Annotated in this window: 64 protein-coding genes; 20 read left to right on the forward strand and 44 right to left on the reverse strand. The window is 35.3% G+C overall.

Annotated features, from left to right (window positions below):
- The 20 genes from ABFC98_05730 to ABFC98_05825 all read left to right on the forward strand — a co-directional run.
- Positions 1-430: hypothetical protein (locus ABFC98_05730; protein MEN6445528.1), on the forward strand; the 430-nt coding region annotated here is incomplete at its 5' end.
- Position 431: 1 nt separating this feature from the next.
- The gene (locus ABFC98_05735; protein ID MEN6445529.1) at positions 432-617 is read left to right on the forward strand and encodes a hypothetical protein; all 186 of its coding nucleotides are present in this window, start codon (positions 432-434) and stop codon (positions 615-617) included.
- Between the two features lie 259 nt (positions 618-876).
- Positions 877-1,797, forward strand: a complete 921-nt coding sequence (locus ABFC98_05740) for a thymidylate synthase (protein MEN6445530.1) — start codon at positions 877-879, stop codon at positions 1,795-1,797.
- Positions 1,798-1,807: 10 nt separating this feature from the next.
- Positions 1,808-2,899, forward strand: a complete 1,092-nt coding sequence (locus tag ABFC98_05745; GenBank protein ID MEN6445531.1) for a hypothetical protein — start codon at positions 1,808-1,810, stop codon at positions 2,897-2,899.
- Positions 2,893-3,084 carry a hypothetical protein gene (locus ABFC98_05750; protein ID MEN6445532.1) on the forward strand — a complete coding sequence of 64 codons (192 nt, stop codon included), beginning with the start codon at positions 2,893-2,895 and terminating at the stop codon, positions 3,082-3,084. Before ABFC98_05745 ends, ABFC98_05750 begins: the two co-directional genes overlap by 7 nt.
- Before the next feature lies 1 nt (position 3,085).
- Positions 3,086-3,424 (forward strand): hypothetical protein, encoded by a 339-nt coding sequence (locus tag ABFC98_05755; GenBank protein ID MEN6445533.1) that lies wholly within the window; start codon positions 3,086-3,088, stop codon positions 3,422-3,424.
- A 2-nt stretch (positions 3,425-3,426) separates the two neighbouring features.
- Positions 3,427-3,603 (forward strand): hypothetical protein, encoded by a 177-nt coding sequence (locus ABFC98_05760; protein ID MEN6445534.1) that lies wholly within the window; start codon positions 3,427-3,429, stop codon positions 3,601-3,603.
- Positions 3,576-4,484: a hypothetical protein gene (locus tag ABFC98_05765; protein MEN6445535.1), complete on the forward strand. Its 909-nt coding sequence runs from the start codon at positions 3,576-3,578 to the stop codon at positions 4,482-4,484. The genes ABFC98_05760 and ABFC98_05765 overlap by 28 nt, the downstream gene beginning before the upstream one ends.
- A gap of 1 nt (position 4,485) precedes the next feature.
- Positions 4,486-5,028 (forward strand): hypothetical protein, encoded by a 543-nt coding sequence (locus ABFC98_05770; GenBank protein ID MEN6445536.1) that lies wholly within the window; start codon positions 4,486-4,488, stop codon positions 5,026-5,028.
- 1 nt (position 5,029) lies between these two features.
- Positions 5,030-5,428, forward strand: a complete 399-nt coding sequence (locus ABFC98_05775) for a hypothetical protein (GenBank protein MEN6445537.1) — start codon at positions 5,030-5,032, stop codon at positions 5,426-5,428.
- A gap of 138 nt (positions 5,429-5,566) precedes the next feature.
- Entirely contained in the window at positions 5,567-5,851 is a 285-nt protein-coding gene (locus ABFC98_05780) for an AAA family ATPase (protein MEN6445538.1), read from the forward strand.
- 54 nt (positions 5,852-5,905) lie between these two features.
- Positions 5,906-6,703 carry a hypothetical protein gene (locus ABFC98_05785; GenBank protein ID MEN6445539.1) on the forward strand — a complete coding sequence of 266 codons (798 nt, stop codon included), beginning with the start codon at positions 5,906-5,908 and terminating at the stop codon, positions 6,701-6,703.
- The gene (locus ABFC98_05790; protein MEN6445540.1) at positions 6,703-6,885 is read left to right on the forward strand and encodes a hypothetical protein; all 183 of its coding nucleotides are present in this window, start codon (positions 6,703-6,705) and stop codon (positions 6,883-6,885) included. Before ABFC98_05785 ends, ABFC98_05790 begins: the two co-directional genes overlap by 1 nt.
- Complete coding sequence (locus ABFC98_05795; protein MEN6445541.1) at positions 6,882-7,046, forward strand: hypothetical protein; 165 nt, start codon at positions 6,882-6,884, stop codon at positions 7,044-7,046. Before ABFC98_05790 ends, ABFC98_05795 begins: the two co-directional genes overlap by 4 nt.
- Positions 7,043-7,204 (forward strand): hypothetical protein, encoded by a 162-nt coding sequence (locus ABFC98_05800; protein MEN6445542.1) that lies wholly within the window; start codon positions 7,043-7,045, stop codon positions 7,202-7,204. The genes ABFC98_05795 and ABFC98_05800 overlap by 4 nt, the downstream gene beginning before the upstream one ends.
- A gap of 436 nt (positions 7,205-7,640) precedes the next feature.
- A complete protein-coding gene (locus ABFC98_05805; protein ID MEN6445543.1) occupies positions 7,641-8,612 on the forward strand; it encodes a metallophosphoesterase in 972 nt (323 codons plus the stop codon).
- On the forward strand, positions 8,609-8,965 hold the full coding sequence (locus tag ABFC98_05810) for an SLOG family protein (GenBank protein MEN6445544.1): 357 nt from the start codon (positions 8,609-8,611) through the stop codon (positions 8,963-8,965). Before ABFC98_05805 ends, ABFC98_05810 begins: the two co-directional genes overlap by 4 nt.
- Before the next feature lie 9 nt (positions 8,966-8,974).
- Positions 8,975-9,205, forward strand: a complete 231-nt coding sequence (locus ABFC98_05815; protein MEN6445545.1) for a hypothetical protein — start codon at positions 8,975-8,977, stop codon at positions 9,203-9,205.
- Positions 9,202-9,441, forward strand: a complete 240-nt coding sequence (locus ABFC98_05820; GenBank protein MEN6445546.1) for a hypothetical protein — start codon at positions 9,202-9,204, stop codon at positions 9,439-9,441. Before ABFC98_05815 ends, ABFC98_05820 begins: the two co-directional genes overlap by 4 nt.
- A 172-nt stretch (positions 9,442-9,613) precedes the next feature.
- Positions 9,614-10,219, forward strand: a complete 606-nt coding sequence (locus tag ABFC98_05825; GenBank protein ID MEN6445547.1) for a hypothetical protein — start codon at positions 9,614-9,616, stop codon at positions 10,217-10,219.
- A 679-nt stretch (positions 10,220-10,898) separates the two neighbouring features.
- On the opposite strand, the gene ABFC98_05830 is transcribed toward ABFC98_05825, so the two are convergent.
- The 44 genes from ABFC98_05830 to ABFC98_06045 all read right to left on the reverse strand — a co-directional run.
- On the reverse strand, positions 10,899-12,419 hold the full coding sequence (locus tag ABFC98_05830; GenBank protein MEN6445548.1) for a hypothetical protein: 1,521 nt from the start codon (positions 12,417-12,419) through the stop codon (positions 10,899-10,901).
- Positions 12,420-12,487: 68 nt separating this feature from the next.
- Positions 12,488-12,916: a hypothetical protein gene (locus ABFC98_05835; protein ID MEN6445549.1), complete on the reverse strand. Its 429-nt coding sequence runs from the start codon at positions 12,914-12,916 to the stop codon at positions 12,488-12,490.
- A gap of 12 nt (positions 12,917-12,928) precedes the next feature.
- A complete protein-coding gene (locus ABFC98_05840; GenBank protein MEN6445550.1) occupies positions 12,929-13,789 on the reverse strand; it encodes a hypothetical protein in 861 nt (286 codons plus the stop codon).
- A gap of 34 nt (positions 13,790-13,823) precedes the next feature.
- Positions 13,824-16,016, reverse strand: a complete 2,193-nt coding sequence (locus ABFC98_05845) for a hypothetical protein (protein MEN6445551.1) — start codon at positions 16,014-16,016, stop codon at positions 13,824-13,826.
- A complete protein-coding gene (locus ABFC98_05850) occupies positions 16,013-16,549 on the reverse strand; it encodes a hypothetical protein (protein ID MEN6445552.1) in 537 nt (178 codons plus the stop codon). Before ABFC98_05850 ends, ABFC98_05845 begins: the two co-directional genes overlap by 4 nt.
- A 2-nt stretch (positions 16,550-16,551) precedes the next feature.
- Positions 16,552-18,393 (reverse strand): hypothetical protein, encoded by a 1,842-nt coding sequence (locus tag ABFC98_05855; protein ID MEN6445553.1) that lies wholly within the window; start codon positions 18,391-18,393, stop codon positions 16,552-16,554.
- 12 nt (positions 18,394-18,405) lie between these two features.
- Positions 18,406-19,701, reverse strand: coding sequence for a hypothetical protein (locus tag ABFC98_05860; GenBank protein MEN6445554.1), 1,296 nt, complete (start codon positions 19,699-19,701; stop codon positions 18,406-18,408).
- A 1-nt stretch (position 19,702) separates the two neighbouring features.
- The gene (locus ABFC98_05865) at positions 19,703-20,152 is read right to left on the reverse strand and encodes an NlpC/P60 family protein (GenBank protein MEN6445555.1); all 450 of its coding nucleotides are present in this window, start codon (positions 20,150-20,152) and stop codon (positions 19,703-19,705) included.
- Between the two features lies 1 nt (position 20,153).
- On the reverse strand, positions 20,154-20,978 hold the full coding sequence (locus ABFC98_05870) for a phage BR0599 family protein (GenBank protein ID MEN6445556.1): 825 nt from the start codon (positions 20,976-20,978) through the stop codon (positions 20,154-20,156).
- Entirely contained in the window at positions 20,975-21,544 is a 570-nt protein-coding gene (locus tag ABFC98_05875) for a hypothetical protein (GenBank protein ID MEN6445557.1), read from the reverse strand. Before ABFC98_05875 ends, ABFC98_05870 begins: the two co-directional genes overlap by 4 nt.
- Before the next feature lie 51 nt (positions 21,545-21,595).
- Positions 21,596-22,357 carry a hypothetical protein gene (locus tag ABFC98_05880; protein ID MEN6445558.1) on the reverse strand — a complete coding sequence of 254 codons (762 nt, stop codon included), beginning with the start codon at positions 22,355-22,357 and terminating at the stop codon, positions 21,596-21,598.
- On the reverse strand, positions 22,357-27,426 hold the full coding sequence (locus tag ABFC98_05885; GenBank protein MEN6445559.1) for a phage tail tape measure protein: 5,070 nt from the start codon (positions 27,424-27,426) through the stop codon (positions 22,357-22,359). Before ABFC98_05885 ends, ABFC98_05880 begins: the two co-directional genes overlap by 1 nt.
- Before the next feature lie 3 nt (positions 27,427-27,429).
- Positions 27,430-27,645, reverse strand: a complete 216-nt coding sequence (locus ABFC98_05890; GenBank protein MEN6445560.1) for a hypothetical protein — start codon at positions 27,643-27,645, stop codon at positions 27,430-27,432.
- Between the two features lie 41 nt (positions 27,646-27,686).
- The gene (locus ABFC98_05895) at positions 27,687-28,193 is read right to left on the reverse strand and encodes a hypothetical protein (protein ID MEN6445561.1); all 507 of its coding nucleotides are present in this window, start codon (positions 28,191-28,193) and stop codon (positions 27,687-27,689) included.
- 21 nt (positions 28,194-28,214) lie between these two features.
- Positions 28,215-28,793, reverse strand: a complete 579-nt coding sequence (locus tag ABFC98_05900) for a hypothetical protein (GenBank protein ID MEN6445562.1) — start codon at positions 28,791-28,793, stop codon at positions 28,215-28,217.
- A gap of 307 nt (positions 28,794-29,100) precedes the next feature.
- Entirely contained in the window at positions 29,101-29,571 is a 471-nt protein-coding gene (locus tag ABFC98_05905; protein MEN6445563.1) for a hypothetical protein, read from the reverse strand.
- Positions 29,561-29,794, reverse strand: a complete 234-nt coding sequence (locus ABFC98_05910) for a hypothetical protein (protein ID MEN6445564.1) — start codon at positions 29,792-29,794, stop codon at positions 29,561-29,563. The genes ABFC98_05905 and ABFC98_05910 overlap by 11 nt, the downstream gene beginning before the upstream one ends.
- A complete protein-coding gene (locus ABFC98_05915) occupies positions 29,791-30,348 on the reverse strand; it encodes a hypothetical protein (GenBank protein ID MEN6445565.1) in 558 nt (185 codons plus the stop codon). Before ABFC98_05915 ends, ABFC98_05910 begins: the two co-directional genes overlap by 4 nt.
- A gap of 3 nt (positions 30,349-30,351) precedes the next feature.
- The gene (locus ABFC98_05920) at positions 30,352-30,774 is read right to left on the reverse strand and encodes a hypothetical protein (protein MEN6445566.1); all 423 of its coding nucleotides are present in this window, start codon (positions 30,772-30,774) and stop codon (positions 30,352-30,354) included.
- Positions 30,759-31,235: a lysozyme gene (locus tag ABFC98_05925; protein MEN6445567.1), complete on the reverse strand. Its 477-nt coding sequence runs from the start codon at positions 31,233-31,235 to the stop codon at positions 30,759-30,761. The genes ABFC98_05920 and ABFC98_05925 overlap by 16 nt, the downstream gene beginning before the upstream one ends.
- Positions 31,232-32,449, reverse strand: a complete 1,218-nt coding sequence (locus ABFC98_05930) for a radical SAM protein (GenBank protein ID MEN6445568.1) — start codon at positions 32,447-32,449, stop codon at positions 31,232-31,234. Before ABFC98_05930 ends, ABFC98_05925 begins: the two co-directional genes overlap by 4 nt.
- Positions 32,446-33,195, reverse strand: coding sequence for a methyltransferase domain-containing protein (locus ABFC98_05935; protein MEN6445569.1), 750 nt, complete (start codon positions 33,193-33,195; stop codon positions 32,446-32,448). Before ABFC98_05935 ends, ABFC98_05930 begins: the two co-directional genes overlap by 4 nt.
- A gap of 15 nt (positions 33,196-33,210) precedes the next feature.
- On the reverse strand, positions 33,211-34,302 hold the full coding sequence (locus ABFC98_05940; protein MEN6445570.1) for a glycosyltransferase: 1,092 nt from the start codon (positions 34,300-34,302) through the stop codon (positions 33,211-33,213).
- Positions 34,303-34,304: 2 nt separating this feature from the next.
- Positions 34,305-34,700, reverse strand: a complete 396-nt coding sequence (locus ABFC98_05945; GenBank protein MEN6445571.1) for a cupin domain-containing protein — start codon at positions 34,698-34,700, stop codon at positions 34,305-34,307.
- Between the two features lies 1 nt (position 34,701).
- A complete protein-coding gene (locus tag ABFC98_05950; GenBank protein MEN6445572.1) occupies positions 34,702-35,526 on the reverse strand; it encodes a hypothetical protein in 825 nt (274 codons plus the stop codon).
- Entirely contained in the window at positions 35,523-36,221 is a 699-nt protein-coding gene (locus ABFC98_05955) for a hypothetical protein (GenBank protein ID MEN6445573.1), read from the reverse strand. The genes ABFC98_05950 and ABFC98_05955 overlap by 4 nt, the downstream gene beginning before the upstream one ends.
- A gap of 1 nt (position 36,222) precedes the next feature.
- Positions 36,223-36,909 carry a hypothetical protein gene (locus ABFC98_05960; protein ID MEN6445574.1) on the reverse strand — a complete coding sequence of 229 codons (687 nt, stop codon included), beginning with the start codon at positions 36,907-36,909 and terminating at the stop codon, positions 36,223-36,225.
- Positions 36,906-37,211, reverse strand: coding sequence for a hypothetical protein (locus ABFC98_05965; GenBank protein ID MEN6445575.1), 306 nt, complete (start codon positions 37,209-37,211; stop codon positions 36,906-36,908). Before ABFC98_05965 ends, ABFC98_05960 begins: the two co-directional genes overlap by 4 nt.
- The gene (locus ABFC98_05970; GenBank protein MEN6445576.1) at positions 37,208-37,921 is read right to left on the reverse strand and encodes a hypothetical protein; all 714 of its coding nucleotides are present in this window, start codon (positions 37,919-37,921) and stop codon (positions 37,208-37,210) included. Before ABFC98_05970 ends, ABFC98_05965 begins: the two co-directional genes overlap by 4 nt.
- The gene (locus ABFC98_05975) at positions 37,921-38,172 is read right to left on the reverse strand and encodes a hypothetical protein (GenBank protein MEN6445577.1); all 252 of its coding nucleotides are present in this window, start codon (positions 38,170-38,172) and stop codon (positions 37,921-37,923) included. Before ABFC98_05975 ends, ABFC98_05970 begins: the two co-directional genes overlap by 1 nt.
- Before the next feature lie 8 nt (positions 38,173-38,180).
- Entirely contained in the window at positions 38,181-38,348 is a 168-nt protein-coding gene (locus ABFC98_05980; protein MEN6445578.1) for a hypothetical protein, read from the reverse strand.
- A 9-nt stretch (positions 38,349-38,357) separates the two neighbouring features.
- On the reverse strand, positions 38,358-38,756 hold the full coding sequence (locus ABFC98_05985; protein MEN6445579.1) for a hypothetical protein: 399 nt from the start codon (positions 38,754-38,756) through the stop codon (positions 38,358-38,360).
- Positions 38,753-39,142 (reverse strand): hypothetical protein, encoded by a 390-nt coding sequence (locus ABFC98_05990; GenBank protein MEN6445580.1) that lies wholly within the window; start codon positions 39,140-39,142, stop codon positions 38,753-38,755. The genes ABFC98_05985 and ABFC98_05990 overlap by 4 nt, the downstream gene beginning before the upstream one ends.
- An 86-nt stretch (positions 39,143-39,228) precedes the next feature.
- On the reverse strand, positions 39,229-39,954 hold the full coding sequence (locus ABFC98_05995; protein ID MEN6445581.1) for a hypothetical protein: 726 nt from the start codon (positions 39,952-39,954) through the stop codon (positions 39,229-39,231).
- Between the two features lie 15 nt (positions 39,955-39,969).
- Complete coding sequence (locus tag ABFC98_06000) at positions 39,970-42,051, reverse strand: glycosyltransferase (GenBank protein ID MEN6445582.1); 2,082 nt, start codon at positions 42,049-42,051, stop codon at positions 39,970-39,972.
- 44 nt (positions 42,052-42,095) lie between these two features.
- Positions 42,096-42,722, reverse strand: a complete 627-nt coding sequence (locus ABFC98_06005; protein ID MEN6445583.1) for a hypothetical protein — start codon at positions 42,720-42,722, stop codon at positions 42,096-42,098.
- Between the two features lie 3 nt (positions 42,723-42,725).
- Positions 42,726-43,181, reverse strand: a complete 456-nt coding sequence (locus tag ABFC98_06010) for a hypothetical protein (GenBank protein MEN6445584.1) — start codon at positions 43,179-43,181, stop codon at positions 42,726-42,728.
- Positions 43,178-43,468: a hypothetical protein gene (locus ABFC98_06015; GenBank protein ID MEN6445585.1), complete on the reverse strand. Its 291-nt coding sequence runs from the start codon at positions 43,466-43,468 to the stop codon at positions 43,178-43,180. Before ABFC98_06015 ends, ABFC98_06010 begins: the two co-directional genes overlap by 4 nt.
- Positions 43,469-43,486: 18 nt before the next feature.
- Positions 43,487-43,972, reverse strand: a complete 486-nt coding sequence (locus ABFC98_06020; protein ID MEN6445586.1) for a hypothetical protein — start codon at positions 43,970-43,972, stop codon at positions 43,487-43,489.
- Between the two features lie 10 nt (positions 43,973-43,982).
- A complete protein-coding gene (locus ABFC98_06025; protein ID MEN6445587.1) occupies positions 43,983-45,218 on the reverse strand; it encodes a major capsid protein in 1,236 nt (411 codons plus the stop codon).
- A 23-nt stretch (positions 45,219-45,241) separates the two neighbouring features.
- On the reverse strand, positions 45,242-45,943 hold the full coding sequence (locus ABFC98_06030) for a hypothetical protein (protein MEN6445588.1): 702 nt from the start codon (positions 45,941-45,943) through the stop codon (positions 45,242-45,244).
- A gap of 25 nt (positions 45,944-45,968) precedes the next feature.
- The gene (gene sppA, locus ABFC98_06035) at positions 45,969-47,552 is read right to left on the reverse strand and encodes a signal peptide peptidase SppA (protein ID MEN6445589.1); all 1,584 of its coding nucleotides are present in this window, start codon (positions 47,550-47,552) and stop codon (positions 45,969-45,971) included.
- Positions 47,545-49,218: a hypothetical protein gene (locus ABFC98_06040; protein ID MEN6445590.1), complete on the reverse strand. Its 1,674-nt coding sequence runs from the start codon at positions 49,216-49,218 to the stop codon at positions 47,545-47,547. Before ABFC98_06040 ends, sppA begins: the two co-directional genes overlap by 8 nt.
- Before the next feature lie 101 nt (positions 49,219-49,319).
- The coding region (locus ABFC98_06045; protein ID MEN6445591.1) for a hypothetical protein at positions 49,320-50,992 on the reverse strand (1,673 nt) is incomplete at its 5' end.

Consider the following 50,992-nt stretch of genomic DNA (forward strand, 5'->3'; position numbering starts at 1 on the left):
AATGTCAAAAGCAATATCTCTTGAAACTATTATTTATATTCCAACTTTTGATGAAATTTATGAAGATTGGAAACAAACTCCGAGAGAAGCTGGCAGTACTACAACTTATAGTACCCCTTCAACACAAACAACAACACAAGATAATAAGCCTGAACCTGGTCAAGCTTTTACTGAAACAGAGCAAAAACAAGCAAATACACCTACATGTCCTTTTGGTGGTATATTTGGTGCTGATTGTGAAAAGATAAGTTTTTGTGGGAGATGTAGTGTATGGGATGCTTGTTCAGCAAAACGAAATGAAACTGCACCAACACAAACTGTTGCACAAACTACACCAGTACAAACTACTGCACCCGTACAAGAAACAAAACCTGTAGAAACTGCACCAGAACAAACTGCTGCACCTATAGCAAGAAGACGAAGGGGATAAAATGAAAGAAGAAACATTAGAATTATTACAACCTGGTAAATTAATTAGTTTTTCACCTCCAACTAATATTCTTTGTGAAAGAACAATATGTAAATTTCACGAGGAGGATAATTGCTGTCAATTCAAAGAAATTATAATAGATGTAAATGGAAATTGTAGTAAACAAGATACAGATATAGAAAGTTAAAAACAGTTAGTGGGAAAAGTGCTAATGTAAGTGGGAGTTGACAACTTACGGTGATCACTTCATGAGGGGCATTAGTTACTTTTCCCACTATATTAAACTGTGATGGGTAACATAATGGTAATGTATAGTATCCCTATCCCATACTATGTTTTAATGAATATAGATACCCATTGTGGGTTTCACCCTCCAGTCAATTATTCATTAAAATTTGTGGGTTCAAGTCCCACCCCATCACAGTTTTCTTTATAAGGAGTTTTAAATGTTAAATGTAGTTTCGATCAAAGCAACAACAATCCCTGATGCCTGGCATCAATTAATAATGTCTATTATGGATAATGGTAGAGTCTTCAAAATTGATGAAGGTTCATATGCAGGAGATTATAGATTAGAATTTGATTTTGTAATTATTCAAATACTTCATCCAGAAATAAGACCATTTGAACCCGAACTCCCAGATGATATGAAAAATTCTGGAATTCCTAATCCTGTTGCTCTAGGATATATTGAAGGTGGGGAAGGATTTGAAGGTGATCCTTATGTATTATACTTGATGTCTTCTGAAAAGAAACCTGAAGAGGACTATACATATGGACAAAGACTAAATGATACAAGAATAGAACGTGATGCTTTTTTAACTACATTCAATCAAGTCCAGCATGTCATCGACAAATACAAAACAGGTAAGATAAGAAACAATCAACTTTGTATGAGTGTAGCTCAACCAGGTGATATGTTACTCAAAGACCCACCTTGTTTACAATTGATTGATACTCGTATTCAAGATGGTAAATTACACTTCACAACTTATTTTAGATCATGGGACTTGTGGGGAGGATTGCCAGCTAACTTTGGTGGATTACAATGCTTGAAAGAATATATGGCATCAGAGATAGGGGTTGAACCAGGTGAAACAATCGGGATTTCAAAAGGATTACATATATATAAATATGTATGGGAATTGGCTGAATTAAGAAGGAGAAAAACTGGATATGTATCAAAATTTCTTCAAGAAATACAAGCTGATAATCCCATATGTGAATGTTGTGGTACAAAAATGCTTCGTTTTGGTTGGTATGAAATTGATCCTTTATATAAATATTGGTATTGTCTTGAATGTGATAAAGAAAATAGATTTCCTTTTTTAAGAGCACAATACAATGGAATTTGGGTAGACAAATAAGGGGGATAATATGGCAGAAGTAATGCTAAGAAGAAAATCAGTTTCCGCAGATGCCCAAACTGTAGTGGAACATGTTCAAGATAAATCCAAACATCAAATCGTAGTGCCAGAACAAATTGAGTGGGTAACATCAGGATGTCCAACTCTCAATCTTGCTTTATCAGGAAATGTTCATAATGGATTTCCTAAAGGCACAATTGTAAATGGAATAGGGGGACATACTACTGGGAAGACTTTGCTTTGGTGCGAGCTTGCAAATAATATTTTTTATGGAGAAGGAAAGAAACAAGGGAAAAAGGTTCTAATTGCTGTAAATGAACCTGAACATAAATTTAACTACCAACTTGCAGCAGATAATCACTTGCCAATCAATGACATAACCTGGGAACATTCAAACACAATTGAACATTTTTGTGATTGGACTGTTAATCTTCTTACAGAAAATAAAGGGAAATATGATACCATATTGATTGTGCTTGATGCTCTTGATCGACTTGACAATGCCAGAGAAGTAAAGAAAGACAAGAAGAAAGGAATGGGAGCACAAGATTACAAGGTGGGTATTCCTACTATCCTATCTAAATTCTTCCATGCTGAAAATACAAAGTTAATTAAAGATTCTAATTGTATCCTTCATATTGTTTCTCAAATCAGAGCAAATGTTGGAGCAAAACCTTGGGAATCTAAAGTTTCACGATCTGGCGGAAATGCTTTAGATCATTCATGTACAATTATTTATTGGTTAAGGCAAATGGGGGAACTAAAACATGATAATGGTATGATTCAAGGATTTCCTATTGAAATAGATGTACAAAAGAATCACGCTGCTTCACCTTCTCGTACAATTCAATTTAACATACTAAATGGATATGGTATTGATTATATTGGAAGTGCTGTGAATTTTGCTCTTGAAACAGAAATAATTAAGCCTAGCGGAAGTTGGTATAAGTGGGGTGAACAAACTATGGGACAAGGTGAAAAAACTATTGTTCCTTTCTTTGAACAAAATCCTGATGAATATTCTGTATTGCTTGATATGATTCAAGCTAGATGGGATACTTTGTTAGAGGAAGCTAAAGTTAAAAGGATGCCAAAATGGTAAACAAAAGAAAAACAATTGATCTTGTTTATTATTTTGAACCAAAAGGTTGGTGTTTCTCTAAGGATGGACAACTTATTCATGGTTTTAAATCTCAAGATGAAGCAGAACAAGCTATGAAAGAATATTATGGAATAACTGAAGAAATTAAACCTAAAAGTTATGGATCTTTAATGGAAGGAGAATAATATGACTTACGAAGAATTTAATACCATGACAGATGCAATTTTAGAAAATTGCAAGGATGTTTTACGATTAAAAGCTGGTGAATATGCAAATGAAAAAGATCGTCTTTGTCAATTTAAACAAATAGCTCCTTTAATAAATGAAACACCAGAACAAGTTCTTATTGGTATGTGGTTAAAACATGTACAAAGTATTTGTGAATATGTAAATGTTTTATCTAAAGGAAAATCTATTTCAATTGAAAAATGGGATGAAAAAATAATTGATAGCATTAATTATATGGTTTTACTTCGTGGTCTTTTGGTTGAAAAAGAATCAATTAAATATACATTAGGAGAATAAAAATGGAAGAAGGAATACTTGAATTACATATCCAAGAAATATTAAATGAATTCCAAGAGAAATATAAAGTTGTTATTTCTCATGTATTTGTACACCATTCAAAAGATCATAGTATAGATAAAATATCTCTTAATATTGAATCCATAGCAGAATGGAAAAGAATGTATGGTGGCAAATGAAAAATGATTTGATGATCGTTGTAGATTCTGGCTATATAGCCAATGCCGCAAAACATGCAATGAAAGGAATGGATTTAAAACATGAAAATATTCACACAAGCATTATTTATGTTTTTCTCCAACAAATAAGTAACCTTATAAAAAAATTCAAGTCAAAAAGGTTTGTATTTTGTTGGGATTCAAGAACTTCAAAAAGACTTGAAATATATCCAGAATACAAAGCAAATAGAAAGGATAAAAGTAAACTCACTGAAGACGATTTAATTTATAATAATATTTGTTATGGTCAATTTGCTGTAATTCAAAATGATGTTCTACCGTCAATTGGATTCAAAAACATATTTAATCAAGATGGATATGAGTCTGATGATATCATTGCTTCTATTGTTCAAACCAACACAAGAAATCAGAAGATGTGTATTGTAGCAAATGACCATGATTTATTTCAACTACTTGACGATACAATTTTTCTTTATGATCCAAAATCTAAAGAAAAAACTACTGATAGAGATTTTTATGATAGATTTGGTATTTATCCTTCTTATTGGGGAGAAGTGTTAGCAATAGCTGGATGCACAACTGACTATGTAAAAGGCATAGAAAATGTTGGGGTTAAAACAGCTATTAAATATTTACTTGGCAGATTATCAAGGAGTAGAGAAACACACACTTTAATACTTTCTGAAATAGGACAAAGAATCATTGAACGTAATAAGAAACTTGTAGTACTTCCATTTGAAGGAACTATGATTCCTTCAATCATGAATGATGAAGTATTCTATCTTAAAGACTTTGAAAACATGTGTGAAAAATATGGTTTTTATTCTTTCTTGAAAGCTGAAAGACTTATTGAATGGCGAAACTTATTGGAGATGAGATAATATGATATCAATAGGAATTGATCCAGGACAAACAGGTGCTATTGGAATAATTCGTTCTGATGGATCTTATGATGTTTATGATATGCCAATTTATGAGATAAAAAAAGAAGTAAGATCCAAACGGTCTATAACTCCAAAGAAAACAACTCAAGTAAAAAAGTTTATTGACAGAAAAAAGTTATTAGAACTTCTTAAAATTTTAGTTAATTATGATAAACCATCCCCTTATAAATGTTTATGCTACATTGAAAGACAAGGAGTTAGGCCTGACCAAAGTGCTAATTCAGGATTTAATACTGGTAAGCAATATGGTGAAATATTGATGGCGCTTGATGCACTTGGGGTAAGTTTTGAAGAAATATCTGCCCAAGAATGGCAAAAGCATTTCTCTATTGGCAAAGATACAAAAGGTGATAGTTGTAGAAAGGCAGAAAATTTATTTCCAAAACTTGTGTTAAGAGGACCTAGGGGCAGAACGTATGATGGTCGTAGTGATGCCATCCTAATTACACTTTATGGTAAAAGGAAAAATGGAGGAGAATAAAATGAAAGCAGAAAGATCAACCAAAAATTCGTATCTAAATGTACTTAATACTCGTTTTATCAATTGTGTAGACAAAATAAATTTAGGGATGAAACATAACAAAGAAAATACAATCCAAAAATTTTATAAGGAAAATAATATTGAAGCAGAATATCAGGAATATCAATCTATGAAAAAAGAAAAGGAACTACTTGAAACAAGAATATCTTTATTTGAAAATAAAATAAGGAGGATTATTGGAGAACGATATTATGATTCTGAAAGTATTTTTAAATATATGAAAGAACAAAATCTTGAATTGCAATCTCTTCGAGAATTAAAAGAAAAAGTAAAAGAGGAAATAAAACTTTCTGTTACTGTGGAAGAATTAAAAATTGCTCTTGAAAGATTTCCATCATGAGAACAGTTGATGATATAAAATGGTATAAGCCTATTCGTATTAATTATAGATCAATTGATTTCTTATTTCCTTTTAGGTGGATACTTACAATATGTTTTAAAGGCAAATTTTGTTGTTATTTTTGGAGAACAATAAAATATGATTAAAACAATCAGACTTAAAAACTTTGTAAGCCATAAAGATTCTGAACTCGAACTTGATCCTGGCTTAAATGTTATTGCTGGTTCTACAGGAAATGGAAAATCAGTAATTCACGAGGGGCTTGAATGGGCTCTTTTAAATAATTTTCGTGGGTTAGGATTTAGACCCACTACTTATCCAGTAGATAAAAAAGATTCATCATCAGTGGGAGTTATATTTGATAATGGATCCGTGATAAGAGAACGAAATGAAAGAACAGATGAAGAAAATAAAATAAACTGATACAGATTTTCAAATGGTAATAAATCTGGTAAGTTAGAAGCTTTAAGAACAGATGTGCCAAAGGAAATTTTCGATATATCTCGGATAGATGAAATAAATATTCAAGGTCAAGAAGATGATAGATTTCTTTTAAGTAAACATACTTCTCCAGGTGAAGTTGCAAAAAAGCTTAATGAGTTTTGTGGACTTACTATCATTGATGAAGTTCTTGACAAAGCTAGATCCAATGTAGATAACATAAATAAGGAACTTGTCAGAACCCAAAAAGACCTTGAAGAATCTGAAAAGGAAGTTAAGAAACTTTCCCATCTTGATTCTATAGAGCCATTGTTTATAGAGATAGATGGATTAGTAATTAAAAATTCAGAGTTGAAATCTAAGGTAATTAAAGTCAAAGAATTATCTGGTAAAACTTCTGAATTAAGAGAAAGGATCATAGACAACAAAGACTGGTTGAAATGCGGGCTTATTTTAAGTGAAGTAGAAACTTTGGTGGATACAAAATATACTTTGTCACTTAAAATAGTAGACATTAAAACTTTATCCGATCGTATTCAGTTCTTAAAAGAATCAATTCAAAAGAAACAAAAGTTTTTAGACGCAAAAGCAGTTCTAAGTGACATAGAACTGCTTATTGAGAAGCGAGGAATAATAGTTTCCTTGAAAGATAAAGTGAAAAATGTATCAGAACAAGTATCAAAATTAAGAACTAAAATCCATAATAGTCAAGAGATCATTAAAGACAAAAATTCCCAACTTAAAAACCTTCTTGATTCAGTGAAACTTTGTCCTATATTTGAAGTGAGCTGTCCATTATCTGATAGCGTTAAAAGTGGAAAGGTGACTTTCTAATGTGTGAAATAAATCCCAAAAGGAAAGAATTTTTCAGACTTGAGTTTTTTACCTCTACAGAAATATCGGATGAGGAATGGAAGGGATTAATAATAGAAAGATTGCTACTATTGGAACAAGTCTTTAATTTATCCGGAGAAATAAGAGCACATATTCATGAAGAACTTGAGGAGAAGGGATGAAAATAAAAATTGGGCGATCTAATACCGGTGTTATGGGATTTATATCTTGGGAAAGATTAGAAGAAGTGTTTAAGTCCACAGATGAAATAAAAGAAGATGAAAAATTAGTAGGAGTTGATATAAATGAAAATGGAATTACTTATACAGTGGAGACGAAATGAAACAAAATCAATGTTTAAGATGTGGGTGGGATCATGATCCGGAATGGGATTGTATAAGAGAATGTCCAGATTGTACTATAAAAACCCAAGATCAATGTAAAACTTGTAAAGGAAAAGGAATGATTAATTGGCCAAAAAATGAGGAAACTAAAAAATGAAATTCCTTTTATAGTGAGGGGCGAAATGAGCATTGATGAAAAACTTATTTTACTTATTGCATATACATCATTATTAATGGAAGTTGAGAAACTTAAAGGCAACGAAAAATGGAGTATGTTTATATTTTTATGTTCTTTAATAGCAACCATATATTATTTATTTAGATTAGTGTAGTTTAAACTATCATGAAAGGTTTTAGTGCCATGAAAGACCACAAATGTAGATTACCAGATTATTGTATTTGTTCATCTACAATACTAGAATCAAATGAAAAATGCCCAATCCATTCTGGATATACACCTTATCCGCCACGGTGTGTTGATTGTGGTAGATTTATACATGTTGAAGAAAAAGAATTTCCAAAATATTATTCTGAGCCTTCTGATATTCCATGTAGTATATGTAAAGGTATAATGACAAAAGGTGATGAAGAATGTGCCGGAGTTTGTAGTGACTGCTATTTCAAAGCATGAGAGTATAAATATGAAATTTTTTTGCACAAGTGATTGGCATCTTCGAGCTACAACACCAAAAAATAGAATAGATGATTTTTCAGCAGAATTGTTTAGGAAAGTTGATTGGATATATAATATGGCTTATCACAATCAATGTTCCTATATTTTAAGGGCAGGGGACTTGACTAATTCTGCTACATTGCCTTATTCAGTTACTCAAAAATACATTGATCTATTTTTGAGTTGGAAAGAGAAAGAAGTTATCGGGATAGATATAGCAGGGCAACATGATATGAGGTACCATTCAAACGATCTTGAAAATACTCCTATCATGACATTTGCGGCAGCTAAATCAATTATACTTTTAGGCAGGGGGGATATGTTTGAACCAGAAGAAGGTATTCATATTTATGGTGCTGGTTGGAATGATGATATTCCTGAAATAGAAGACCCTGAAGCATTTAATATTCTTATTATCCATTCTATGATGATCTCTGAGAAGATATGGTATGGTCAAGAGAATTATGATAGTGCAAGAAAGTTTTTAAAAGATAATAATTTTGATCTTATTGTATCTGGAGATAATCATAAAACAGTTGTTTCTTGTGTTTCTCATATAAATGGAGATAAATGGTTACTTAATACTGGTTCTTTAATGAGACAAAAATCAGATCAAATGGATCATAAACCTTGTATTTTTATCTTTGATACAGAGACAAGAAAAAGTGATATTCATTATATTCCTTGTAAAGATATTTCTCAGGTTATGAATATCGAAAAGATTTCTAAGGAGAAAGAACAAAGTAAGGAACTTAATGATCTAAAAGAAAAGCTGAATGAAAATGTAGAGGAATCTGGTCTTGATTATTTATTGAATCTTAGATTAGGATTATCTACTTCTGGACTTAGCGAAAAGGCAATCGAGTTTGTTGAAAGGAGTATTCCAGCATGAAAGTTATTATAGCAGGAAGCAGAACAATAACAAATCCAGTTGCTTTAGATTCAGCTATTTCATCAGCAATAAATATATTAAATATTTCTATAACTGAAGTTGTTTGTGGAATGGCAAAAGGGGCAGATGAACTTGGAAGACAGTGGGCTATTAAACATAATATTCCAGTAACAGAATTTCATGCTGCATGGACTCGTTATGGAAAATCAGCAGGAAAAATAAGAAATGCACAAATGGCAGAATATGCAGATGTTTTGATAGCTTTATGGGATGGGCAAAGTAGAGGTACAGAACATATGATAAATAAAGCAAAAGAAAGAAACCTTAAAGTTTATATTCATAGAACATATTAAGGAGAAGATATGAGTAAATATGGAATTGAATTTGAAGATTTATTTTTTACTGCAAATGTTGATAATATTGCTACCTTGATCAAAAAAGAACTTTATCAACAATATGGTAACCATTATGGATTTTCTCTTGAAATATATTTTATTCATGGTGGATCTATTACAATACAAAGAGGTAGAAAAGAAGAAAGAGATCAAATTTATAACGACCTAAAAGCTATAATACAAAAGGAGAAAATATGAGTAATATAATTCAAGATATTCAGTCTTACAAAAAAGCTATTGCTGAAACAGAAAGAACTCTTGCACAAGATGAAGGTTCTTTAAAAACAAATGAAGAAAGCTTGAAAAAAGAGATTGGTAACTGTGATGAAAATTTCGTTTCTAAATGGCTATCAACAAATGAAACAGAACTGGTTAACATTGACAAACAAATCAATGAGAAGTTAACCCATCTTAAACAAGTGTTCCCATTATGAAAGAATTTAATATAATAATTAGGGTATTTTCCCTTATAGTATTTATTCTATGGTTTTTAATTACTTTGATGGTTTGGTTCGAACTTTCTCCAGAAAAAAGTTTGACTGATGTTTTGATTATGGAAAGGGATACAATTAAAGAAGTTATAGATCATTTTAAGGGATTGAGAATATGATTGAATACCAAAAACTCAAACAAAAGTTCATTGACGAAAAAACAAACCGAGATTTCCTTCTAAGGAATATTGAAACATATAAACAATCAATCCAGTCATTAGAACAAGATCAAATTGCTGCTAAAGCTGCACAAGTGTATTGTCAACAAAAAGCAGAAGAAACACAAAGAAACCTTGAGTATAGGATTTCAAATTTAGTGTCAACTGCATTATCAGCAGTATTTGAAGATCCAGATCAATTCCTTGTTAAATTTGTCCAGCGCCGAGGCCGAACTGAGTGTGATCTGTTGTTCATGAAAGATGGGAAAGAAACAGATTTTGTTGGGGGTGGTGTAAAAGATGTAACTTGTTTTGCTCTAAAGATTGCTTTTCTATTCTTGAAAAGGAATAAAACAGGTAATCGTTTATTCTTTGCAACTGATGAACCATTTAGAAATCTTCATGGAGATAAAGAACAAGAAAACTGTTCTGATATGGCGAAAATGTTAACAAGAGAATGTAACCTTCAAATCTTGATGATAAGTGATGTAGAGAGAGTAAATAAAGCAGCAGATAAAATCTTTCGTGTTGAAATGAGGAACAAGATTAGTTATGTTAATTAGTATAAAAGGAGATATAATCTCCTTTTATACTATATCACCACCCCCGAACAAGACTCCCATTTTGGCTCCTATGAGCAGGATTGAGTTATAAAATAACACTGGAGTGTCGAGTCATAGGTCCAAGTAGACCCGTCAGCACTCAAACATGTCCTTCCGCCAGACCCCCCGTAAATATCTATCCTGTTCGAACTATCTCCAACAGAACTACACCCAAGTGCCCAGCTATAGGATGTTCCAGAAATAAGACCATAGTTTGAGAAATTGAATGTGTAGTCTGTTGCTGAAGTGCTTACGGAAGCAGCAGACAACGTGTCAGTAGACGTGGCAAGCAGATTGACAGGATCATTTGTAGGGGTGCTGTAAATATATGCTGTTATTGTAAATGACGGCGATCCTGCTTTTAACAATTTTACCGTTAGTTTAGCCAAAGAATACGAACTACCAGCAGTGAATTTACTTGAGGCATACTTGGTCCCATCGGAATAACCTAACCATGTAGTTTGCGCTGGGTCGGTAGTAAAACTATCCTTCGTAGGATAACTACACCCAGCAACGCCACTCGACCCGAACCCGGCCATATTCAAAGCCTCGGCTGGCCGAATAATGTCTCGACTCGGCAGGAACAACCCACCGGCGAAGATGAACGTGGTCGCCTTCTTGATGAAATCTCGTCGGTCCATTAGTTGGTGCTCCATGTACCGGCACCTGATATGCAGTACCATGCGAAGGGTTTTGTGTAGGCCGTTGAACTGGTGTAGGCGACCGTTGAACTGCCATCACTGAGAACAGTAGTCCCGAACGTGAAATTACCGTCTGACTTGCTGGCGGTAACGTATCCCATGCGCACATGAGCGGCTTCGGCTGCTGGCAGACCTGCCACGGCGAGGATAGCGGTATCATAGCCGGTAGCATTGGCGGATGCCTCAATAGCGTCCACGGTGCCGTTTACCCCGATATCGAAAGCCACGGCCCCGAATTTGCCTTGAGGGATAACATCATTCCCAGGGGCTACGCCTACTGCATCAACCACTTTCGCGTATCCGGTCCCGGCAACGTCAAAGCTGAACGCCCCGTGTGCCACTGCCGTGGTGGTTGAACCTATTGCCAAGGCAGGACCAACGGTTATTCCCGTGCTCGCCATTTGCTGAGTCCAGCAAGTAACGGTTGCGCCTTGTGTCGGAACGGCAATGGACACGTAAGTCTTGCCACACGTACCATTCAGGCACATGAAATCGTCAGGGGTCGGGGTTGTGGAAGCCGTGAAGCGCCAGTATTTAGCCGCCTGTGCTTCACCAACCGAGCCGATGAAGTTGTACCCCGCCGCCGCAACGGGAAGTGTGTGGCTGATATCGTTGGGGCCTTGACCCGTGTTGGTTATGATAGTGTTCGTGACTTGTGCCGCAGTGAGGTTGAGCGCGGCTGACCCGTCCACCATGACGGGCTGAAGGGCTTTGTTGGTTACGGTCTGAACGTCCGTGGTGCCTACCAACAAACCGGAAGTGGGAAAGGTCATATCCGCATCTGGGGTTGTCCAAGCTCGTGTCTGTCCAGCAGCAGGACCACTTACAGTGATCTTACCTGTTGTGGCAGTAGATTTTATACTACCCGCAGAACCCGTAGTGTCCGCATTGACTGCTGCTTTAGTTGCAATATTTCCATCAAGCTTTTGAATTGCCTGTAAAATACTATCAGTCGCAACTAAAGCTGCTGCACCAGATGTAAATCCAGTAATTGCTTGATTTATGACGTTTGCTGCTGTAACCAACGTACCAGCAGGGAGTATTGCTGTCCCACCATCTGGTGCTTGAATGGTCCCGGTGTTACCTGGAGTCTGATTAGACGGGTCTATCTTGACAGTCTTCGTCGGAACAGATGTATCATAAAACTGTGCAGCAGCATTATCGAGGCTAATCCCCGCAATAGATAAAGCCCCTATTCCCCTATTAATTGCAATTTGCGTTGTACCTAAGAAGAATAATTGATTTGTAGCAGCTTTACCTACAATAGCAGCATCTATTGCTTTTTTTACAAGATCAGGTGTCCATGATCTAACAGCAGTAGATGTGCCAGCTTCTGCTTCTGTTTGGGTAACAGTTTTGGGTATTCTTATTCCTTCAAAAGTAGTTTGAGCGTTAACAAGTTCAGCAAACCCAAACCAAAGTGCAAACAAAAATAATATAAATTTGGTTTTATTTGACATTTATTTATCCTCTTAAAGTTGAAAAAGTAATCAAACAATTTCTCCTTTTTGTCAATTGAAAACCATTTTTATTGCATTTCTCTTATATCTACTACTGCACCAAAAGTAGATTCAACAATAACAGTGTTCACTTTTCCCCATACATCTTCTTTTGCAAATTCAATACCTCTACCAGGAAGTAATAAAGCAGCACGGGGACCAGTAGCATTATTAAAATGAATATCAACTTCCCCACTACTATCAACTCTATTAAATATTTCTAATCCAGTAATTCTTTTACCAACTGTTACTGTTCCTGACCCACCTGCTACTCCTATCATTACTACATTCCAATTAAATGTAGGTGAATCAACTGGACTAACAGAAGTTTCTGTGAATCCATCTACAGTTAAATCTTGATAAGATTTAACAGAGTGCCCAGGTGGTACTACTTGTGCTTCACCAGAAAAATTAGTGACTCTCACTGCAAAATCATTGTCATTTTGGAAAGTAGGCATTTTATCTCCTTTTTAGTATTCTATGTACCATGCATCTTTAGCTACATTGCCACCAGTTATATTTACCTTAAAATAATTATTATTTGGTACAGTCATTCTAACTGTATGACGTTGATTAGCACCTTTAGTTTCCCAATGCACATATTTTGATACTGGAGTAGAAGGATCAGAATAACCAATAAAAGTTCCAGTAGTATCACACCATCCTATAGCTACAACTGTTATAGTTTTACCAGTTGTATTTCTATATTCAACTCCAAAATCATAATTTACAGTCTCATCATACTGAGTAATACCAAGTAAATTTTTTGTGTCACTCGCTGATAATTCTTCTGTACTCCCAGATCCAGAAGACTTGCGGCCAAGTAATCTAGCTGTCGCTGATATATCTTGCATCTTTGCATAAGTGATTGATTTATCTGAAATAGCAATAGATGAATCAATGTATTGTGGTCTAATAAAAAGTTGTTTATTTCCTAATGCATATCCAACAATTTCAAGATTTGAAGTAGGTGCAGATGATGTAAGTTCTCCACTATTATTTAAATAAATATATTCACCACTTCCAACAAAATTAAAACAATTAGCAGTTAATGGACCTAATGTTCGAACTCTTACATACTCACCAGATATTCCAGATTCAAGAAATATTCCAGAAACAGGTTGTTTAACTCCATCAGCAAAAGCTTTTCGCCATGTATTTCTATATAAATTTGCAACTTCACCTGAAACTATAACTTCACCACTAGCAACTTGATATCGAAGATAGGTGTGATTATATAACTCAGCTTTATTGAAGTTATTTGTCAGTAGTGTATTCCATCCCAACAGACTAGGATCTACTGTGTCAAATTCATATATATTAGTTGCCATATTTAGTAGTCTCCAGTCTAAATATTAATTAATACTAATATTTCTCTACCCACCCACCAAGACCAACAGAAGCACCAGGAACAGCCTTGTAATATTCATTCACCCCTACAACTGAAGTTAATGTCCCGCAATGGTTATTAGCCGGGGCTTGCCAGAAACCTGATTGAATCGTCGGAGGATTCGCAGCATCCCCGTACAGTATTAGAGTATCTCCCCCGGAACTGGCACACACGGAAATAATAAGAAATAATGGTTTTCCGGTCGTGTTCCGGTAGACTGTGTTCAGGCTTTTGTTGGCCCCTATATTGTAGGTTGTGGTAAAGAACGATGCGAAATTAACACCACTATCCTTAACCAAGCCACCTGTGGCTCCGTCAAATATAGCAAAATTATTATCAGTAGCCGAAGAAGGGCCACGAAGTGTATCAGCATTTGTGATTGCTGATGTACCCGTTCCCGACATAGTATGGGTCATAGCTTCATAGGGTGTTGTACCAGTTAGAAGAACGTCCCCGACTGTTGCTTTAACAATTATATTACCATCTACAAAAGTTCCTTTTGCTTCGTTTGTTCCATAACCCAATTCTGACTTTGTTATCTCACGTATACCATAGCGCATCGACGTGCTAGCACCGGTATTCCTGAGAATGTTCCGCGTGATAATGGTATTTTGTGCGTCTGGATAAACTGCAATACCGTTGCAATGCACCGTTCCGGCTGGTGCTGCCGGTCCCCATGTTCCAGCATTATCAACAGTGTTAAAGTCTACTATCATATCAATAGCAAAATCACCTGCTAATATTCCATTCGCGCCAATACCGACAAGGTGATTGCCTTTTACAATCGTGCTGTTATCATGTGTTCCTGAAGATCCACCAATGCTTATCCCATTGTCGTAATGGACCCCAGCTACACCTTCTAAATCATTATTAATTATCTGAAAGTCTGTATTGCTTGTTCCAGCTACTAATTCTTGGGATGAATTCCTTATCCGATTATCTTCACATCTGCTTTTTGATGTTAGCGACCAATGTGTAGCAAACCCTTCCGCTGCAGCTCCAGCAGATACATAACTATGGATAAGATTTACATTTGTACCTCCATATACATTAAATGCTTCTGCTGTTCCAGGAGCAGTATCCAATAACTGAGAATGGCTGACCTCGGAGTTGGAGCATGCATTAAATAAAACTGATGTTGTGTACCAGCCGGAAATCTTAGTATTTTTGGTTATTATTAAATGAGTTGCGCTATTCCCATATATTCCATAATAGCCACCTATGATATTTAACCTACTCATAGTTACACTATCAGAAGCGTATACATTTATATTTATGTTATTATCTCCATACAATGCATTATCAAGTTCTATGGTAAAACCTTCCAGGGCAAGAGGTCCTGGATGCGACATAATGTTAAGAAATGCTGAATTTACAAACGCTGCACTGTAAGATTTTAGATGTCCTGGACCATGTATGCGCTTTACAGTTGAAGGAATATTAAGAGGTCCGCAATAAAATATACCCGTGCCCGAAGTGCCCTTTGGAATATATATATCTTTTGCGCCTGAATCTAGAGCAGCTTGGATATAAGTTGTATTATCGGCTGCTGTAGATGTATTGCTATCACCTATGGCACCAAACTCAGCAATGTTAGCAAAACTGGTGTATTGGAAATCTGTGTGTCCCGAACTCGCGTAATCAAGTTCCGTCAAGTCCGAATGGGCTGTAACGCCACTACCCGTAGATGACAAGGTGGCGGTAGGCTGGTCATAGGCAAGGCCCGTCCCAATGGCAAACGGTTTGTAGGTATTCGTGGTGTTGTCAAATCCAAGAACCGTATTCGCTCCGGGGTCAGCCGGGAGTTTAGCCACATTCCCGGCTGCTACCCCGAGAGTCAGAGCTGCAATATTCCCACCTGTTACACGCCCGATTACTGTTTCCTCAGTTACTTCAAGCTTGACAGGGGTATCATCTAGGATTGCTATTAGCAATGAATTAGCATCGTATAGTGATGGACTAAGTTTACTATTCCAAATAAATTTCTCAGATGAAGATACTTGTTTATATGTAGTTCCATCTCCTATATCATCTTGATTCAAAGTTATATTAGCATTAAGTCTTTTTCCATTTACAGTACGTGAATCCGGAACGAAATATGTAGTAGAAGCCCCAAGTTGAGTAAGAATAATAAATAAAAGCACTAATATAGCAGATAATTTTTTCATGCTATTTCCTCCAAACCTATCATTCCGTTATTACTAACTACTCTATATGTATGACCATCAGATTTATCTACAATATCATTACTTGCTGGAGTAATAATACTAACTGGTAAAGGATTTATAAAAAGTTTATCATGTGCTAATGCATATCCAACAATTTCTACATTAGTAGAGGGGGCAGTAGAAACAAACTCACCACTATTATTTAAATAAATATATTCACCACTTCCGATAAAATTAAAACAATTAGCAGTGAAAGGCCCTTTACTTCTTGCACGAACCCATTCACCAGATATTCCAGATTCTATAGCCACACCTGCTATTGGCTGCCTACTTCCATCTGCTTTAGCTGTTCTCCAATAATCCCTATATAAATTTACAGCTTCACCAGATATAATAACTTCACCAGAAGCTACTTGATACCTTAATAATGTATAATTATATGCCTCAATCTTATCAAAATTATTCATTAACAAAGCATCCCATCCCAACAGACTAGGATCTACTGTGTCAAATTCATATACATCAGTAGACATTTTTATGGCCTCCAGTCTGCAAGATAGGTAACTAATGTTGTAGCCTTACCAGAAAATCTTGTTTGATTAACATCTACTAATGGAAACATTACTATTTCAAGTGCTTTAGCTGTATATCCTAATGCTTGAAGTAAACTATTTGGAATAGTATATGTATTTGTCAAAAGATTGACTTGTGGTAAACCCGGACTACCTTCATCAGGGATAAAAGCAGTCTTTCCATTTATTATTCCCAAACTACCGATAGTTGCACCAAAATGAATATAAATAGGTGGAGTAGCTGTTGATTCAAGATTTTCAAGAACATTTAAACCTGCTCCAGCATCTTTTAATCTCAAATTCCAAGTCAATACCAAATCTTCATATTTCGTATAACGAGGATTAATTGCTTGTCCATTTACTTTCAAATTGACTATTGAATAAGGCATCAATGCCCCACCCATAAGATTCAAAGCTACTTGAGCTGCACAATCTAACTTTCCAACAGTTTCCGTAGTAAAGGGAACAACTTTAAAATAACGTATAGCATCTTTCATCAAGCGATCATCAGAGATTATTTGATAACGATCTGCACCCAAGAACCAAAAAGGTTCTCCTACAGTATGTGTTACTCTATCTGTATCAAATCGACCACCATATATTCCAGACAATAAGTATCTACCAGTAAAACCTGTTACTGGAGTTATTGTTTGAAAAGAAATAAATTCAGAGTTCAATATAGCTAAATTTGTAAGAGAACCGAGTTGTCCTCTTGTCAATGATTCAATTATTGCAACATCATTTGGTTGGTAAAAATCTATATATAAACCTACACTATCATCTATAGTATTGGAAGGTGGAATATAAGTTACTGCTACTGTACCGTAGACAGAATATTTAGAAGATCGAGTCATGAATCTGTAACTATCACCATCTGAACTAAAAAAAACATTAAAGCCAGATTCACCCCCAGTTTCTCTACTTACTAATAAACCAGTCTTTATTTTGTTACCTGATAATCCATAAGGTAATTCAAAAGCTTTTACTTTTGATAAAGCAGTTTTACCTGCCGTTGTATCATTCCCTCGCATTGCATACTGTTTTATGCTTGTCAAATCAGCAAAAGTGCTAACACTTAAATAATTTGGATCTTCCATCCATGTTATATTAATAACATCAGAATCAGGACCTTCTTCGGTAATACCTGTTACAAGAACTGGCAACTGAGTAATTCCATACATTGTTGTCATTTTAAGTACAAAATTATCACCCTTTTCAAGTTTAAATACAGAACGATTAAACTTGCATGTGCCCTCAGCTAGAGGATAACTTACTTTTCTTAATTCTCTTGCTGCTACTGTCCGTGCAAGTACAATGTCTTGAATGAGAGGAAATGATATGCTAGTTGCATTAATTCCCCCAAGTATTTGCTGATTACCTGTGTCTCCAAGATTTATTGAAGAATCTTTGAAATTCACACATTTATCTACAGTTGGTGTACCTATAGCATAATCAGGATCAGTCCAAGAAAACACACCTGACTCAGCAGGATCTATACCATATACACACCAACGACAAGTTTCATACTGTGTTCCATCCACATCATAATATTCAATAGTATTAAACTCATCCCAAATACCTGAATCCGATCCCCATACAGTGGGACCATTCCAAGAAGAGAGTCCTTGATTAACCAACCCAAATATTGTCACCTCAGTTGTGAGACATTTATAAACATAACCATTAGATACTGGGGGCCTTACAATTGAATCCGTCGAAAAGAACGTGTGTGGAGTCCAAGGAATTACTGCTATTTCAGTAGTGTTTGCAGATAAAGGTTTTACTTGATCAAACCATGTTGACATTATTTTAAACCTTTAAGAAAAAATAGCCTCAAGAACTATGTCTTTAAATAACCCATCTTCCCAATATGTATTATCTGCAACTTCTCCACCTATATGTCCTGACCATATAACAATCCCATCTTGTTTTATTTGGGATAAAAATTTACCACTATCTGCTTTGAATCTAAAATATGGCACTTCACCAAGCGGAACAAAAATCTTTCCCAAAGGGTATATCTGCCCCCCACCTGTAGCTAATGATGTTATGACAACAACATTTCTACCAGAATAATCAACTTTCATCATGTTATAAGTATCCATCCATGACTTACGTTGAAATGTTGGGGGTTCTATCATCATATCATCAGTGTATACAGGTAATAAAGCAACAGCAGTTGCACCACGAATAAGATATAAACCTATCTTTCCATCTGCCCCATATTTTAATACACCATCAATCGTATTTAAAATATCCTCGATATAATCTGTTGCTTTTTTCACTTCAGATATTCTCATACCTATACCAAATTTCTCATTATATAAAGTCAATGCAGCAGTATTAAAAGCAACAGAATCTAACCAAGTAGCACTAAGACCTCTCATCGTTGTTAATATATACCAAATAGCAGTAGCTGGATTCACATCAAACTCACCTATTTGACGATAAGTATCATCAAAAGGAAGACCAACAACAGGACACTTTCTAACTGAAAAAGAATAATTTGGTGCTCTATTGTAATCACCAATATAACAATCATTGAAAACTATATAACATAATCCCCTATAAGCAGGAATATCAGTTCCTTCGTAAGTTTGAATTACAGTACTTGGAATTTGAACACTTGATCCCCAAAATATTTCTGCCGAACCAATTGTTTCTTCATCTTTTGTTAAAGTTATAGTTGAACTACTTCCATCATTTGGTCGAGTTATTTCACCTCTCCAAACTACAGAATCGTTATCTTGAACTATTGTATATAGAGCATCTACTGGACCAAGACATATTCCAATTGCCCATGTTAAATAATACTTATAACCTGTAATATTGCTTGTAGCAGCAGGTGCCCCACCTTTACCGCCTGCACTAGAATCTTGTGTTACTGCTACTGATCTATTGTTCCAATAACCTATTATATTACCTACTAATTTACTTGTACCAAGTAATTCTACTGTTGGAATACCTTCATCAGCAGCAGTGAATTCAAGTTTACTTGTAGCAGGTGCGGTACTATCAGTTTGCGTCTTCTTAGCCAAAAGCATTCCTATAGCACCGATTGCTAAAGTTATGCCAACCATAATAAAATAACCAGCAGGTATTCCAAATGCCATATTATTTTATCCTAAACACTTTTTTCTTCAAATTCTTAATTTGTGGATCATCTATACATGTTGCTCGAAATACTGTTCCTGCTTGAACATGGTACACTTGATTATCAAAATATATACCTGAGTGTGAGAACGTACGACCGTAACGAAAAACAATAACATCACCATTTTTAAGTGTATTTACATCAAATGGTAATTCTTCATTCTGTCCAAGACTAAAAAGAGATTCAAGTATCCTTTCTCTTCCTCTATGTAGATGCCAGTCTTTTTCATAAGTAGGAAATGATCTAGGTATACTACTTACTCCTACTTCCCTCATTATTTCAGCGGTAGATTGCAAACAATCTCCACCTAATCTTTTTACTCCACAACTATGACGAAAAGGGGTTCCAACCCACTCATTAAGAACCCTCTTTAATTCCTTTTGTTTATCTTCTGAATCAAAATAACTCATTTTAAGCTGTCCAAAGTGTGGGGTTATCAAAAGGAATATATTCAAAACCTAAAAAGTTTATCATGTTATCAAACTTATCAAGACAAGTTTTCCCCGTTCGATCACAACCAGGTAATATATTTATAGAATCACCAACAATAAGAGTTGGTATTGGATAAATCAGAGTGAAATGATCTGCATTAACTTCATACGCAACAATCATCCTTGTTGTTCCACGAGCTTCTATATATCCATGAGTATAATAATTAGCTTCTTTAGGAACCATATTCGAACAATAAACTATATTTGAAGTTGCACCAAATCCTGATACTGTTGCAGTAGTTCTATATGTAGCAGTAAGAACTGTACAACCTATATCGTAAAGAAAATGGTTACAAAGACGCTGATAACTCTTATCTGGGATACCTACATTTAAATAAAACTCAAGACTTATACATTCTGCTTCTGCTTGAATACCTTGAAATGCAACATTTTTAATTTGCCCAATAAAAATAGTATTTATTTCTATTGGATTAAGATCAAGATATGTTCTTAATACTTCTATCCATATTATTTCTACAGGATTCTGGGAAATAAAACCTGTAATTGCAGTATCACTCCAAACAAACTGCACTTTCATTTTACTGACACCAATAGAAGAATCAAACTCCAGGGATGATCTTTTTATTGAGGCCGGTAAATAAGTTCTACCTGAATATACAATAGCTATACTAGCATCAGTATAATATCCAATATCACCTGAATCATTAAAAACCCTATATAACTCTGCACCCCTATTAGCTACAGCAGTTTCTTGTGCTTCATATGTTGAAGTTATAGTTTTCACGGATATTCCTTAGGTAACTCAATAAAATCTATTGCTGTTTCTGCATTACCTTCTGGACCAAAATACGTCCATTCTAATTCTTCAAGATCAAATCTGCAAAGATAAAGAATGGAAATAATAGATCGTTCTGCTTGCAAAGCAATTGGAATAGCAGAATTTAAAGTTAATATATTTCCATTTGATACTGAATTTACTTTCCTACAATACCAATTATTTGTTACAAGATCATAAATAAATAAATGTCTTCCAGTACCTGGAATTGCGGGAAAATAAACTGGGTATTGAACATCATCAATAGTAATCACACTTTGATTTGCAACTATGTTAGAAGTTAATTTAAAATCTCTTTTCCAAGATGGAACCCATAAAGAATATAATCTTCCATAACAAAGATCATGTAAATTATTTATTTCCCATATTTTGCTTTTACTTAAAAAGGAATAATAATGCTTTAATTTTGTTGTTGGATAATCTTCAAATAATGTTGGATAATCTACTGTATTTGCTACAAACATATCTCCTTTTTGTTCATATGTTTCTTCTGCACCTTCATCAAACTTAGGCATCAGATGAAAAACATATTTAGAAAGATATTGAGAAAAGATCATTTATATACCTTAATATTTTGAAACAATGTCACCATCAACATCAACTTCCCAACATGTATCAATTCTATCTGCTCCAACTATTTCATGTAGTGTACCACTTCCATCTATTCTCCATAGACCACGAACATTCATAGACATATCAGGATTTGCTACTACAAGTTCACCACTCAATATGGATTTATATGTACCATATTGTTTCGTCACGTTAAATTGAATGTCAAGTTTCGATTGTAATGGCAAATTTGAAGTAAACTTTTGACTCTTATCTATTTCAGCAGCGATGATTGGGTAGCAATATGTTCCAATTGCCCAGGTTCTAGTTGCAGTGCTTAGAACTGGGATAGTTATTCCATCCGTTATTCCTATGGTAAAATCATAGTTGACAATTTGATTCAGATAAGAATTTCCAATCATAATCCTTGTAAAGGTAGACAGCTCAGAACTTGAAGCATCATCAACTACTATACTCAAATCTCCCGGAACGAACGGTTGAGTAAGTCTCATTGCGTAGTGCCACAATGGAACTCCCCAAATTGCATGAAGATTTCCTCTTACTATCCTTCTAAGTTTGCTTGCCATATCATTGATTGTATCTACAGTGTATTTTAGACTGTAAAGAGGTAAAGTTCTTCTTGCACTTCTTTGTTCATTTCCAGTGAAAGTCCGTAACAATCTTGTATTATATTTACCACGAGTAAAGGTGTACGATTGACTCCAATTTGGCTCAAATGGAAAATAAACTTCTACTTCTATATTTGAATAAGCACTCATTAAGTAGCAATCTCCATTGCTCGTCTAAACTTACCAGGATTGTTACCTACAACATTTAACAAAGAATTTTTTCCTTGTGGAGTAGCTAAATAAGCATCAATCAATCTTGGATCTACAATATTAGTAATGTTTAAGTTTCCTTTATTACTTCCTGCCATCATACCAAGAGCTTTCATTTGACCTTTCGTAAATATCCCTTCTTCATCTTTTGCAACAATAGCCCTTTCACCAGGACCTATTCCACTATGTGCTCTAACTGCATCAGAAAAAGCAGATACGGAAACTTGTCTTGAAGGGAATCTATCTTCTCCTAATACACCACCACCATGAGCAAAAGAAGGGGTTAACCAGGTACCAATTTGAGCAACATTATCAAATGCGGCCCCACCCCCACCACCTAATCCAAATAAACCCCCTAATAATCCCCCTAGCCCCCCTAATCCCCCACTAGAACTACCAGTTGCAGCTTCGATTGCTTTTAGTAATGTCCATTTAAGTATTGCTTCACCAAGCCATTTAAACATTGACATAAAAAAATCTGACATTGCTTCTTTTGCAGTCTTGGTTCCATCAGCGAAAGACATTATAGCATCAGTCAATCCGGAAGCTAATTTATCTGGACCTTCTTTCCCAAGGCGAATCATCAATTCACCCCAGGATTCCATTTCTCTTTTTGCTTTTTGATAACCCCTTTTTATTTGGTCCCACATAGTGCCGTTTACAGCAATTGACTTATCTTTAAATTCTTCCTCGTCTATTATTTCAAAATCTCGTGCTTGTTTGATATAACTAAAATATTGTTCCGCACTTATTTCTCCAGCACGCCATTTTTGTTCATCATATTTATGTTCTATTTGGTATAGTTCTTTTCTCTTCGCCAATTCTCTTTGTAATGCTTCCTCAACTTCTTTTGCTGCTTTATTAAGGTGTTCAGCTTTTACTTTTAAATCAGTTTCGGGCATACTCTTGATATTGTTATAATGTTCTACTTTTAATTGCAAATCTTTTTGATAAAACTCAATATCCATAGCAAGCATATTTCTCTTGCTTGTATTATTTAATTGGCCCTCAGTTCTAGCTTGCTGCGCCGCTGCTTCAAGTTCTGCTTTTTGAAGATCAAATTTATCACTTTCTTCCTTGTAACTTTTAAGTTTGGTTCTTTTCTCAGCTTTTGCAACATCATCCCAATATTTTTCTTTTGATTTTATAAGGGCTTGATTAGCTTGTTCTTCATAATTAATCGTTTGATCTGCACCTTCTTTATCTAAAACTTCTCTAGCTCTTAATAAATCCTTTCTTATTTTAAGATCACGTAATTTATATTCTAAACCTGCTTTTTTAACCAAATCTATTTCAGCGGAAGCCTCTATCTGGGATAGATTTGCTTGGATACTTAATTGTTCCTCTTCGATATCAAGTTTTTCTTTTGCTCCTTTTCTTGTAATTTCAGAGATGTTTCTTTCTCTTTTTTGTATTCTATCTACTAACCATTCATCATACTTTGTTTCCATATCTTTAAGATAATCTTGCTGTTGTTTTTTTCTTACTGCAAGATCACCTTCTGGTTCTATTGTAAGATTTTTTCCAAATAAATTGACATCCACCTTTTCCCCAGTTACTACCATTATATCAAGTTGTTTCTTAAATGTTTCAAGATGATCTTTCATCTTATCAACATCAAGAGAAAATGATTCTTGTTCTTTTTTGATATGATCTGTCATCTTAGATATATTAAGAGCATTTATTTGTTCAGCCGATTTTTCTAATCCTTTTTGCAATGGAGTTTGAACTTGTTTAAGTTCTTGTTGGGCCTTCATATAAAGTTCCATTGCTTTACTAAATTCAGTTTGAATGCGTTGATTTTTTACAACTGTTGTATCATTGCCTTTATTTATTTCTTTAATAGTTTCATCAAAATCTTTTGTTATTTTATAAAGGTAACCTTTTTGGACATCAGTAGCAGCATTCCACAGTAAGACTAACCCATCTGACATTTTTTCAGATATAGTGGCGATGTTGGTAGCAACTTTTGATATGAACTTTTCTTGATTATCAAGAATTTCTGGATCAGTTGTTGGGATAACAAATTTTGAACTACTTGGAGAAAGTGTTGTTGGACCTTTATCTTGTTGTAATTCAGAAATACTTTTGAATATTGCGTCTCTTACTGCTTCATACCCTTTTACAAATATTGTCTTTTTCTTCTCTAATACATAAGCATTTTGCGCATTAAGAGATTCAAGAAATGTCATTTCTTTTAAAGAAACAGCATCATTGTGCCTATTCATTTCCTGTTGAATATTTTTATTACTTCCTTTTGCTTCAGCAAGTTTTCTATTATGAAGATCATTCTCGTTTGAAAGATCATTAAAATATGCATCCCTCATCTTCTTAATATATAATTGAAATCCTTTAAGGACTTCATTATTTACATCTTCAGAAGTTCCAATATCTTTATATCTTATTTCAGCTATATCTTCTCTAGCTTTCATTGCTAATCTAAGGTGTTCAGCTTCCATTGCCTTAACTGATCCACCTTCATCTTCAAAATTTTTCTTGAGATTTTCAAGATCCTTATCCAATTTAACTGCTATTTTTTCCGAGTCTGCTCTTCGTTGGCCCTCGAGATCATTATATAAATCAGCGAACAAAGAAACTTCCTCTCTCCGTTCTCCTATTGCTATCTTTCTTTTTTCTTCAACTTTTTTTCGTTCTGCCTCAAGTTCCTGTTGATGAAGACTATTTAATTTTGTCATTACAGCAGTGAGCAACGCTGTTGCTTGTTCTGAATTTAAACCAGAAAACATATTAGAATTTATTTGAAGTAAAGCATCCTTTACTTCTTTACCAGTTGATGTAGCAGTGATACCAAGTTCTTTAAGTCTTGGTATAAAAACTAATGTAGCATCTGTTAATTTTTGAAATTGATCTTGTGGATCTTTAAGACTAAATACCCATTTGTATATGGTACTAAAACTTCTTTCAAATTCTATGGTTAATTGTTGCAGAGCTTTTGCTTGCTCTGCCATTAACTTTATGTGTTGGGTTTGTAGCAAGTTATCGAGAAATTGAATCCCAGCTTGCTGATCTTTCCATTTACCTGTAACTGAATCAATAAATGGGGCAAGTTCTTTATAATCTATAGCGAGGCGTTTTAATGTAGCACCATATTCATTAGTTCCTGGATTTAATTGAACTAATTTATTTCTATAATCCTCAAGCCTGTCAATACTCTTTTGTATCTCAATTCCAGATATTATAAGTTCGTTACTCAATTCTTTTTGGGTTTTTACCCACATCAATAAAGCACCAACTAAAGCACCAACTACTAAAACTAAATTACTTGCTAAAAAGGTTAAAATAGTTTTACTTAAAATAACCAATTCTGCTCTTGCTGCTCTAGTTACGATACCTAATTTCCATATCAATTCAATAGACGTTTTAATACCAGATAAAAACTCAGCTAACCAGATTGCCATTATTGCTTTGCCAAGTCCCCAAGTAACTACAGCAGCAGCCCCCATTGCAATTGTATATTGACCAATAACACTTGTAGAAAGATAAGTCATACCTTTTATAAGACTATTTAAAGAATCAATCACCCCTCCCAGAACTGCACTAAAACCCCCACTACCTACACCTATTGTTAAAAGTTGTATATTATTTAACAGATTTTTGGCTCTATAAGACAAGCCTTGCATCTGCACATCCATCATTGCTTGTGCTGCACCAACATTAAAAAGTTGATTATAATATGTATCAAATTGTTGTCCCCCATCTTTCATCGTCTTTACTAATATTGCTACAGCAGGTGCACCACGCAGTCCAAACAACTCAAAAGCATCAGCAGCAGTTGGTGCCACACGTGCTAATTCTTCCATAATTGTTTTTAAGCTACTCGTTGCAGGATTGAGTAAATTCATATCTGCACCAAGAGCAAGAAACTTTGCCTGAAGAGAATCAGTTGGAGATATAAGTCGCGCAATTACTTGTCTAAGCGAAGTACCAACAGTGGAAGCTTTTAGCCCATTGTCTGTCAATAACATTGCAGCAGCAGTTACTTCTTCCAAGGACAAACCAGCAGCAGCAGCGATAGGTGCCAAATAAGAAAAAGTTACATTTAATTTTTCAACAGTTTCTTTAGATTTGTTTACTGCAACCGCCATAACATCTGCAACTCTACCTGACTCTGATGCATTCATGTTAAATGCTCGTATAACAGTGGTGAGCAAATCTGAAGCATTCCCCATATCAGATATAGTTCCAGTTGCTAATGTAATTACATCTTTCATTATTCCAATTGTTTCAGCAGCACTAAATCCAGCTTGTGCTACTGTAACTGTACCTGTTTGAATCTCTTTCATAGAGAATTTGGTCTTGCTTGCTAGATCAAGCATTACTTGACCCATCATCGTTACTTCAGCAGTGGTAGCAGATGTTACAGCTTGAAAATTTTTAAGAACCTGATCGAATTCCATTACATTTACGACACCTTCTTTTATCGCTCTCATTGTGCCGTAAATAGCAGTAGCAGCAAGACCCCAATATGCCATTGATGATATTACAGTGCTAAACTTAGAAAAAATTCCACTTGCTTTAACTACCGGTTCAACTATATCTTCAATTCCTTTTGAGGTAAGTTTAATATTTTTTCTCAAACCATCCATTGTAAGTGAAAGTCTATCTACATGTTCTGCCCAAGATTTACCATTTTTTCCAGCTGCTATCATTGATTGACCATGAGCTTGAATGGCACTCTCAGTCTTGTTCAGAGTGGATCTAAAAGCATCAAATGCACTGCCCTGATCTCCAAATACCTTAGTTCCGTAAGCAATTGCATCATGATACTTTTGTGATACTTCAGTAGCTTTTCCAATAGCAAGCGAGTATTTTGAAAACTCACTACCACCAGATTGCATCGCCGATCTATTTTTTTCTGAAGCAGCAGTTACCCCACCTAGAGCACCATTCAAAGTACCAAGCATCCGCTTCATTTCTTCTACTGTATTACGAAAAGTAGAATCAATTTCGCCTTTGAATAGTGTACCAAGACTGAGAGATTTAGCCATTCATTATCCCCGTTTACTTATTAAAGCAACTGGATTTTGTTGTGTAAGTGGTGTATAATGAACCATCATTTTTTTAGTCAATTCTTCTCTTTCCACCTGACTCATTTTCTCATATTCTTTCGGATCTCCAAACAAAAGGTTTTGTTCTTTTGGTTTTTCTAAAACTTTGCTTCCTTGTGTTTTTATATCTATTCCATGCAACATTGCTTGAACTTTCATTAATTCGATTTCTTTTTTTACATTATGTTCATAAAGAAACATTAACTGTCCGATTGTATATCCGCCTTCTCTAAACCCTTTTCCAAAGAACTCAAAAGGTCTGTATCCATAGCAGAGGCAGACTTCTGCAACGGCGGATTCATAGGTGACAACATCGCCATCTTTTCCTTTATTGTTTGGAACTTCGCTGCCACCTTTGATGCCAAAAAAGAAAAATTTTCTTCATAGACTATTTCTACAAGCTGAGTAAATTGCTTATTCGTAATATCAGAGAGCAAATCATCTTCCTCTGTAATCTTACAATCAGTTACAAGAGGAACTATGTCTTCAATGTGTTTAGTTACAGTGTCAACTATGAAAGAGATAAAAACCATGTCATCTACCGTTCGCTCTTGACTGACACTAAACAAAGTATCCAAAGCACTCTTTATTATCTCTTTCGCTTTCAACTGATCTCTTACACTTAGAGGATAAATCTTAATGTTCCTCAAATTACGGATTCCAACTTCAATTTCCTTAATTTGAGGATTAAGTGTAGGCTCCGACATTTCAATTCTCCTTCTTAGAGATTACACAAAAATAATGTGTCCAAGAGGTTTGTCATCCCAAAGAGCATTACCACCAGTCACACCACTACTAGCAAGTTTTGCTTCAAAGGTAAGAGTAGGTTTCGCATTATCTTCTTTCGCAAGAGCAAGTTCTGTGGCAGCAGAAACCTGAGCACGAGGAAAAATAATGTACATGTAATTTGTGCCATTCGGAAACGTGTATTGAGCTTCCATTCTTACATACTCAGGAGCAGAAAGAGAACCAAGTGTAATCTCTCCCGAACTTGCTGTATACGTCCCACTTGTAGGATCAACACCGCGAGCAAGAGCAAGAGTGTAAGGCTTAATTTCTTCATACTGACATTCAAGAGCAGCTTTTTCTCTGAGAGGAATAATAGAATCTTCTTTCAGAGGGAAACCAGACTCATGACGCCAGTAGTCAACTTGTGCTGTAAATTTTGTTGCTGCAAGTGCCCCAATACTATCAGCAGCAGTGGAAGCAACACCAGGTTTTGCTATATTTGCTGCCGATGCAATTACACGTACTTGGGCAAGTCCAAGGGCAAGGGTTCCAGTATCAATAATGGTAGGACCCGACATAGAAACTCCTTTCAAAAGAAATACAAAGAATGTTCAACACTCACCACTTTGTCGGAGTTTCAGTCGATCTTTGGTGCGGAAGAGGACTGATTTATTTCAAATGCATTAAATTCGTTCCAATGATCTGGGTTTAATCGTCTACATGTCCTCCTTATACATCTCATTCTAATTACGCCAAGTATCTCCATATTAACAATTAAGCCAATATCTTGACTTATCTTATCACCAAAAAGAAACCTCCATGTACCATTTGTAAGTCTCTCAATAAGAGGTTTACCACATTTTGTGCAAGAGCAAAGCTTTCCCATTACACTTTACTCTCCCATCTTAAACGAGCACTTAAAAGGCAAAACTTGGTTTCGTCGTCAGTGGTGTCCTCACCTACTTCTCGAATCTCTTGTACTAAAAAAGCTCCTAAAACAGTCCACGCTTCGCTCGGGTGACTCTTGTAAAAAGTGATTCTCTTCATTCCATCAGATGCAGTTGTATCCGTTAGGTATCCTAACACAGTATCTCTTAATTGTGCAAGTCGAAAACCTTCATTATCCATCTTTGTACAACAAAAAATTCTTAGATCAATACTAGACATATAATCCAGATCAATGTTACCTAGCATTATAGATACCCAACGATCTACTTCTCTACCTTGAATCTTTGGAGATACTAAAGATCTATCAAAGGTTATAGGTATATTCTCATTCCTTTTTAAAGAATCTACAAAAAACTTCTTTATAGAATCTTTAACATTAGCTTTTCTAGCTGAAGGATCAAGAGCCATTTTCTATTTCCTTAAGAAACTTTTTAAGTTCAGGAAAGAATTTATTAATTATCCAGTTAACTGATTCCGTTACATCTGATCTTTCTTCCTCTTTCACCTTTATTATATTAAACTCAGCACAATTTATAGCCAGAGCTAATTTTTTTAAATCTTCAAGATCATGTTCAATCACTACCCTAAATCCAACAGGTTTTACATCAAGTATTTTTAAAGGAATACTCATTTCCAGGCCCTTTCTATATCATTCATCATTGTATCAACTATGCCAGAATAATTCTGTTCCTCAAATTCATTTAAGGTATTACTAAGAATAGGTCTTGGAAAGTGATAACCCCCGCCTTTCGATCTATAATCTCCCCCATATTCAAGTACTGTAGCAATCATAGCAAGAGGTTTACTTTTACCTTTATCAAGATTCCCATACCAACTCTTACCCCCTGAATCTAATATATTTGCTGGAATACCCCCTACCCACCCACCACGTTCTTGAAACTGGGTCATACTTGCAACTAAATCACCCTTTAACTTCCAAAAAGGATTAGATCCTAATCCAATTTTGTGTTTCCACTTGGAATACGTTTCTGTATACGGCATAAAAGACCACTTATTTGAAAGAATATTTACTGATACTCTATTTGCGTATTCAACAGCACATCTCCTGTTAAATTCACCACCCTTTTCTTTCAACCACCATTTAGCTCGCCACTCTATGCCATCAAGAGCTTTCACCCATCTTCTAATATCTTCTTTGTTTAATTCTACAAAGAAACCAATCATTGTTTATCCTTCTTGCTTTATCCATCCATCAAGTACTTTAATAAACGATAAATTTGGCACTTCTTTATATGTTTCAATTCCTAAAGGAACAATCCAAGATCGAAATATTCTTGATGCTAAAAATACTGCTTTTTCTCCATTTTCTTTGGTAATATCTTTGAAAAATGTAAGAACATTATAATTAGCTTGTTCCAAATAAATGTTAAGTACTTCAGAAATATCTTTTTCAAACCATTCATTTCCAAACAAATATCCCCACCATTTTGTATCTGGAACTTGCTGGATTTCGAGTTCTTCTCTATAGCTGAGAAAAACTACGTTGCAACGAATTTCTTTGCAGGAATCTATAATCCGTTGCTTGTCATCAAGTGTTTCTTTGTCACCCGGAAACACATAAAGAGTTAACAAATCTATTTTTTGTTCCATAATTCAATCTCTGCATTTCTTCTATTTGTCAAACCTTTGACAGTTCTCCCACCTGCTTTATTCCATCTTAACAATTGAACTGGAACTTCATCATAAAAACCTTGATTCAAAAGTTTAAGTAAAGTGGAATTTTCAAATGCACTCTTGCCAACATTATATATAAACGATATTAGAGCATCAAATTGATTCTGAGTAATATCCACTTTCACTAAATTATTAACCATATTTATAACAGATTCAAGGTCTTGTTGTAACAAAGTTCCAGCTTGATCATAAGTTATTCCATTTTTATATTTGATAAATTCACCATTTATTTTAATCTTGCCAGATGTTAATTCACTCTTAGTTAACAAATGACCTGTACCTATAGTAGGGAAACCAACAGAGTCTAAATAAACGTGAAGTTTTGTAGCTTCAACATTGATTAAAAAATTGACTCCATTATTACTTATCCCTTTCATCTTAGTCTTTCCTTATCTTTGTACAAGTCTTCAATCATATCCCTGTACTTAATAAGTTGTTGAGAAGAAAGTTCCTTTGTCCTTACAGCACATTTATATTGTCCAGGAGTTCCTTTAAACCAAGTTACATTATCATTGTACTCAAATTCAAGACCGAACTTTTCAGGATCATTGAAAATTGGTGCACCAGGATATGGTTGCAAAATAGAGGTATCAATATCATCTGGTTTTGCCTCTTCTATCCAACTACATGTTTCAACGATTGTATCTTTTGTTTCTCCAGGTAATCCAACAATAAGAAATGCTTTTGCTCTTATCCCTGCATTATGTAAAAGTTTCACTGCTTTTGTATTTTGTTCCCTTGTAGTTCCTTTCAAATTCTGTTTTAATACAGTATTTGATCCACTTTCAACTCCTAATCCTACTTCAACTACTCCCATCGCCTTCAATAAGGCACAAGTTTCTTCATCAAGTAAATGAGTTCTGGAAAAACATCTGAATTTAAGATTCTCATTTTTCAAAAGAAGTACCATTTGTTCAAGTCGTTCTTTATCTGTCGTAAATACATCATCAAAAAACATAAAGGCTTTAAACCCAAATACTTCTTTAACATGTAGTATCTCACGAACTGTCCTAAAAGAACTTTGTATTCTACATTTTTTTGTTACTTTGGCGCAAAAGGAGCAGCTCCAAGGGCAACCTCGTGAAGACATAAGAACAGTTGCAGGTTCACCATCTATGAGGTATTTATAATCTTTTATTGGAATAGCAGACCTATCTGGAACAGGTATTTCGAAATTTACATTAAGTGGTTGATCTTCTTTAATCAACCAATCACCATTTGTTTTATTCTTTAAAAGTTTAGTTAATCCTAATTCCCCTTCTCCTCTAACTACATAATCAAATCCTACTTCTTTACACTCTTCTGACATATGAGTAGCATGAGGACCACCTGCAATAAGTATATGACCACGTTTTTTAAGTTCTTTTGCAATCTTGTATGCTTCAAATCGTTGTGGGGTAGTAATAGAAATACCAACATATTTCGACTTTATTAAATCAGGATTAAAACCTTGTAGTCCAACATCAATACATTCAGAGGTCAAATCAAACTTCCTTAGATATGCTGACAAATAGAGTATTCCTAGAGGAGGAAATACTGCTTGATTCAACAAAAATTCACTTGGGGGAAATATCAAGGTTATATCTTTCATAGTCCTTTTTTCAACTCCTCTCTATAAAGATCACAAGCGTTTTGAGGATTAACATCATCCATCAAAAAATCGTCTGTGATTATTTGATGTGAAATACTACCTTTGTACCAAAAACTAAGATCACCTGGTCTTTCTTCTCCATTTAGTGCTAACATAGGAAGTACCCAATCATCAAGACCTTTCAAATATTCAAGAAAACCATACTTTGGCCAAAACATTAAAGTGGGTTCAGCAAAATCATTTCTCAAACTCAATATCCATTTATGGCAATGTGCCCCGCGCCAAAATCCAGTAACACCACATCGTTCTAAGCCTTCTTCAGTGAATTGACTACCTCTTTCAAGTTCTATATATTTACTCGGAACACTCACAAATCCTTGTTTGGCAATTGATGTTAAAAATGATATACCAAAACTAGGTTCAGGTACATGTTCAAGAACATGACAACAAATAGCAAAATCAAATTTACCATTCTTTAATACGTCATCTTTTATAGCATCCCAAGTAAAAGGATTACCAATATCAGCTTGAAAATATCCCGCCTTTTTAAAATCATCATCATATGTATGTGGATCATTTATAGCTACATAATCCTTTTCCAGAAGATCAACATAATGAGTAACATACTTTCTTGCCCACGGATGAAGTATTCCACCAACATCAAGAACTCTTGGATATTTGGCTTGTTCTAAATGAGCTAGAACTTTCGCTTTTTGATTAAAACGATTTCGAAAATCATAAATCATTTCATTACACCTTTCTTAAAAAGGAATTTCTACACTTCCAAATCTTTTGCCTTCGTTTACTATCTTATCAAAAAACCAATCATATCGTTCTGCCATTAACTGTGCAGTAAACTTTTCAAGGAATTGATTTCTGCAATCTTCTCTATTAATTTGATCTATCTTCTGAAGCAAAGGAACACCCTTTTCAAGTATTTCCTGTTCATCATTTGAATCATAGTAGTTCAAAAAGAAACCATGTTTTCCATTTTCAATTATTCGATCAAGTTTAATAGCACAATCTTGATTTATCCTGTTAAATCCAATAATAGGAGTTCCCATTGCCAATGCTTCAATATTTGTTATTCCAAAATGTTCTTTCCAAGAATTGTCATTTGCAGAGATAAACACTTTGGCTCTTGACATAATCTTATATTTTTGTTCATCATTTACACCACGAACCCAAAATACATTTGGATTGTCTAGAAAAGGACCAACTTCTTTCCAAAAAGAACCTGTATTATAAGGTGGTCCCATTATTACAATTTTCATATCAGAAGCAAGAGCAAGTTTGATTGCCAAACCGGGGGCTTTTCCCCCTTCTATCTTACCTAGCCAAACTGCATATCCATCATGCTCAGAGGAAAACTTATACAAATCTTCAGGTATTCCATAATGTATTACAGTAGAATGTATCCCATGTAACATGAAATCACTTTGCAAGACTTTTGAACAAGATACAATGTTAAAAGAAGGATTAGTATTTTGAAAAGTTCCATGACACCACTTACACCAAGGAAACTCAACATATCCAGGAAATGCAAATTGACAATCAGGATCCCACCCTTCTCCAAAATACCCACAAAAATATAGATCAAAATTTATATCAGGATGCCTTGAAAGGTAATCTTTCACTGCCTCGTAATGAACATCCCGTTTATTTTCAAGTGCAGAAGTTGGAATATAATCTTTTATACCTATACCAGTAAAGTCTGAACCTTCTCTTGCAAACACATACACTTCATGTCCGAGTTTCACAAGTGATTCGATAAGATAAAAAATCATTCTTTCGCCACTATATGCTACATGGCGACCCATGGGATAAACATTTCCGGTCATTGCAATCTTCATAACTATCCTTTCAAAAAAGGTTTCACCAATGCATCAAATTCTTCTGCGGTGATTTTACTACTACTAGACGATCTTATTGAATCTTCTTGAAAATCATGGGTGGAAATCTCTAAAATAACAGAGTCAACTATACCGGTAAACCTGTGATCTATTCCAGGCAAAATAGTTACTTGATCTCCTTGTTTAGATAAAACAATTAGTTTAGATGGAAAAGAAATAGGATCTTTGCTTCCTAGTTCTAACAAAACTATTCCACTATCCAAAATAAATGTTTCTTTTTTTATCTCATGGTGATGTATACTACATCTGTATTGATGTTGAAGGTATAGTTTTTTAAAACAGTACTCCCGTTCATTTACTAAAATATCTTCACATCCCCACACTTTATGAGCAATCATATTAAACTCCGCGAACATCACAAGGATATGCAATACCTCCGCACTGTCTAACATAAGCAAAAACATCATCATATGGTAATTTATTTAGTTGAGCAAAAAGTCCAGATTTATAACACCCCCAACTAAAAATCATATAACTTTTATATTGTATTGGTGGATAGAACACTTTATCTGGACCAGCCATTATTCCAAATATATGTTCAAGCCAGGGGCATCTTCTATATTTATCTCCATACTTTCCATAAAGATATTCATCACTCATCAAACATTTTATAACTTCCGGGAAATCGAATTTTTCTTGTTTACAAATAAAGAAGCGAGTACTAGCCCATCTATAATCCCACTTATTATCTTCATCGGGAGAAGGACTCCAATAAGAAGGATAACTAATATAATCGTACCTATCACTGTCAAGCAAATGCAACCAACTAGAAATAATCCCGTTAGGATCTTTTCCAAAAATTGCCATGTCACCGTCGAAATGTACGACATATTTTCCCTTTGCCATTGATAATGCCTGAATATAATTCAAATCATTATATTTTGGGAAGTATGCACCTCTAAATTGTTCATTATGTGGACTAATAACAAGTTTCATTTTCTCAGGACAGGATTCAATTATTCTATTCCAATCATTGAATCCTTCATGTACATCAACAAATTGTATTAATTCAATACTTGGGTAATCTTTAAAAAAGTTATATTTATTCCAAACACTTTCAACTAAAAAATCCAAATTCCTTGTACCTTCAAATTGTTTCCCTTGAATAGAAACATCTTTATTGAAACCTGGTCTAGTGTCAGTATTTATTACAATACTTATCATAAACCTTTCTCCAATAAATCTCTGTAGTATCCAAATACTGAGGGGGGATTAGGGCCAAGAAAATCATCATTCACAATTTCAAAAGGGATCGAATCTTCCCAAAAGAAAGCAAGCTCTTGACAACCATTATCAGATTGATCAAGTACATTTTCCAAGCCTTGTATGTGTTCAACAAAGTTTAGCTTAGGAAAAAGATACAACCTTCCATCATCTATTGTAAATATCCAACGATGATGAAAGTAACCTCTATATGGACTTTTCAATTGCCATTCATTTTGTATTTCAACAGAGCGAATTTCTACAAAACTAAGTTCACGATATTTGACAGGAACAGTGATAAATCCTTGTTTTGCTATCTTTGGTAAATTACGAAGTGCTACAGTGGGATCTCTTATGTCTTCAAGTGTCTGTGAACATATAACAAAATCAAAAGGATCAAATTGTTTCATACAATCCCATGTCTCCTGCCTACAAATATCCCCTTCAATAAAAATTGAACTAAGAAATTGAGGAGAATGAAATTCAGGACCACATACTTCTTGTGGATCATTTATATCAAGATAATGAGTTACAACATCCCTTGCCCAAGGATACAATGCTCCCCCAACATCAAGCACTCGTTTGTATCCTTTACTTTTGATAAAACTTATGCATTCATCACGTAACAGAATTTTGTTTTCTGCCTTGATTATCATTTTAATATCCCTTTATGATTTCTGTTCCCCAAGCTTTCATGTAAGTTCCACCATCTGGTCCCATGAAATCATCATTAAAAATCTCAAAAGGGATATCATCTTTCCACCAAAAAGAAAGTTCATGGAAATGAGCATCTTTGTTTTCTCTAGTAGCCCATTCAAGTCCATTTATGTACTCAATGAAATTTAGTTTTGGAAACAATCTGAGTTTGTAATTAAGAATAGTTAAAATCCACCTATGATGAAAATACCCTCGATATTTACCCCCACCTATTCCCCAAGCAGCTTGATCTTCAGGAGTTCCACATTCTATACCCCTACATATCTCTGCGTGTTTACTTGGAAAAGAAACAAATCCCATATGAGAAATTTGTGGCAACATTTGCAAAACAAGTGCAGGATTTGCTATATCTTCAAGTACATGAGTACATATAGAAAAATCAAACTTGCCAGTAAATGCTACAATGCTTCGAATATTATCCCAATCCCTTTGCGTTGAAATATCTGCTTTAAGAAATTTACACTCATATCTTTTTGGCTGATTGATATCTATGCAATGAGTAACATAAGGACTAGCCCAAACATTCAGTCCCCCACCTACATCAACTATGGACTTAAATTTTCTATTGCAGAGAAATTCAAATACAGCATTACGACCATCAGACTTATCTTTGATATCGTAAATCATCGGACTTTCTCCATAATAGAATCTTGAAGTTCACTCAAAGAATAAAACCCTTTATTTGAATCATATATAAAATTAGGTTTTATCTCTTCTCCAGTCATGGGATGAAATCTAATATCAAGTGGAAATTCATAAAGTATTCCAAAATCCCATCTTGATGTTTCTGGGGTTTGAAATATTCCCATTTTCACTGCATCTTCATCTGATATATTTTCGATTGAATCCATTCTGTCAGCGTAGCAAAAGTTAGGTTTCTCTTCTGCTCTGACAGCCCGGCCGCACGATTTACATACATAAACTGTCATTTTATCCTCTTTAAACAACCAGCAAAGTTTGGGTTTTCTAAATGTTTGAAATGCCAAGAGTCATTATCCTCTTCCAAATTATATTTGTTTACAAACTCAATTGCTTTATCCCAGTTGATATGAACTGGTTCATAATATCCAGTATCGACCAAGTATTCGTATGCCATCCCTGGAGCAATATAATTTCCCATAAAATCATGAAAGAAAAGAAGTCCATCTACCATGACTTGTTCCATCAACATCTTTACTTCTTGCATAATAAGTTCCAGTTGATGGTCATCTGAATCAAGAAACACATAGCTAAAAGAACGTGGAGTTTTTAGATAAGTCAAAGAAGTTTCTCCATATAATGTATGATGTAATGAAGAAACACTTTGCAACTTATTCAAAAGGTTTTTCTTAAAATCTAGTTCCCTACATATTCCCCAAGGCATATTATCTGCTGTCTTCTGAAACGTATTTGCCCATTCTTTTTCATTATTTAGATCATAAACAGGATCTACACAATGAAAAACATCCATACGATTCAAAGCAGATAGTGCTGATGTTCCAATCAAAGAAGACTTGCCTGCATTGGAACCTAAATCAACAGCAATACCGACAGAGCATTTAAGGTTATTCATAATGGTATCAAATACCCCAAATGCTTCTGTCATTGATATTGCTCCAGGTGTCTTCTGCACTATTTTCAACAATTCAAGAACACCCATTACTTCCCCTTTAAATACATAACCACTGCACCAACTAAAACACCAACATTAGATATTACAATTTGACGAAATTCAGGAATCCAGTAACTAATCATACCAGTAGCAATAAGCAAAATAGCAGCACCACCAAACAGAATAAGGGCATGATTATTATCTGTACTTATAACCTCGCCGAGTTGCACTGCCTTAGCTGTCTCAGCTTTAGAATCAGCTTTAGTTTGATCCAATATTTGTTCAGGGGTGTCTGCCATGTCTTCTCCTATTTGAAATAGCTTTCTGGGTCCTTTGCTACAAGTGCCTTAAGTTCTGCAATCTGTTCAGCGGTGAAAGTCATATCCTTCTTGTTAATCAAATCAATCAAACTGATTACAAGAGGCACACCTTGGGTTACTGCGAGTTGAATAAATATAGGAATCAATGCTTCCATAAAATCCTCCTACTTCGTTGAATTAAGAATTTGCAAAGCAGTAATTGCCGCTACTTGAGCAGTAGCTTCCCCAATTTTTGTCTGTACTGCAAGTTTATTTGCAGCGGTTGGTGATTTAGAATACAACACAAGAGCATCTACTGCTTCCTCATACTTTGCCTTATAAATTGTTGCAACGGCTACTGCTTTTACTTTATTCTCTTCCGAAAACTGACCTGCTTTGTACATTGTACCAATAGCAGTCATGCCTTTATCATATGCTTGACCAGCAACAGACAAAGCGTTGTAGCTATTAGTGATAAAATCCTGATCTGCTCCTGCTGTGGTAGTTGTTCCTGTGTTTGCACATCCAATCAACATCAACACCATTACCAATACAGCAAAAGATTTACTTATGTTCCTTTTCATAATTTACTCCTTTTTACAACCTCAATGAAATTTAGATCAAGTTTTGCAGTTAAAGCAACAATTGCTTCATGAGTCCTTTGGTTACATTCTCTCAACTCCTTTATATCTATTTTAGCTTCATTTATGTAGTCTTGTAAATTCTCCATTCTATCACCAAATCCCTCAGTTTTTATTCCTTGTCTATCTCTACAATCAATTCTAATCCTTTCACAACTTGCGACCTTCATGTAAAGCCTGTCATTTCTTATTTGATTTGCCAGCCACCCAAATAAGAAAGATGCTACTGTAACTACTCCAGTTATAATAGCAAAAGCAGGCAAATGAAGATGTTCAGACATTTCTCCATTTTCTGCTGCTGCCAACAAAATCTCTACTGCAACACCCAATGAAAAAATCCCACATAGAAAGACTAACCTTACACCTTTAAAAAGTTTAACCAAGTTCTGTAACTCCTTTCTATTGGGAAGATTCATTACCAACTTGCACCATTCTTCCAATAAAATGGATTTAAATATTTATGTAATTCAGGTTTTATACTTGTTTCAAATATATCAAAAGGTAATCCAAGTTCTTTCCTTCTAGCTTGAGAACGAAGCCATTTTTTTTCAATTCTTTCTCTGTCCCTATAATCATCCTTTTCATAATGAATAATATCAGCTTCAATATTCTCATTAGACTTTGCCCCAATCATAATGTGATGAGGGGAATTGACCCATCTTAATTCAAAATTCTTTCTTATTAACCTACATTGAAAATCAGGGTATTGACCAATCTGATGTGATTCAATTGGCCACCCATCTTCTCCAATCATAGCAAAAGGTGTATTTTCATAACGAAGAGGTTCAATAGTTCGCCTAGAAAAGTGAATTGTATCAGTAGTAAAAGAATATAATCCCTTATCAATATCAGAAAGTACTTGTTTAAGTTCTGGTGACATTCTTTCATCAAAATCAAGGATCATAGCTATTTGCTTATGTGGAATATAAGATAAGCAAATATTCGATTGTGTAACTTCCATATCATGGAAACTATCAATCCAGCAATGCTGATACACTTCTACTTTAGAAAACTGTCTCAATTCTTGAACTGTGTAATCGGTAGAGCAACCATCAATCACAATTATTCTTTCTACCCATTCTTCATCATGAAAATCACTTATACACCTATTTACTAATCGTTCTTCGTTCAGTCCCTTCATGAGTACCAACATGATTTATCTCCCTAACAATTCTTGCACTGCTTTTTTAACTCTTGCCGGATGTATTGTATTGATACAAGGTGTATTACAAGGCTTTTTTCCAGGTTGGCCCCAGCAGTTTGAAGTGATTGGACACACATCAAGCTTATTCGATTCAAGTAGAATTGACTTTGCTCCATATTGCATTCTTGGTTGTGTCACTCTTGCAGGGGCAGGTCCGAATATTGCAACAGTATTAATGCCTAAGGCGCCAGCTAAATGCATTGGAAAACTATCTACACATACAGCGATATTTGCATTAGACATTATCCAAGCTGTTTCTCGCCAAGTAAGTTTACCTCTAAAATCAAGACTTGCAGAACGAACAGGCCAATCAGAGGTATGGCCTACCTGAATGATAAATAGATCAAGTCCTTTTAGTGCTATATCAAGATGTTTATACATTCGATATACAGGTTGTCCACCTGTGGTATGTACAACACAAATAGGCAACTGGTGTTTATCTTGCTTTTTTATTTCTTCAGAAAGATTAAATTCTGGTTCTTTATATTTTATTGTAATGAAATCTGGTTCTACTTTTGTAAAGTAAGGATAAAGACTATGAAGAGTTACATCAAGATTGTTCCATCCCCCAGGTAATATCTTTTCTCCATGAGGATTATAAACTACTTCATATTCCTTTAGTTTTTTATCATCCCATTCAATTATTTCATCTATATATGAATTTCCTTGAACAATATCAGAAAATAACTTTTGTGTCATATAAATAAGGGGTGTATTTGGATGCCTTTCTTTTATTCCCTTAAAACATTGAGTGCTCATCAGCACATCACCTGCACTGCTATGTTGTGCAAACAATACACCCTTCTTTTTACTTACATCACTAAAAGACTTACCTGTGGGTGTGAGATTTTCAAAAAGAGCATTTATACTAGATGCCCCATCCAACCAATCTTGTGCTTTCTCTATTCCTTTCTTTCCTATTTCAAATCTCTCTTCTGGAGACATTTCAATCATTTCAATCATTGCTTGTCCTAAATCTTTAACAGAGCAAGCTTTTGTTTCAACATATGCTTGACCATATGCAGTCATGACAGAAAGATAAGAAATTTCATCACATTTTACTAATCTGCCAATATTTTTTAGAAGTTCTGGATGTGCTGTAGTATCAGAAGCAATAACAGGTGTACCACATAGCATTGCATTCAATACTGTCCAACTTAGTCCTTCTTGAAAAGAGCAATTAACAAGACAATCTATTCCGTTAAAGACTTTTACCATATCCTCTTCAGCTAAAGGGGGACCATTTTTCTTTGCTGATATAGTTCCTGTTTTTATTTTGTAGTCTTGAACTAGAGACTGAATATTAAAAATACCTTCAATATCCGTATGAAGATATAAATATGCCTCTTTCTTTTGTGGGGATACAATTTCACCAAAAGCTTTTAAAATTCTTGGCGGATCTTTTCGTACTTGATTTTTACCTACAAATCCAAAAATGAAAAGATCATCATTTTCTTCACCGCCGAGTAAATTCTTTTTAATTAATTTTTTTTCCTCTTCAGAAAGTGGGATATACATATCTGAATCAGCAAGACGCGGTCTAAAATAACGTAATTTTGGAACACTGTCCTTTAATATATTATACCCATATTCACTGTACACACAAGGAATATCAAAGAAATTAATCCAATTCACCCAATCAAGTCTCAATTCATTAAGATCATATGGAAATATACTAGAATAAGTAATATTATTTCTATTTCTGTATTCGTGTAATTGATTAAAAATATAACCATATCTCCAAATATCTAGTCCTACAATTACCATTGCATCATATTTAAACTTATAAAGTAATTCTACTACTTGATTCCCACCATATATTTCTTCATTGAAAGGAACATAAGGAATTAATTTATAAGGAAGATTTTCAGGAATAGAAGAATTTACGAAGTGTGCTTTTGTAGGTAGTAAAACACCAAAACAAGATATTTCAAATCTGGAATAATCTACTTCACTAAGAAGGGAACGCATCATGTTCCCATTACCACTAAAAGAATATGGATGATCCCCCACTAAAAGAATACGTTTCTTCACTGGACTTCCTCCAATTTACAAAATTCACCAAGAATGGCGATTGTTTATTCCCGTGTATCTTCTTCAACTGTTACAACGTCTATACCACTTGAAGTTCTTTTCTTAACGATTGTAACTTTTAAATATTCCCCACTAACAGGAACATATCTGTCAAGAACTTTGATACCATAACTACTTGGAATGTATAACTCGTCTCTTACGAGATTTAACTGAGCGAAGTCCTGTTCATTTAATTCATTTCCAAACAACGATTCTGTCAATAATCCATAAGCACTAACCTTAACTGTATTCCAAGTTGTTTTTTCTTGGTACGTTTGTGAATAAGTTTCACCTGACATTTCTGTTACTGCAGGTCTTTGTAACTCCCCAGAAACATTTGCCCTATAGAACACACAATTGTACTTGTAAATTTGATTCTCTAAATCTATCCCTTGTTTATTGACAACGATATAATCAGAATTGAGAGGGGTTATATGAACTACATCACCTGGAACAACTATCGAATCATATGAAATTTCTGTTTCAAGAAAAAACTCAAGAATGAAAGGCTTTGTTGCTTGCTTATTTGGCTTTAATCTTAGATATTCTCCAGACAATACAGTGTCACGAATTACAGTGAAAGATGACCCAACCTCTTCTAATATTTCTTTTATATCGGGTCCAATTGACACTATTTAATCCTCTGTTGCTGGAGTAATAATCGTTGTATTTTTATATGAATCGCTGTAAGTTAAATCCCTGCCCGTTCGTTTCTCGTAAACAAAACCTGCATCCATTTTCACACCAGCAATACCTGCTTTATCTTCAGTAGTGTTCATTATCCCGCCTATCTCTACCTTCCACTCTTCATCCATAGACTCCACAAGTTTCTGGTAATGATCAAAACGATGTTGAAGATTTATTCCATCAACTTTGAATTTATGAGCAGATTCAGAACGCAACATGAAATAAAGGTTTCTTACAACACGTTGCTTCAACCACTTAACTTTATAATTATCAGTAACAGGAAATGACCAACCAGTATCCGCAACTGCATCTGAAGCAGCATTTACAAAGTCTACCGCTTCAAACCTAGTTGAAAGACCTTTTAGTTCCTGCTGAACTACTGTTATTAGTTCACCACTTGTCATTTCTTCCGTCTCCGAACTAATGCAGGTTTTGTTTCTTGCAGCACTTCAATTTCTGGTTCTTTTATATCTATTGCTTCTATATTAATTTCTTCTACAGGCAATTGTTCTTGGGGTATGACGATTTCAGGTTTCTTATACCTGACAACCACCATACCCCTATTGAGTGAGATTTCTTGAAGCAAATCAGGTGGTACAGGATCAAGATACTTTCCAGGTTTTAATATATCACCTTTTCTTGTCTTTAATGATTTCAGCAACAACACTTCGACTATCTCTCGTTTTTCCATAGTCGATTCCTTTCTTGATTAATTGGTGGGTTCTACTTCTACTATGATACAAATATTATGCATCTTAGTAGCGGGAGAAGTTTCTCCATTGTAGACAAAATCCCAAGTGAACACATCACCTTCAGTAAACGAATTTGCAGTGTGATCAACAACACCATATCTTATACCAGTATCAGCAGCACTTGCAAAAGTCGTTTTCTGTGCTGACAATTCACCTGAAATCGCACCAATTCTAGGATTAGTTGTCAAACAACTTGTACCGTTGATCTTTACATCAACTTCCCCACTTACGTATACAGCGGTGTCTCGTTTTCCACAACCAAGTGCTGACATGTAAACATCAACAACCTTGCCGGGAAAACGTGCTACTCCAAGAGGCATCCCTCTCTGAGTAACAACCACTTCACCTGAGATAGTACCCACAAACGGGGGAAATACCTCATTTGCTACTTGCTGGGGGAAGTTGACCGGAAGTGGAAAATACGGTCTTCTTTGATTAGGCATTGATTCCCCCTTAATGTACTGTCAAGCAGTAAATTCCCTTGGGACGATACAGAACAGGCAAACCCTTATTCTCTACCATTACCCATCTTCCTTCAGGATCATTCATGTCCCACGAACTTACTTTAAGTCCATAAGAACGAGAAAGACCAAAAGGGGCACTGTAATAACCACCAATCAAATCACCTTCAATTCGTTCGCAATACATCGCAAACTTATTTTCAGCAAGAAACTTTCTGGTCATCGAAACGAAATCTTCACCCTTTTTGTATGTGGATACAGGAGCAGTATCAACTGTGACTGTACCATTCTCAGGAGATACAGCAGAAATCGTGCAATCTTCAGAAGTTCCAGCAGAAACATCATTGAAAGTGAGTTCAGAACCAACTACAAAATCATCTGTATTGTCTACACTGATTGATACTGTAGTGCCCCCAGTTACCCCACCAGTCAACCAAGCTCTTATCTCGTACATCTCATCATAGACCATGATATTCGGAATCTGGAAGAGATTTTGAAGAGCAGGAATAGGATTAGTGAGATAAGCATTAAGACCAGGCTGGCCAGCAAATCCAGAATTAGCCATGATCTGAAGGAGTTGCTTATCTTGCTGCAAGAGCTTCAGAACTTCAGAGGTCATAACAGCGTGAGTTACCTTTGCAGCAGCTTTATTCTGGAGATAAAGTCTAGCATCTGCAATATCGTCCACGATATCCCTGTTAACTCCACCATCCCACTTGCGATCAGCAGCGAGAGTTACAAGATGTGCGGCAGGAACACCATAATCAACAGATACTTTGACTTCCCCACGACCAACATAACTGAAAGAACCTTCAGTGATCATCTGACAGAACATCCATTCTTTCCTGCGATCTGCCCTATTACGAAGATTCTTCGTTTCTTGTGCAATCTTCCTTGCAGCAGGCATGTAAACCTGTCGAGTACCTATCTGACGAAGATTATTCAAGAACATTTCATCAAAGAACAATTTTTCCTTCCAGTATGCAGCCATTGCTCGACCTGCACCGTGACCTGTAAGAGAAGTTTCCTTTGCAGGTGCACCAGGTGCAGCAAACGGAGTAAGTCCACGAGTTCCGGTTATGCTTTCCCATTCGATAGAATCAGATTCATTATCCTCACTGGGAAATGCATTCATAAAATGAAGATTGGGTGGTGTCATGTAACTTTCAATAGTCTTCTTGAGCACCACAAGTCTCAGATCAGGTATATCAGAAGCGCCTTTAGGCATATTATTTCACCTCCTCCCTTGTCTTACTTCAAGATCAAATATTGGCCGTCTTCAACTGCACTAAGATCAGTTACAGCAGCATCATCAACATTTTCACACAACCCCTCAATAAGAATGGCATTAGTTACAATTCTTACACCAAGACCACCCTTTGCATTAACACCAACACCGGTATCAACTGCAAATTCAAGAATACCTTTACAGTAGCTATATGTATTGGCATTTTCAGTATCAATGGCAATGTGGGCATTGTTAGCAGATGTGTGACTTGCAGATACAGTACCTGTGTATGTGATAGCTGCTTTATTTCTGTACGTGGTTCTATCAATTACTGTTATCGTCAATTGATATGGAGTACCACCATCAGAATTTACTGCTATTACATCACCTACCTTGAATTTGTAAGAATCATCAAGACTGACATAAACAGTTTGAGCAGTTCCTGAATCTTCAAGAAGGTATGCACGAGCACCATCCCAACTAACAGGATCACCAGCCGATTCATTCGGATTCGGACTATAAGGAACCCAGTAACCCGCCCTATCCCCAGCAACAATCTTGCCAAGAGCTGCACCTTGAGGAACTACACCATACCCAGGAATCAAAGAAACCTCAAGAGTAAGCGCAAGATCACGCTTACTTCTATAAAGCCTTTTGTAATCTGGGCCACCTTCTGTGAACATATAGGGAGTATCACCCTGATGAGTTACCAACGAACCTGCCATAACGTATCACCTCTCTTTCTACAAATTACTTTGCAAGTTTCAAATTCCTCTTAACAATAGCATCTTCCTCAGCAGAAAGGTCTCTATCCTGATCATCAGGATCAAGATCCTCAGAATCAACTGCTTTCGAAGCAGTGCCAAATCCAAGAACTGCGGGTTGAGAAAAACTACCTTCCCAGTCTTTGATCTTAGCATCAATAGCAGTAGAGAAACCTTCTACATCAAGAGCACCTTCCTTTACAAACTCATCAGAACTTACAACTTTCTTAAGGTCTTCGTGTCTGCGTGAGGGTATCTTACTCGAATTGAGTTTCTTTGACCAAATAGCGTCAATACTAGCTGAAAGTTCTCTTTCCGAACGAAGGATATCTTGTTCCTTGAGCTTTGTATTCTCGGTTTTAAGTACTTTGCTTTCTTGCTCTACAGCATTCAAGCGATTACTCAAATCCTGAATCTGGGGACTAACAGAAGCTTGAGCTTCCTCTTGAATCTGTTTTACAAGTTCGGGATGTTTTTCCTTCAGTTCTTTCAAATCCATAGTGACATTACCTCCTTCTTGTTGTTCTGTGATATCTAGTTGCACTTTGTCATCTTCTGCAATTGAACCATTTTTATTTCCCTTTTTCAATTGCACCAATTCATGCAACCTGTTCATTGCCATCTCTCTTGTGCCAACGTGATCAATCAAGCCAACACTTTTTGCTTGATTACCTATAAAAACTCGCCCCTCCGCCATCTTCATTGCATCTTCGGACGAAACCCCTCGATTTGTTGCTACATCATCAACAAAAATCTTGTAATAAGTATCAACCATCTCCTGAATATATGCTTTACCTTCAGGTGACAAAGGTTCATCTTGACTTGCTATTCTTTTATATTTACCTGCATATATGTTAGTTTTCTTTACACCTATTTGTTCCTGTTGCTTTGAATAATCATTATGTACAGCAGCAACACCGATTGAGCCAGCTTGAGATAAATCTGTTCCAAATATCTCAGATGCAGCAGAGCTAACCCAATATGCAGCACTCGCCATCAATCCATCAGTGAAAGCAATAATAGGTTTTATGTCTCTTGCTTCTTTAATGTGGTCAGCAAGTTCTTTTGTTCCTTCAACTGCGCCCCCAGGTGAATCAACATCAAGAAAAATACCTTTAACATATGGATCTTCAATTGCTGCTTGAATATGACTTTTCAAAACCTGTGTAGATGTCCCCCCACTAAATTCACTCATCATATTCATGCGTTTGCTCATTACACCATAAACAGGTATTTTTGCAATACCATCTTCTATAGTGTAGTGTTCTGAAGCATTGTTGCCACTCTTTCCTACTCTATAAGCTTCAAAATCAGATAATTGTGCAGAAGCAAGTCTGTTAAGAAGAAACGAATTTATTTCCTCAAGTTTTTCTGGAACTATAGCACAAGGGGTATTTTGAAAAGTATCAAGTAAAATACTTCCAGAACTTTCTGCTTTTTTACTTTTATCCCATTTTGAATTGCAAATGGCATTTGCTTGATCAGGTTTATATCCCTCTTTCTCAATAAGGTCTTTATTACACCTATTGATATAATCTTGTTTCTTTTCACCTTTATTAGGACTAGGCATCGTTATCTTCCTCAGCTTTGCTTGGTTGTTGAGGCTGAATAGGCTTGCGCTTCAAAGGTAAAGTTGGTTGTTTGGGTTGTTTGCTAGGTTGATTTGGGTTATTCTGTTGTCCTGGCATCTGTTTATTTAATTTTTGTTCCTGCAACATTTCTTGATCTATTGCAGATTGAAGTTCAGGATATTGAATCTTTTCAGTTTCACTCTTCAGTCGTTCCTTATGATAATTCTGTATCCCCATTTTATTGGCAATAGTCTTGTTACTAATTCCAAGAGTATCATTTGTACTACCATGCTTAACACCAAGCCATGCTCTGGCTTTAGCTTCAGTATCACCAACATCAGAAGTGGGATACGCAATTTCCATAAGAAATTCAGGTTTTTTATTTACTGTTTTCTTTACTGGTTCATTATTTTTGAACCCAGTAACTTGTTCTACAGGAAATTCTTTAGGAAAATCAGAAACAGCAGACCTTAAAAAGAATACAGCTTTCCAAAAATCAAATCTTGCATAACGATCATGCCATGCCACTTCATCTGACGTTCTATCACTCATAGGGCCTCTACTAGCCTTGACACTAGCAAAGGTTCCTTTTGATTGACCAGTTGAAACATCTTCAGGTTCATTTAACCCTGATGTTATCATATGCAAAATATCAGTGTCAGATTCGGTTATATTTGGAAGTTTCGGATTAACAGCTTCAAGTTTCATTCCTGGAGGAAGAAAAATTCTACTACCTGGGGTATATCTTCCTCCTAATCCTGTTTCTTGTTTCTCTTTATCTGTAAGAGCAAGAAACATCCTGTAAGCTTTCCAATCATCGAACTGAGATACCCACAAAAAGGCCCCAGCGGACTTCTTGTGGTCCACTTCGTAAAACTTCAAGTTCTCATATATGTTCAACCATCTCAAGACTGTACGAAGATGGCTGGTATTCCTCTTTGAAAGCAAAGATTTATCCCAATGAGTCATGAAACGATAAAATCCACCAAGGGATTTGAACTTAGAACTAGCACTTTTTGAGAATTTCAATAATTCCCAACTAAAACTAGGATTTTCAGCAGCTACATTTATCAATTTAGGATCGTATGCAACGTAAATAGAAGGAATTTGAACATTTTGAGTAACACCATTCTTATCTTTACGAGATACTTCATAAACAAGTGGCATAGAAGCTTTTGTAGGATGGTAAATAACACCATCTTCATCTGCCCCATTTATATCTGTTGGATCTATAAAATCAACTTCTACAAAAGAATCCTCATGTAGAGTTAAACAATTGAATAATTCTCCTTCAACGAAACCCCTACCAATAAATTTAGGCCAAGCATCATAAAGTCTGTTACGGAAATCATAATATATTTCATCAATTACCGTTTGTATTTCATCTACTTCAGAAGAAAACTCAAATCCAAGACCAGTTAATCTGCCAACTTGACCTCGAATAGAAGTATTGACTTGTGGATTATCATGAAATTTTTCCCAGCAGGCTTTCTGGAGTAATTCACGATCATCAGGTAATACTTCTTTAGAAATCATACGAAGGTCATCGGGTTCAGCATAAGTTTGTGCTTGAGCAGAGTATTGCCAAGGCGCTGAAAAAGAAAGTTTTTGAAGAACCTCGTCTGGAATGAGTTCTAGTTGCCTTAGCAACTCTTCATCTGGCACGTTGAACTCCTAGGTTAAAGAGAAATTTATCTTTACCATATAATCTAGTATGTGGTTTATACTTTATTGTCAACTAAAAACCTCTATCATCAACAGGTTTTTCAGTAATTGCCTAAAACATTATTTTCTCTTATATACTTACCAAATATAAATGTGTTAGCACCACGTTCTTTAAAGTGTTCAACACCTAAATTTCTTCCTGAATACATAGACCAACCTGTTGCAAAGATAGAATCATCTTGTACGCCACCTTTTTCTTCTTTTTCAGGTGATCCGAACCACTTTCTTTCCATATCATGATCAAATATTTCCATCTCTTCTATCTGAATATCACCTGTTTTTGATCCTTTTATCCCGGTAGGTGCAGACTTGAACAATCCTTTTGATACAGAAGAGTAAAATTCACCAAAAGCAGACCTTTGTCTATCATATGTTGGAAATAAAAGATCAAATGATATCTCTCTTTCTTCTGCCCAAGGTGCCAAATCCCATAATCCCCATCTTTCACCTCCTATTGAATCAATTCCATCATATTCAACATGATATTGATTCAATAATTCCTTTATGCCCTCTAATGAGTGATCAAGTACATCAGCAAGATGGAGTCTTATGTATAAATAATTTGGTACATTTGATTCCCCATAAAATTGAAATGGGTTAGATTTGGAACCAGGTAACCCTTTTGCAAGACAAGTAACAATGGTCCTTGCTGTAGATCGAGTTTTCATAGGATCTGCACGGTCAATCCCAACTAATATTGACCAGTTAGTATCATATAACTCACCAAGTTTCTTTAACTCCTCAAGTGTTGCTGATCTGCTGTTCCAAGCATCTTGCATTTGATATAATTTAGTTATCCTACCGAATCTCTTCTCAATATCATCAAGTAAAGCTTCATTACTATCTCTGGCATCAATATCCTTAACACCAAGATCACTTATCTGCTTTAATATCCTATGTTTATCTTCAAGCAAGTCTATTAATGTTTCTTGACAACCAAGTGCCCCGTCAACAGAGTATATTGATATCGCCTCAATCATTTCATCAGTGAATATCCTGATCTTCCCTGCTGTCCATAAATTCTTAAAAAACTTTTCAAACTCACCAAAAGGGAACTTGATTCTATAACCTTCAAGTTCCTGTTGAGTCATATTAGGATTCCACCAATCTTTATTATCACCAGTCTCAGAGTATCTATATGAATAAAAGATTCCTTCTGTACCTGGTTTATTTTCTGTTTTATCTTTCCACATTGTGTAAAGAGGGTGTTGTTTTGGAGATACAGTGGAATCTATTACACCAAGAGCATTAGATATTGTACGAATAGAACCATCAAGTTCAACGAAGAATTTAGGATTCTTCATAGAAAACATTTCAGAAAATGTATATCCAGTTATATTTGACACAATACCAGAAAAGCTTGACAATGCTCTTATCGTACTTATTACATTTCCTTTACTATCTTTTATCTGGATATTCTTTTGCTGAACATTCCTTTGACCCACTATCTTTATTAGTTCTGGTGAATGAGTAACTATATCTGACATAACATCAAAATGGACAAACTTAATCTGATCTTTACTATTAGCACCAAGTACTATATCTTGTTTGGGCCAACAAAAGAACTTCCACAACTGGATAAGACAGGCGAGTAATGACTTGCCTTCACCACGCATCCAACAGAGAACAAGTAGTCTATATATAAATCTTCCATTTACCATCCTTAATGCTTCTCGCACCAAATCCTGTTGCTCTAGCCACATATCTTTGTAAC

Origin of the sequence: Candidatus Cloacimonas sp. (assembly GCA_039680785.1) — a bacterium.
Classification (GTDB): domain Bacteria; phylum Cloacimonadota; class Cloacimonadia; order Cloacimonadales; family Cloacimonadaceae; genus Cloacimonas.

What these genes read in the sequence shown, in the direction of transcription:
- ABFC98_05735 (MEN6445529.1), top strand. Translation starts at nt 432, where the DNA reads ATGAAAGAAGAAACATTAGAATTATTACAACCTGGTAAATTAATTAGT.
- ABFC98_05740 (MEN6445530.1), top strand. Translation starts at nt 877, where the DNA reads ATGTTAAATGTAGTTTCGATCAAAGCAACAACAATCCCTGATGCCTGG.
- ABFC98_05745 (MEN6445531.1), top strand. Translation starts at nt 1,808, where the DNA reads ATGGCAGAAGTAATGCTAAGAAGAAAATCAGTTTCCGCAGATGCCCAA.
- ABFC98_05750 (MEN6445532.1), top strand. Translation starts at nt 2,893, where the DNA reads ATGGTAAACAAAAGAAAAACAATTGATCTTGTTTATTATTTTGAACCA.
- ABFC98_05755 (MEN6445533.1), top strand. Translation starts at nt 3,086, where the DNA reads ATGACTTACGAAGAATTTAATACCATGACAGATGCAATTTTAGAAAAT.
- ABFC98_05760 (MEN6445534.1), top strand. Translation starts at nt 3,427, where the DNA reads ATGGAAGAAGGAATACTTGAATTACATATCCAAGAAATATTAAATGAA.
- ABFC98_05765 (MEN6445535.1), top strand. Translation starts at nt 3,576, where the DNA reads ATGGAAAAGAATGTATGGTGGCAAATGAAAAATGATTTGATGATCGTT.
- ABFC98_05770 (MEN6445536.1), top strand. Translation starts at nt 4,486, where the DNA reads ATGATATCAATAGGAATTGATCCAGGACAAACAGGTGCTATTGGAATA.
- ABFC98_05775 (MEN6445537.1), top strand. Translation starts at nt 5,030, where the DNA reads ATGAAAGCAGAAAGATCAACCAAAAATTCGTATCTAAATGTACTTAAT.
- ABFC98_05780 (MEN6445538.1), top strand. Translation starts at nt 5,567, where the DNA reads ATGATTAAAACAATCAGACTTAAAAACTTTGTAAGCCATAAAGATTCT.
- ABFC98_05790 (MEN6445540.1), top strand. Translation starts at nt 6,703, where the DNA reads ATGTGTGAAATAAATCCCAAAAGGAAAGAATTTTTCAGACTTGAGTTT.
- ABFC98_05795 (MEN6445541.1), top strand. Translation starts at nt 6,882, where the DNA reads ATGAAAATAAAAATTGGGCGATCTAATACCGGTGTTATGGGATTTATA.
- ABFC98_05800 (MEN6445542.1), top strand. Translation starts at nt 7,043, where the DNA reads ATGAAACAAAATCAATGTTTAAGATGTGGGTGGGATCATGATCCGGAA.
- ABFC98_05810 (MEN6445544.1), top strand. Translation starts at nt 8,609, where the DNA reads ATGAAAGTTATTATAGCAGGAAGCAGAACAATAACAAATCCAGTTGCT.
- ABFC98_05815 (MEN6445545.1), top strand. Translation starts at nt 8,975, where the DNA reads ATGAGTAAATATGGAATTGAATTTGAAGATTTATTTTTTACTGCAAAT.
- ABFC98_05820 (MEN6445546.1), top strand. Translation starts at nt 9,202, where the DNA reads ATGAGTAATATAATTCAAGATATTCAGTCTTACAAAAAAGCTATTGCT.
- ABFC98_05825 (MEN6445547.1), top strand. Translation starts at nt 9,614, where the DNA reads ATGATTGAATACCAAAAACTCAAACAAAAGTTCATTGACGAAAAAACA.
- ABFC98_05830 (MEN6445548.1), bottom strand. Translation starts at nt 12,419, where the DNA reads ATGTCAAATAAAACCAAATTTATATTATTTTTGTTTGCACTTTGGTTT.
- ABFC98_05835 (MEN6445549.1), bottom strand. Translation starts at nt 12,916, where the DNA reads ATGCCTACTTTCCAAAATGACAATGATTTTGCAGTGAGAGTCACTAAT.
- ABFC98_05840 (MEN6445550.1), bottom strand. Translation starts at nt 13,789, where the DNA reads ATGGCAACTAATATATATGAATTTGACACAGTAGATCCTAGTCTGTTG.
- ABFC98_05845 (MEN6445551.1), bottom strand. Translation starts at nt 16,016, where the DNA reads ATGAAAAAATTATCTGCTATATTAGTGCTTTTATTTATTATTCTTACT.
- ABFC98_05850 (MEN6445552.1), bottom strand. Translation starts at nt 16,549, where the DNA reads ATGTCTACTGATGTATATGAATTTGACACAGTAGATCCTAGTCTGTTG.
- ABFC98_05855 (MEN6445553.1), bottom strand. Translation starts at nt 18,393, where the DNA reads ATGTCAACATGGTTTGATCAAGTAAAACCTTTATCTGCAAACACTACT.
- ABFC98_05860 (MEN6445554.1), bottom strand. Translation starts at nt 19,701, where the DNA reads ATGGCATTTGGAATACCTGCTGGTTATTTTATTATGGTTGGCATAACT.
- ABFC98_05865 (MEN6445555.1), bottom strand. Translation starts at nt 20,152, where the DNA reads ATGAGTTATTTTGATTCAGAAGATAAACAAAAGGAATTAAAGAGGGTT.
- ABFC98_05875 (MEN6445557.1), bottom strand. Translation starts at nt 21,544, where the DNA reads ATGCCTAAGTTTGATGAAGGTGCAGAAGAAACATATGAACAAAAAGGA.
- ABFC98_05880 (MEN6445558.1), bottom strand. Translation starts at nt 22,357, where the DNA reads ATGAGTGCTTATTCAAATATAGAAGTAGAAGTTTATTTTCCATTTGAG.
- ABFC98_05885 (MEN6445559.1), bottom strand. Translation starts at nt 27,426, where the DNA reads ATGGCTAAATCTCTCAGTCTTGGTACACTATTCAAAGGCGAAATTGAT.
- ABFC98_05890 (MEN6445560.1), bottom strand. Translation starts at nt 27,645, where the DNA reads ATGAAAGTTCAAGCAATGTTGCATGGAATAGATATAAAAACACAAGGA.
- ABFC98_05895 (MEN6445561.1), bottom strand. Translation starts at nt 28,193, where the DNA reads ATGTCGGAGCCTACACTTAATCCTCAAATTAAGGAAATTGAAGTTGGA.
- ABFC98_05900 (MEN6445562.1), bottom strand. Translation starts at nt 28,793, where the DNA reads ATGTCGGGTCCTACCATTATTGATACTGGAACCCTTGCCCTTGGACTT.
- ABFC98_05905 (MEN6445563.1), bottom strand. Translation starts at nt 29,571, where the DNA reads ATGGCTCTTGATCCTTCAGCTAGAAAAGCTAATGTTAAAGATTCTATA.
- ABFC98_05910 (MEN6445564.1), bottom strand. Translation starts at nt 29,794, where the DNA reads ATGAGTATTCCTTTAAAAATACTTGATGTAAAACCTGTTGGATTTAGG.
- ABFC98_05915 (MEN6445565.1), bottom strand. Translation starts at nt 30,348, where the DNA reads ATGATTGGTTTCTTTGTAGAATTAAACAAAGAAGATATTAGAAGATGG.
- ABFC98_05920 (MEN6445566.1), bottom strand. Translation starts at nt 30,774, where the DNA reads ATGGAACAAAAAATAGATTTGTTAACTCTTTATGTGTTTCCGGGTGAC.
- ABFC98_05925 (MEN6445567.1), bottom strand. Translation starts at nt 31,235, where the DNA reads ATGAAAGGGATAAGTAATAATGGAGTCAATTTTTTAATCAATGTTGAA.
- ABFC98_05930 (MEN6445568.1), bottom strand. Translation starts at nt 32,449, where the DNA reads ATGAAAGATATAACCTTGATATTTCCCCCAAGTGAATTTTTGTTGAAT.
- ABFC98_05935 (MEN6445569.1), bottom strand. Translation starts at nt 33,195, where the DNA reads ATGATTTATGATTTTCGAAATCGTTTTAATCAAAAAGCGAAAGTTCTA.
- ABFC98_05940 (MEN6445570.1), bottom strand. Translation starts at nt 34,302, where the DNA reads ATGAAGATTGCAATGACCGGAAATGTTTATCCCATGGGTCGCCATGTA.
- ABFC98_05945 (MEN6445571.1), bottom strand. Translation starts at nt 34,700, where the DNA reads ATGATTGCTCATAAAGTGTGGGGATGTGAAGATATTTTAGTAAATGAA.
- ABFC98_05950 (MEN6445572.1), bottom strand. Translation starts at nt 35,526, where the DNA reads ATGATAAGTATTGTAATAAATACTGACACTAGACCAGGTTTCAATAAA.
- ABFC98_05955 (MEN6445573.1), bottom strand. Translation starts at nt 36,221, where the DNA reads ATGATAATCAAGGCAGAAAACAAAATTCTGTTACGTGATGAATGCATA.
- ABFC98_05960 (MEN6445574.1), bottom strand. Translation starts at nt 36,909, where the DNA reads ATGATTTACGATATCAAAGATAAGTCTGATGGTCGTAATGCTGTATTT.
- ABFC98_05965 (MEN6445575.1), bottom strand. Translation starts at nt 37,211, where the DNA reads ATGACAGTTTATGTATGTAAATCGTGCGGCCGGGCTGTCAGAGCAGAA.
- ABFC98_05970 (MEN6445576.1), bottom strand. Translation starts at nt 37,921, where the DNA reads ATGGGTGTTCTTGAATTGTTGAAAATAGTGCAGAAGACACCTGGAGCA.
- ABFC98_05975 (MEN6445577.1), bottom strand. Translation starts at nt 38,172, where the DNA reads ATGGCAGACACCCCTGAACAAATATTGGATCAAACTAAAGCTGATTCT.
- ABFC98_05980 (MEN6445578.1), bottom strand. Translation starts at nt 38,348, where the DNA reads ATGGAAGCATTGATTCCTATATTTATTCAACTCGCAGTAACCCAAGGT.
- ABFC98_05985 (MEN6445579.1), bottom strand. Translation starts at nt 38,756, where the DNA reads ATGAAAAGGAACATAAGTAAATCTTTTGCTGTATTGGTAATGGTGTTG.
- ABFC98_05995 (MEN6445581.1), bottom strand. Translation starts at nt 39,954, where the DNA reads ATGAAGGGACTGAACGAAGAACGATTAGTAAATAGGTGTATAAGTGAT.
- ABFC98_06010 (MEN6445584.1), bottom strand. Translation starts at nt 43,181, where the DNA reads ATGACAAGTGGTGAACTAATAACAGTAGTTCAGCAGGAACTAAAAGGT.
- ABFC98_06015 (MEN6445585.1), bottom strand. Translation starts at nt 43,468, where the DNA reads ATGGAAAAACGAGAGATAGTCGAAGTGTTGTTGCTGAAATCATTAAAG.
- ABFC98_06020 (MEN6445586.1), bottom strand. Translation starts at nt 43,972, where the DNA reads ATGCCTAATCAAAGAAGACCGTATTTTCCACTTCCGGTCAACTTCCCC.
- ABFC98_06025 (MEN6445587.1), bottom strand. Translation starts at nt 45,218, where the DNA reads ATGCCTAAAGGCGCTTCTGATATACCTGATCTGAGACTTGTGGTGCTC.
- ABFC98_06030 (MEN6445588.1), bottom strand. Translation starts at nt 45,943, where the DNA reads ATGGCAGGTTCGTTGGTAACTCATCAGGGTGATACTCCCTATATGTTC.
- sppA (MEN6445589.1), bottom strand. Translation starts at nt 47,552, where the DNA reads ATGCCTAGTCCTAATAAAGGTGAAAAGAAACAAGATTATATCAATAGG.